50 protein-coding genes (1 of these 50 cut by a window edge) are annotated in these 56539 nt (G+C 72.7%); 30 read left to right on the forward strand and 20 right to left on the reverse strand.

Features of this window, described 5'->3' with window-relative positions:
- The 3 genes from E1266_RS03865 to E1266_RS03875 form a co-directional block, all read right to left on the reverse strand.
- A partial coding sequence (locus E1266_RS03865) for a CaiB/BaiF CoA-transferase family protein (protein ID WP_132043788.1) occupies positions 1 to 1055 on the reverse strand: 1055 nt, incomplete at its 3' end.
- Between the two features lie 68 nt (positions 1056 to 1123).
- Positions 1124 to 2179 carry a phosphotransferase family protein gene (locus E1266_RS03870; protein ID WP_132043790.1) on the reverse strand — a complete coding sequence of 352 codons (1056 nt, stop codon included), beginning with the start codon at positions 2177 to 2179 and terminating at the stop codon, positions 1124 to 1126.
- The gene (locus E1266_RS03875; protein WP_132043792.1) at positions 2176 to 3204 is read right to left on the reverse strand and encodes a hypothetical protein; all 1029 of its coding nucleotides are present in this window, start codon (positions 3202 to 3204) and stop codon (positions 2176 to 2178) included. The genes E1266_RS03870 and E1266_RS03875 overlap by 4 nt, the downstream gene beginning before the upstream one ends.
- Before the next feature lie 199 nt (positions 3205 to 3403).
- Between E1266_RS03875 and E1266_RS03880 the strand changes: the two genes are divergently transcribed.
- A complete protein-coding gene (locus tag E1266_RS03880) occupies positions 3404 to 4414 on the forward strand; it encodes an MBL fold metallo-hydrolase (RefSeq protein WP_132043794.1) in 1011 nt (336 codons plus the stop codon).
- Between the two features lie 174 nt (positions 4415 to 4588).
- On the opposite strand, the gene E1266_RS03885 is transcribed toward E1266_RS03880, so the two are convergent.
- A complete protein-coding gene (locus E1266_RS03885; protein WP_132043796.1) occupies positions 4589 to 5788 on the reverse strand; it encodes an ABC transporter substrate-binding protein in 1200 nt (399 codons plus the stop codon).
- A 289-nt stretch (positions 5789 to 6077) separates the two neighbouring features.
- Between E1266_RS03885 and E1266_RS03890 the strand changes: the two genes are divergently transcribed.
- The 9 genes from E1266_RS03890 to E1266_RS03930 all read left to right on the forward strand — a co-directional run bounded on the left by E1266_RS03890 (position 6078) and on the right by E1266_RS03930 (position 16654).
- Positions 6078 to 6944, forward strand: a complete 867-nt coding sequence (locus E1266_RS03890; protein WP_132043798.1) for a branched-chain amino acid ABC transporter permease — start codon at positions 6078 to 6080, stop codon at positions 6942 to 6944.
- Positions 6945 to 6946: 2 nt separating this feature from the next.
- On the forward strand, positions 6947 to 8821 hold the full coding sequence (locus E1266_RS03895) for a branched-chain amino acid ABC transporter ATP-binding protein/permease (RefSeq protein WP_132043800.1): 1875 nt from the start codon (positions 6947 to 6949) through the stop codon (positions 8819 to 8821).
- On the forward strand, positions 8818 to 9555 hold the full coding sequence (locus tag E1266_RS03900) for an ABC transporter ATP-binding protein (protein ID WP_132043802.1): 738 nt from the start codon (positions 8818 to 8820) through the stop codon (positions 9553 to 9555). Before E1266_RS03895 ends, E1266_RS03900 begins: the two co-directional genes overlap by 4 nt.
- 105 nt (positions 9556 to 9660) lie before the next feature.
- On the forward strand, positions 9661 to 10800 hold the full coding sequence (locus E1266_RS03905; RefSeq protein ID WP_243718216.1) for an acyl-CoA dehydrogenase family protein: 1140 nt from the start codon (positions 9661 to 9663) through the stop codon (positions 10798 to 10800).
- Complete coding sequence (locus E1266_RS03910) at positions 10797 to 11756, forward strand: acyl-CoA dehydrogenase family protein (RefSeq protein ID WP_132043804.1); 960 nt, start codon at positions 10797 to 10799, stop codon at positions 11754 to 11756. The genes E1266_RS03905 and E1266_RS03910 overlap by 4 nt, the downstream gene beginning before the upstream one ends.
- Positions 11753 to 12697 carry a TIGR03619 family F420-dependent LLM class oxidoreductase gene (locus E1266_RS03915; RefSeq protein ID WP_165965915.1) on the forward strand — a complete coding sequence of 315 codons (945 nt, stop codon included), beginning with the start codon at positions 11753 to 11755 and terminating at the stop codon, positions 12695 to 12697. The genes E1266_RS03910 and E1266_RS03915 overlap by 4 nt, the downstream gene beginning before the upstream one ends.
- A gap of 88 nt (positions 12698 to 12785) precedes the next feature.
- Positions 12786 to 13805 (forward strand): acyl-CoA dehydrogenase, encoded by a 1020-nt coding sequence (locus tag E1266_RS03920; protein ID WP_165965916.1) that lies wholly within the window; start codon positions 12786 to 12788, stop codon positions 13803 to 13805.
- A complete protein-coding gene (locus E1266_RS03925) occupies positions 13805 to 14962 on the forward strand; it encodes an acyl-CoA dehydrogenase family protein (RefSeq protein ID WP_132043810.1) in 1158 nt (385 codons plus the stop codon). The genes E1266_RS03920 and E1266_RS03925 overlap by 1 nt, the downstream gene beginning before the upstream one ends.
- A 63-nt stretch (positions 14963 to 15025) precedes the next feature.
- Positions 15026 to 16654 (forward strand): AMP-binding protein, encoded by a 1629-nt coding sequence (locus E1266_RS03930; protein WP_165965917.1) that lies wholly within the window; start codon positions 15026 to 15028, stop codon positions 16652 to 16654.
- A gap of 76 nt (positions 16655 to 16730) precedes the next feature.
- Here the strand turns inward: E1266_RS03930 and E1266_RS03935 are convergent, their stop codons facing one another.
- On the reverse strand, positions 16731 to 17954 hold the full coding sequence (locus tag E1266_RS03935; protein ID WP_132043814.1) for an acetyl-CoA C-acyltransferase: 1224 nt from the start codon (positions 17952 to 17954) through the stop codon (positions 16731 to 16733).
- A gap of 89 nt (positions 17955 to 18043) precedes the next feature.
- On the opposite strand from E1266_RS03935, the gene E1266_RS03940 reads away from it, so the two are divergent.
- From E1266_RS03940 to E1266_RS03945, 3 genes are read left to right on the forward strand one after another with little or no spacing between them, the layout of a single operon-like run.
- Positions 18044 to 18910 carry an SDR family NAD(P)-dependent oxidoreductase gene (locus E1266_RS03940; RefSeq protein WP_207945405.1) on the forward strand — a complete coding sequence of 289 codons (867 nt, stop codon included), beginning with the start codon at positions 18044 to 18046 and terminating at the stop codon, positions 18908 to 18910.
- Positions 18907 to 19038 (forward strand): hypothetical protein, encoded by a 132-nt coding sequence (locus E1266_RS39810; RefSeq protein WP_279436300.1) that lies wholly within the window; start codon positions 18907 to 18909, stop codon positions 19036 to 19038. The genes E1266_RS03940 and E1266_RS39810 overlap by 4 nt, the downstream gene beginning before the upstream one ends.
- A complete protein-coding gene (locus E1266_RS03945) occupies positions 19035 to 19799 on the forward strand; it encodes an enoyl-CoA hydratase-related protein (protein WP_132043816.1) in 765 nt (254 codons plus the stop codon). The genes E1266_RS39810 and E1266_RS03945 overlap by 4 nt, the downstream gene beginning before the upstream one ends.
- Positions 19800 to 19835: 36 nt before the next feature.
- On the opposite strand, the gene E1266_RS03950 is transcribed toward E1266_RS03945, so the two are convergent.
- A complete protein-coding gene (locus E1266_RS03950) occupies positions 19836 to 20672 on the reverse strand; it encodes a CoA-transferase (RefSeq protein ID WP_132043818.1) in 837 nt (278 codons plus the stop codon).
- Entirely contained in the window at positions 20669 to 21556 is an 888-nt protein-coding gene (locus E1266_RS03955; protein WP_132043820.1) for a CoA-transferase, read from the reverse strand. The genes E1266_RS03950 and E1266_RS03955 overlap by 4 nt, the downstream gene beginning before the upstream one ends.
- A 137-nt stretch (positions 21557 to 21693) precedes the next feature.
- On the opposite strand from E1266_RS03955, the gene E1266_RS03960 reads away from it, so the two are divergent.
- The 8 genes from E1266_RS03960 (at position 21694) to E1266_RS03995 (ending at position 31104) form a co-directional block, all read left to right on the forward strand.
- Entirely contained in the window at positions 21694 to 22848 is a 1155-nt protein-coding gene (locus E1266_RS03960) for an acyl-CoA dehydrogenase family protein (protein ID WP_132043822.1), read from the forward strand.
- 201 nt (positions 22849 to 23049) lie between these two features.
- Positions 23050 to 24639, forward strand: a complete 1590-nt coding sequence (locus E1266_RS03965; protein WP_165965918.1) for an AMP-binding protein — start codon at positions 23050 to 23052, stop codon at positions 24637 to 24639.
- A 29-nt stretch (positions 24640 to 24668) separates the two neighbouring features.
- Positions 24669 to 26282: an AMP-binding protein gene (locus tag E1266_RS03970; protein ID WP_165965919.1), complete on the forward strand. Its 1614-nt coding sequence runs from the start codon at positions 24669 to 24671 to the stop codon at positions 26280 to 26282.
- Positions 26279 to 27163: an enoyl-CoA hydratase/isomerase family protein gene (locus E1266_RS03975; protein ID WP_132043828.1), complete on the forward strand. Its 885-nt coding sequence runs from the start codon at positions 26279 to 26281 to the stop codon at positions 27161 to 27163. Before E1266_RS03970 ends, E1266_RS03975 begins: the two co-directional genes overlap by 4 nt.
- Positions 27160 to 28227 carry an acyl-CoA dehydrogenase gene (locus E1266_RS03980; protein ID WP_132043830.1) on the forward strand — a complete coding sequence of 356 codons (1068 nt, stop codon included), beginning with the start codon at positions 27160 to 27162 and terminating at the stop codon, positions 28225 to 28227. Before E1266_RS03975 ends, E1266_RS03980 begins: the two co-directional genes overlap by 4 nt.
- On the forward strand, positions 28224 to 29327 hold the full coding sequence (locus E1266_RS03985) for an acyl-CoA dehydrogenase family protein (RefSeq protein ID WP_132043832.1): 1104 nt from the start codon (positions 28224 to 28226) through the stop codon (positions 29325 to 29327). The genes E1266_RS03980 and E1266_RS03985 overlap by 4 nt, the downstream gene beginning before the upstream one ends.
- A 12-nt stretch (positions 29328 to 29339) precedes the next feature.
- Positions 29340 to 30116 (forward strand): enoyl-CoA hydratase/isomerase family protein, encoded by a 777-nt coding sequence (locus E1266_RS03990; protein ID WP_132043834.1) that lies wholly within the window; start codon positions 29340 to 29342, stop codon positions 30114 to 30116.
- A gap of 4 nt (positions 30117 to 30120) precedes the next feature.
- Positions 30121 to 31104 (forward strand): LLM class F420-dependent oxidoreductase, encoded by a 984-nt coding sequence (locus E1266_RS03995; protein WP_132043836.1) that lies wholly within the window; start codon positions 30121 to 30123, stop codon positions 31102 to 31104.
- Here E1266_RS03995 and E1266_RS04000 read toward each other — a convergent pair.
- Positions 31101 to 31544, reverse strand: coding sequence for a pyridoxamine 5'-phosphate oxidase family protein (locus E1266_RS04000; RefSeq protein ID WP_165965920.1), 444 nt, complete (start codon positions 31542 to 31544; stop codon positions 31101 to 31103). The genes E1266_RS03995 and E1266_RS04000 overlap by 4 nt on opposite strands.
- Before the next feature lie 98 nt (positions 31545 to 31642).
- Here E1266_RS04000 and E1266_RS04005 point away from each other — a divergent pair, with 98 nt between their 5' ends.
- Positions 31643 to 32572, forward strand: a complete 930-nt coding sequence (locus tag E1266_RS04005) for a hypothetical protein (protein ID WP_132043840.1) — start codon at positions 31643 to 31645, stop codon at positions 32570 to 32572.
- A gap of 85 nt (positions 32573 to 32657) precedes the next feature.
- The gene (locus E1266_RS04010; RefSeq protein WP_132043842.1) at positions 32658 to 33734 is read left to right on the forward strand and encodes a Rieske 2Fe-2S domain-containing protein; all 1077 of its coding nucleotides are present in this window, start codon (positions 32658 to 32660) and stop codon (positions 33732 to 33734) included.
- Positions 33735 to 33784: 50 nt separating this feature from the next.
- Here the strand turns inward: E1266_RS04010 and E1266_RS04015 are convergent, their stop codons facing one another.
- Complete coding sequence (locus E1266_RS04015) at positions 33785 to 35350, reverse strand: long-chain-fatty-acid--CoA ligase (protein WP_132043844.1); 1566 nt, start codon at positions 35348 to 35350, stop codon at positions 33785 to 33787.
- Positions 35351 to 35472: 122 nt separating this feature from the next.
- Entirely contained in the window at positions 35473 to 36291 is an 819-nt protein-coding gene (locus E1266_RS04020; RefSeq protein WP_165965921.1) for an enoyl-CoA hydratase/isomerase family protein, read from the reverse strand.
- 251 nt (positions 36292 to 36542) lie between these two features.
- Between E1266_RS04020 and E1266_RS04025 the strand changes: the two genes are divergently transcribed.
- From E1266_RS04025 to E1266_RS04040, 4 genes are all read left to right on the forward strand, one after another.
- Positions 36543 to 37712: an acyl-CoA dehydrogenase family protein gene (locus E1266_RS04025; RefSeq protein WP_132043848.1), complete on the forward strand. Its 1170-nt coding sequence runs from the start codon at positions 36543 to 36545 to the stop codon at positions 37710 to 37712.
- On the forward strand, positions 37709 to 38824 hold the full coding sequence (locus E1266_RS04030; protein ID WP_165965922.1) for an acyl-CoA dehydrogenase family protein: 1116 nt from the start codon (positions 37709 to 37711) through the stop codon (positions 38822 to 38824). The genes E1266_RS04025 and E1266_RS04030 overlap by 4 nt, the downstream gene beginning before the upstream one ends.
- 7 nt (positions 38825 to 38831) lie before the next feature.
- Positions 38832 to 39617, forward strand: a complete 786-nt coding sequence (locus E1266_RS04035; RefSeq protein ID WP_132043852.1) for an SDR family oxidoreductase — start codon at positions 38832 to 38834, stop codon at positions 39615 to 39617.
- Between the two features lie 124 nt (positions 39618 to 39741).
- Positions 39742 to 40554, forward strand: a complete 813-nt coding sequence (locus E1266_RS04040) for a GntR family transcriptional regulator (protein WP_165965923.1) — start codon at positions 39742 to 39744, stop codon at positions 40552 to 40554.
- A gap of 84 nt (positions 40555 to 40638) precedes the next feature.
- Here E1266_RS04040 and E1266_RS04045 read toward each other — a convergent pair whose 3' ends face one another.
- Entirely contained in the window at positions 40639 to 42504 is a 1866-nt protein-coding gene (locus E1266_RS04045; RefSeq protein WP_243718217.1) for an ABC transporter ATP-binding protein, read from the reverse strand.
- A 275-nt stretch (positions 42505 to 42779) separates the two neighbouring features.
- Positions 42780 to 43586 carry an SDR family oxidoreductase gene (locus E1266_RS04050; protein ID WP_132043858.1) on the reverse strand — a complete coding sequence of 269 codons (807 nt, stop codon included), beginning with the start codon at positions 43584 to 43586 and terminating at the stop codon, positions 42780 to 42782.
- Between E1266_RS04050 and E1266_RS04055 the strand changes: the two genes are divergently transcribed.
- A complete protein-coding gene (locus E1266_RS04055; RefSeq protein WP_207945406.1) occupies positions 43570 to 44493 on the forward strand; it encodes a helix-turn-helix domain-containing protein in 924 nt (307 codons plus the stop codon). The genes E1266_RS04050 and E1266_RS04055 overlap by 17 nt on opposite strands.
- 105 nt (positions 44494 to 44598) lie before the next feature.
- Here E1266_RS04055 and E1266_RS04060 read toward each other — a convergent pair whose 3' ends face one another.
- The 6 genes from E1266_RS04060 to E1266_RS04085 form a co-directional block, all read right to left on the reverse strand.
- A complete protein-coding gene (locus E1266_RS04060) occupies positions 44599 to 44988 on the reverse strand; it encodes a VOC family protein (RefSeq protein WP_132043860.1) in 390 nt (129 codons plus the stop codon).
- Between the two features lie 196 nt (positions 44989 to 45184).
- Positions 45185 to 46015: a hypothetical protein gene (locus E1266_RS04065; RefSeq protein ID WP_243718218.1), complete on the reverse strand. Its 831-nt coding sequence runs from the start codon at positions 46013 to 46015 to the stop codon at positions 45185 to 45187.
- Positions 46016 to 46254: 239 nt separating this feature from the next.
- Positions 46255 to 48273, reverse strand: a complete 2019-nt coding sequence (locus E1266_RS04070; protein WP_132043864.1) for a glycoside hydrolase family 9 protein — start codon at positions 48271 to 48273, stop codon at positions 46255 to 46257.
- Positions 48270 to 50333 (reverse strand): bifunctional polysaccharide deacetylase/glycosyltransferase family 2 protein, encoded by a 2064-nt coding sequence (locus E1266_RS04075; RefSeq protein WP_132043866.1) that lies wholly within the window; start codon positions 50331 to 50333, stop codon positions 48270 to 48272. The genes E1266_RS04070 and E1266_RS04075 overlap by 4 nt, the downstream gene beginning before the upstream one ends.
- Before the next feature lie 47 nt (positions 50334 to 50380).
- Positions 50381 to 51028, reverse strand: a complete 648-nt coding sequence (locus E1266_RS04080; RefSeq protein ID WP_132043868.1) for a hypothetical protein — start codon at positions 51026 to 51028, stop codon at positions 50381 to 50383.
- 669 nt (positions 51029 to 51697) lie between these two features.
- Positions 51698 to 52633 (reverse strand): RNA polymerase sigma-70 factor, encoded by a 936-nt coding sequence (locus E1266_RS04085; RefSeq protein WP_132043870.1) that lies wholly within the window; start codon positions 52631 to 52633, stop codon positions 51698 to 51700.
- 200 nt (positions 52634 to 52833) lie between these two features.
- On the opposite strand from E1266_RS04085, the gene E1266_RS04090 reads away from it, so the two are divergent.
- Positions 52834 to 54318 carry an MFS transporter gene (locus E1266_RS04090; RefSeq protein WP_132043872.1) on the forward strand — a complete coding sequence of 495 codons (1485 nt, stop codon included), beginning with the start codon at positions 52834 to 52836 and terminating at the stop codon, positions 54316 to 54318.
- A gap of 167 nt (positions 54319 to 54485) precedes the next feature.
- Here E1266_RS04090 and E1266_RS04095 read toward each other — a convergent pair whose 3' ends face one another.
- Together E1266_RS04095 and E1266_RS04100 are read right to left on the reverse strand one after the other, a co-directional pair.
- The gene (locus E1266_RS04095; protein WP_132043874.1) at positions 54486 to 55079 is read right to left on the reverse strand and encodes a hypothetical protein; all 594 of its coding nucleotides are present in this window, start codon (positions 55077 to 55079) and stop codon (positions 54486 to 54488) included.
- Positions 55080 to 55256: 177 nt separating this feature from the next.
- A complete protein-coding gene (locus E1266_RS04100) occupies positions 55257 to 55706 on the reverse strand; it encodes an SRPBCC family protein (RefSeq protein WP_243718219.1) in 450 nt (149 codons plus the stop codon).
- Between the two features lie 114 nt (positions 55707 to 55820).
- Here E1266_RS04100 and E1266_RS04105 point away from each other — a divergent pair, with 114 nt between their 5' ends.
- Positions 55821 to 56539, forward strand: the 5' portion of a protein-coding gene (locus E1266_RS04105) for an SAM-dependent methyltransferase (protein WP_243718220.1). It continues 91 nt past the right edge of the window; the window shows 719 of its 810 coding nt (coding positions 1-719); it begins with the start codon at positions 55821 to 55823; its stop codon lies beyond the right edge, outside the window.

Below are 56539 nucleotides of genomic sequence, written 5' to 3' on the forward strand. Positions count from 1 at the left end.
GCCGACGGGGGCTCGGGGAGCCGGGTCGGTGTGCGGGAGAAGCGGGGCGCGGGAGCGGCCTGGGTGAGCCCATCGCGGGTGACGGTCGTGGCGCGCGCGGCGACGTGCGGATGGCCGGGTGCCTCGGCGAAGGAGAGGACCGGCGTGACGCAGGCGTCGGTGTCGGCGAAGGTCTTCGCCCAGTCGTCGCGCGTCCGGGTCGCGAACACCGCGGCGAGGGCGGCCTTGAGCTCCGGCCAGCGCTCCCGGTCGTTCTGCGCCGGCAGCTCCGCGTCCGCGAGGCCGAGCCCCTCCAGGAGCGCGGCGTAGAACTGCGGCTCGATCGCACCGACCGCGACGTGACGGCCGTCCGCGCAGGTGTAGGTGTCGTAGAACGGGGCGGCCCCGTCGAGCAGGTTGGCCTCGCGCTCGTCGGCCCAGGCGTCCTGGGCGAGCAGGTTCCAGACCATCTGCGAGAGCAGCGCGGACCCGTCCACCATCGCCGCGTCGACCACCTGGCCCCGCCCGGACCGCTGGGCCTCCCACACCGCGGCCAGGACGCCGATCACCAGGAGCATGGAGCCGCCGCCGAAGTCCCCGACGAGGTTGAGCGGAGGCACGGGACGCTCCCCGGCGCGCCCGATGGCGTGCAGCACACCGGTCAGCGAGATGTAGTTGATGTCGTGGCCGGCGCGCCGGGCCAGCGGACCGTCCTGGCCCCACCCCGTCATCCGCGCGTACACCAGCCGGGGGTTGCGGGCGCGGCAATGCTCCGGGCCGACCCCGAGGCGTTCGGTCACTCCGGGGCGATAGCCCTCGAGCAGGACGTCGGCCCATTCGGCCAGCCGCAGCACGTTCTCCCGGTCGGCGGGGTCCTTGAGGTCGGCCGCGACGCGCCTGCGGCCGCGCAGCGTGGGATCCCGGTCCGCCGCTCCGATCTGGAGGCCGCCCGACGGGCGGTCGACCCGGACGACGTCGGCTCCCAGATCGGCCAGGATCATCGCGGCGTGCGGCCCGGGACCGATGCCGGCGAGCTCCACGACCTTCAGCCCGCTGAGGGGTCCTTCTCGATGCACTACGGCCTCCCGGTTGTTTGGGTGAGTCGGTGGAAAGCGGCGCCGGCACGGGCCTGAGGGCGCAGCGGTCAGTCCTGGTCGAGGTGCGCTCGCGCCAGGTCGGTCCACTGGTCGGTGGTGGAGGCGAACCGGCGCGGATCCTCCCCGCCGTCCATCGCGCCGGAATCGAACCTCATCGCCGTGCGCAGGCACAGGCACGCCAGCCGCCAGGCCGCCAGCGAGCGGTAGAGGCTCAGGCGGCCGAGGTCGGCGCCGGACATCCGGGCGTAGACCGCGACCGCCTCCTCCTCGGTGACGGAACCGGGCGCCGCGGTCGGGACCGTCGCGCCGAGCATCGCGCCGGGCGGCGGGTTCCAGTAGTTCAGGAGCATCCCGAGGTCCGCCAGCGGCTCTCCGAGCGTGACCAGCTCCCAGTCCAGGACGGCGCGGACGGAGCCGTCCGCGCCGGTGATCGCGTTGCCGAGCCGGTAGTCGCCGTGCACGATCCGGCCGCCCGCGTCCCGCGGCAGCCGCTCCGCGAGCTCGGCCCCCAGCCGGGCGAGGCGCGCGGTGCGGCCGCCGTCGAGCGGGGAGTCCAGCGCCTCCAGATCGGCGAGGACGGCGCGGAAGCGGCGCAGCTGCCTGCCGTTGTAGTCGGCGCGCGGGCCGAGGTCCCCGAGTCCGACCGCGTCCGGATCCACCGCGTGGAGCTCGGCGAGCACCGAGACGATCTCGATGGACGCGCGCCGCAGGCCGCCGGGGGCGAGCACCTGCCGCGCCTGCTCGGCGCGGTCGAGCACGAAGCCATCGACGAAGTCGGTGACATGGCAGGGCACGCCCAGGGGGTCCGCCGCGCCGCCGGCCATCCGGACGCGGGGCACGGGCACGGCGGTGTCCCAGAGCGCCGCCATGGCGCGTGCCTCGCGCGCGGCGTCGTGGGCGCGGCCGCCGGAGTGGCCGGCGGGGGCGTGGCGGAGTGCCCACGCGTGCCCGGCCCGGTCGGTCATGCGGTAGGTGAGCATGCTGTAGCCGCCGGCGATCCGGTCGAAGGCGAACGGAGGCTCCGCCTCGGGCAGGCCGGCGCGGAGCCAGTCCGCGACGTCCCGGGGGACGTGGTCGGACAGCGGGGGAGTGGTCGCCGTCATGAGGGCCCGGCGGTCTGCCGCATGCCGAGCGGGAGGCCGTCGACGAGCTGGTCGAGGATCTCGACGACGCCGAGCCCGGTCCGCCCGTCGTCGGTCCTGAACTCGTACGCCGAGTAGCCGATCCGGGTGTCCAGTGCCGCTCCGCCATCGTCGCGGCGGTGGTGGCGCAGGGGGAAGAAGCGGTGGGGCGTCCTGGCCGTCGCGGTCAGGGTCACCGGGCCGTCCGGGGTCGACAGCGCGATGACGACCTCTTCACCGAAGCCGTCGCCGGTCCAGCGGACGCGGACGTCGCGGAGGCCGGCCTCGGTGAGCGCGCCGTCCTTGACGAGGGCCGCCTCCCTGGTCGTCCCACCGCTGCGGCGCGCCACGATGAGCGCCATGACCTGCGTCCCGTCGTCCAGGTTCGCGATGGCCCAGCGGTACCAGTGCGGACCGGCCCAGTCGCGCGGCCCCCACGAGTGGTCGCGCAGTCCGCGCCCGTCGACCTCGACGCGGCGGCCGTCCACGGTGACGGTCCCCCGCACCGCGATGAACTGCTCGAAGTGCCCGAGCGCCATCGACTCCTCGACGTAGTTGGCCGGGTCGTCCCCGTTCGTGCCGAACGGCGGGCCGTGGCCGCGGACGTCGAGCTCGATCCGCACGTTGCGTCGGGGCGCCTCGCGGAACGCCGCCGACGGGGTGGTCAGCACGCGCGGGTCGGCGAACGACGCGAGCCGCCCGTCGAAGGCCAGCCGCTGCCGCCGGAGCGGCTCGACGATCTCGAAGGCGAGGTCGCCCGCCGTGAGCCCGCGGGGTGCGGCCGCGGAGAGGCGCCGGTAGTCGAAGAGCGCCTCGCCGGGCAGGAACAGCATCACCCCCGCCTGGGCCGCCGGCCGGTTCTCCTGGATGGCGACGCGGAGCCAGCCCACCACACCGCTCTCCGGACAGGCGAAGTTGTAGTAGGTGCTCTCGTTGTACGCCGGGTCGTCGTCGGCGCGGTGCCGGTACTCGTGGTGCGGTTCGATCTGCTCGACGAACATCGACACGGCGGGCCTCCTAAACCAACTGTTTGGTTGACAACCTAGGAGAGGGTTCGCGCTCGGGTCAAGGTGCCAGTGGACTGGGGAGCTGGGCACATGGCGGAGGTGAGGCCGATGACGCCGTCCACTAAACTAACCGGGCAGTCGGTTATGTCTGGGTCATGCCCGGGGTCGTCGGCGTATCGCCGGAGGGGGAGGTCGCGTGATGGGCCGTCATGAGTGGGCGCACACCGGAGTCGAGGAGGTGGCGCCCGGGGTGCACCGGATCCCGCTCCGGATGCCGGGTGACGTGCTGGCGGCGACCAATGTCTACGCCATCGTCGGTGCCGATGGGATCGGCCTGGTGGACGGCGGCTGGTTCGCCGAGCCGGCGTGGCGGGACCTGGAAACGGGGCTGGCGGCATTGGGCGCCGGGACCGGGGACGTCAGGGCGGTCGCGGTGACCCATGCGCATCCCGACCACTACACCCTGGCGGTGGAACTGCGGCGCCGCACCGGCTGCACGACGTACCTGGGCGCCGGCGAGCGGGAGACGGTCGAGGCCATCGGCGGCGGCGGCCACGGGCTCGCCGACTTCGCCGCCTCACTGGACCGCTGCGGCGTGCCGGCGGAACTGGTCGAACGCCACCTGAGCGCCCAGGGTGATCCGGCCCTGTACGAAGCCCCGTCGGAGTGGCTGTCGGACGGCGACGCCCCGCCGGTGGGCGGCGTCCGGCTGGACGCCGTCGCCACGCCGGGGCACACCCGCGGGCACTTCTGCTTCGCCGACGACGAGGCCGGGCTGCTGTTCACCGGTGACCATGTGCTGCCGCACATCACGCCCTCGATCGGGTTCGAGCCGGTCGACGACCGGCACCTTCCGCTGGCCGACTACCTCGCGTCCCTGCACCGCGTCCGGTCCCGCCCGGACGCGGCGCTGCTCCCCGCCCACGGCCCGCCCGGTCCCAGCGTCCACGCCCGTGTCGACGAGCTGCTCGACCACCACGAGGTCCGGCTCGCCCAGTGCGGTGACGCGCTCGCGGAGGGCGCGCGCACGGCCTACGAGGTGGCGGCGCGGCTGCCGTGGACGCGGCGCCTGCGCGCGTTCTCGGAGCTGTCCGGCTTCGACCAGCTCATGGCCGTGCACGAGACCCGCGCCCACCTCGCGGTCCTCGATCTGCGGGGCCGGGTCACGGCGAGGGCGGACGCCGACGTCGACGTCTACGAGCCGGCCTGACCCCGCGAGCGGCGGCCGCGGCGCTCTTCCCGCGGCGGAGCATCGGCGAAGCGCCCGGCGCGACGGTGCGCGGCCCCCCGGCTCCCGGCGCGTCCCGACCGGCCTGCCTCTGGAAGAGATGACGAGCGGGGCACCCCCGGGAAGGGATGCCCCGCTCGCCCGGGGTCGGCCGGCTCAGCCGGCCGGGACGACCATGCCGTCCTTGACCGGGCTGTACGGCACGAAGACGAAGTCCTCGGGCGTCACGTCGGGGAAGTGGTTCTCGCTGGAGAAGCCGACGGGCATGACGTAGTTCGGCATGTCCTCGGGCTTGGCGTTCTCCACCGCCTTGGCCATCTGCTCGGGGTCGAAGCCCCCCGCGAGGTCGGCGGCGTACGCGGCGAGCATCACGTCGTCGTACGCCACGAGGTAGGTGTTGATCGGGAACGGCAGCTTGCCGCCCGCCTCCTTGAGCACCGCGTCGTAGAAGGTCTTGAACGCCTTCGACTCCGTCTGCGGCGTGCCCTTCACGTTCGCGGCCAGCTGCTGGAACTCGATGCCCTCGAACGCCGACGGGTCGGCGATGTCGGCGAGGTTGTTGGCCGAGAAGGTCTGGGCCGAGTACGTCGGGATGTCGACGCCGAGCTTGGTCCGCGCCGAGACCACCGCGGCGGCGCCCGGGAAGTAGCCGGCGAAGACGAGCGCGTCCGGCTTGCCGGCCAGGGCCTGCTGCAGCTGCGCCGTCGCGTCCACCGCACTCGGCGGGACGCCCACGAAGGTGGCCTTGATGCCGGCGTCCTCGAAGGCGGGCTTCGCCACCGCCTCGAACGCCTGGCCCGAGGAGTCGTCGGAGTCGACCACGCCGACGCTGGCGTGGCCCTCCTCCTTGAGCTTCTGCACGAGGCTCTCGGTGTAGTCGGGGATCGTGTGCGCGTTGCCGAACACGAGCGGGTACTTCTTCGGGTCGTTGAAGGTGTTCGCCGTGAAGTGCTGGGACACGAACACGCCGGCGTTGGCGAGGATCGGGATGCCCGCGGGGATCTCGGCGGCGCTGCCGGGCAGGACCGCGTGCGGCTTCCCGCCGCTCAGCAGTTCCTGGAGCTTCGCGGCCAGCTGGTCCGGGCTGCCGGCGTCGTCGGTGATGCTGACCTCGAGGTCCTTGCCGAGCACGCCGCCGTTGGCGTTGACGACCGCCACGGCGGCCTTGTTGCCGACGGACATGGCCTGGCCCACGGGGGCCACCGGCCCGCTCAGCGCCTGGAAGATCTCGATCTTCATCGGGCCCGCGGCCGATGACGTACCGCCGTCACCGCCCTCGCCGGAGTTCCCGCACCCGGAGGCGGCGAGCATCGCGACGGCGGCGGCCGCCGCCAGTCGAGTCCAGTTCGACCTCATGGGCCAACCCCTTCTGATTCATACAAATGATCATATACCTCTATATGATTCGAGATGTGACCGTAGCCACATCGCGGAAGCGGAGTCAAGGTCTGCGGCCCGGTGAGCAGGCAGGGGTCGTTCTCCGGCCGGGTCGGCGGCCTGATCAGCGCTCGGCTCTCCACGGCGCCGGTCCCGTCCGGTGGGGGTTGCGTTAATGATTTAGTTGATTTAGACATAAGGCGCGGCATATGGTGCCGCCACCAGCGCGGTCCGGCGACCGCGGAACCGGCGTACGGCAGGGGCTCTGATGACGATCGTGTGGGCGGGGTTGTCGTTGGGCGCGGTCTACGCGCTCATCGCCATCGGCTACAACATCACGATGACGTTCGGGGGCGTCTTCAACCTCGCCCACGGCGCGTTCGTGGTCCTCAGCGCGTTCTTCTCGTGGTTCGTCATCGTCGACCAGGGCTGGCCGTGGTGGACCGCGGCGCTCCTCGGGACGGCGGGCGGCGCCCTCCTTGCGGGGATCGAGGAACTGGTCGCGGTGCGCCCGGTGCTCCGGCGGGAGAACGGGCACGCGCTGCTCGTCACGACCGTCGGCGCGTTCGTCGTCATCGAGGGGATCCTGATGGCGACCTGGGGCGAGGAGCCCAAGTCGATCCCGTTCTTCGGCGGTCAGGAGGCGCTGACCCTGCTCGGCGGCCGGGTCGCGCGGGTGGACCTCTGGCTGATCGCCGCCGCGGTGGCGATCGGGGTCGGGCTGCACCTGTTCTCCCGCCGCAGCCTCTGGGGGCTGGCCGCGCGCGGCGCGACCACCGACCCCGCGGCCGCCAAGCTGCGCGGCGTCAACGTCGCCGCGCTGCGCACCGGCGCCTTCGCGCTCGCCGGGGCGCTCGCGGGGCTGCTCGGCCCGCTCATGACGCCGAAGACGGGCGCCAGCGTGAGCATCGCGATCACCCTCACGGTGTTCGGCTTCGTGGCGCTCGCCGTCGGCGGCTTCGGCAGCTTCCTCGGATCGATCGTCGGCGGTCTCGTCATCGGGCTGGTGCAGAGCTACAGCAGCCGGTACCTCGGGGTGGAGTATCCGCCGCTGCTCCTGTTCGCGCTCCTGCTGGCGGTGCTCGTCGTGCGGCCCACGGGCCTGTTCGGCCAGCGCGGCCTGAGGGCGGTGTGACCATGGCGGCGGACAGGCTTCGTTCACTGCTGACCGGGACGCCCCTCCTCGCGGTCCTCGGCTTCCTCGTCGTCCTCATGCTCCCCGCGATGGGACTCGACTTCTACTGGCAGCGCCAGGTCATGCTGATCGCGGTCTACACCCTGATCTGCAGCGGGCTCAACCTCAGCTTCGGGTACGCCGGCGAGCTCGCCCTGGGGCAGGTCGCCGTGTTCGCGTCCGGCGCGTACGTCGCCGCGGTGCTCTACAACCACGGCCACACCGACATCCTGCTCGCCTTCCTCGCGGCGGCCGCGGTCGCCGCCGTCGCGGGCCTCATCTCGGGGGTGCCGGGCCTGCGGCTGAGCCACTGGTCGCTGGCGCTCGTCTCCTTCTTCTTCATCCTGCTGATCCCCAGCCTGGTGTCGATCTTCGAGGAGCAGACCGGCGGCAGCGCCGGGCTGCCCGGGGTTATCGGCCCCACGCTCTTCGGCCACCAGCTCCTGGGCGCGGACTTCTTCCGGCTCGCGATCGCGGTCACGTTCGTCTGGATGCTGGTCTTCCGGAACATGGTCGTGTCCCGGTTCGGCACCATGCTCCGCGTCCTCGCGTCCAGCACCACCCTGGCGGAGACCATGGGCGGCTCGGTCTACCGGCTGCGCCTGCAGGCCTACGTCCTCGGCGCCCTGCCCGCGGGGGTCGCCGGCGTCCTCTACACGTACATGACGGGCTTCATCAGCCCGGAGGCGTTCACGATGACGCTGACCATCGCGTTGCTGGCCGCCACCGTGCTGGGCGGCGCGGACAGCGTGTGGGGGGCGCCAGTCGGGGCGGCCGTCCTGGTGCTGGGGCCGCTGCAGGCGGCGTCCTTCGAGCAGTACTCGACCGCGGTGTACGGCGGCTTCCTGGTCGTCGTCGGCGTCGCGTTCTCGGCGGGCCTGGCCGGCATCAGCCGGCGGCTGCTCCGGGGGTTCGAGGTGCGCCGGCTCAAGCGGCGCCCGGCCGCGGACGCCCCCGAGGCCGGGGCGGGGAAGGGCGAGCTCACGATTCCGGGCGAGCAGCTCAAGATCACCGGCGTCACCAAGGCCTTCGCCGGCCTCAAGGCGCTGAACGGGGTCGACCTCACCGTCGAGCCCGGGACGGTCACCGCCGTCATCGGCGCCAACGGCGCGGGCAAGACGACGCTGCTGAACGCGGTGTCCGGGGTCCTACGCCCGGACACCGGAAGCATCGCCCTCGCCGGCCGGGAACTCACCGGGCTGCGGGCCGGCAAGGTCGCGCGCGTGGGTGTCGGGCGCACCTTCCAGACACCGCTCATCCCGTCCGGCATGTCGGTGCTGGAGGTCGTCGAGACGGGACGGCTCCGGCACGGCGGCCTCGGGCTGATCGGCGCCGTCCTCCGGCTGCCGCCCTTCTACCGGGTCCGCAGGCAGGACCGGGAGGCGGCCCTGGCCGCGCTGTCGTTCGCCGGGCTGGAGCACCGTGCCCAAGAGAGCGCCAACTCGCTGCCGCTCGGCACCCGCAGGCTCCTCGAGGTCGTCCGCGCGGTGGCTGGCGAGCCGCACATCCTGCTGCTCGACGAGCCCGCGGCGGGACTCGACGACGACGGCCTGCACGAGCTCGCGACGCTGATGCGGCGCACCCGGGACGCGGGCGGGACGGTGGTCCTGGTCGAGCACAACGTGCCGTTCGTCATGGACATCGCCGATCACGTCTTCGCCATGGAGCTGGGCGAGGTCATCGCGTCCGGGACGCCGGAGGAGGTCCGCCGCGACCGGCGGGTCATCGACAGCTACCTCGGCCGCCGGGGCGGGGACCACGGACCGCCCGGGGCGGCGGGGGATCCGCCCCCGTCCGCCGAGGAGACGGCATCCAGCGGGACGGAGGTCGGGTCATGAGCCGCCCGGTCGAGAACGGACCGAAGCTCGAGGTCTCGGGCCTGTCGGTCGCCTACGGTGACCTGGTCGCCGTCTGGGACGCGTCGCTGACCCTCCGCTCCGGGAGCGTGACGGCCCTCGTCGGCCGCAACGGAGCGGGCAAGACCACGCTGCTGTCGGGCATCTGCGGGCTTCTGCCCATCCGGTCGGGGACCGTGGCGCTCGACGGCGAGGACATCGGCTCCCTGCCGCCCTGGCGGCGGGTCGCCAGGGGACTGTCGGCGGTCCAGGAGGGCAAGCGGGTCTTCCGCGACCTCAGCGTGCGGGAGAACCTGGTGCTCGGCCTGCGCGGCGGCGGCGTCCGCCGCGCCGCCCTGGGCACCGAGCTGGACACCCTCTACGAGCGGTTCCCGATCCTGGGGGAGCGGCGCGCGCAGCGTGCGGCCGACCTCTCGGGCGGCCAGCAGCAGATGCTCGCGATCGCCACCGCGCTCGCCGCCAGGCCCGCCGTCCTGCTGGTCGACGAGCCGTCGTCGGGACTGGCCCCCGTGTTCGTCGACCTGGTCTTCGAATGCCTGGAGCGGCTGCGGGACGACGGCCTCGCCATCCTGCTCGTCGAGCAGCTCGTCGAGCAGGTCCTGGGCGGGATCGCCGACGAGGTCATCGTGCTGGAGCGCGGGCGCGTCACGCTGCGCGGCTCGGCGGCGAACCTGTCGGTCGAGGACGTGGCCGAGAGCATCTACTCGTCGGGCTGACACCCGGGCCGGGCGGCAGGCGGGCATCCGCTCGGCGTCCCGCCCCGCTTGCCAAATCATCTAAATGATATAGACTTAATCTTCCAACGGAGAAGGAGCAGGGGCGTGGACGTGGAGATGGACGAGCGGGCCGAGGAGCTCCGCGCGCGACTGCGCGCGATCCTCCGCGAGCTCCTTCCGGACGACTGGGCGGGCCCGTTCTCCGAGGACCCGCGCGTCCGGCTCGTCACCCGCCGGGTCATCGACCGGCTGGTCGCGGAGCGCCTGCTGACCATCGACTGGCCGGAGGAGTACGGCGGCGCGGGGGCCACGCTGTGGGAGTCGGCGGTGCTCCGCGAGGAGATGTGGGCCCACCTGGAGCCCCGCGGAGCGCAGTACATGGGGCTCAGCTGGGTCGGCCCGACCATCATGGAGTTCGGGACGGAGCCGCAGAAGGCCAGGCACCTGCGCCCGATCGCCGCCGGGGAGGTGGTCTGGTGCCAGGGCTTCAGCGAGCCGGAGGCGGGGAGCGACCTCGGGTCGCTGTCGCTGCCGGCGGTCCCGGACGGCGACGGCTGGCTCGTCCGGGGCCAGAAGATCTGGACGTCGTACGCGACGCTCGCCGACTGGTGCTTCCTGGCCGCCCGCACCACCGCCCGCGAGAGCTCGCAGACCGGGGGCGTCACGATCTTCCTGGTCCCGATGGACCGGGCCGAGATCAGCGTGCGCCCGATCGCGTCGATCATGGGTCCGCAGCACCTGAACGAGGTGTTCTTCGACGACGTCCGGGTCACCCAGGAGGACGTGCTGGGGGAGGTGGACGACGGCTGGGCGGTGATCCGGTTCGTCCTCGGCCACGAGCGCATCGGCATCCCGAGGTACGCGCGGGACGAGCGGCTGCTCGCCGAGCTGGGCGCGGTGGAGGCCACCGCCTCCGGCGGCCTGGGCGAGGACTTCGTCACCGCCCTGGTGCACGCCCGCACGGCGAGGCTGCTGAACCACCGGGCCGTCGCCCGGCGGGAGGCCGGCGGGCTCACCGACCGGATCGCGTCGGGGGCGCGGATCGCCTCCATCGAACTCGACCAGGAGGTCGCCGGGCTCGTCCTGGACGCCCTCGGAGCACCGGGGCTGCGGCCGAACGGGGACGGGGTGCTCGGCCACGCCGAGGACGTCTACCGGTACGCGCGCTCGGCCACGATCGCCTCGGGCACGATCGAGATCCAGCGCATGCTGGTCGCGCGTTCCCTGATGCAGGACGCGTCGTGAAGCGGGAATGGGCGCCGGCGGCGCTCGCCCTGCGGGACGCGGTGCGAGCGGTCCTGGCCGATCACGGCGGGGTCGAGCTCGCGCGGTCGGCCGAGGAGCGGCCGGGGGTCCGCGCCGACGACCTGCGGCCGGCGCTGGAGTCGGTCGGGGTGCTGGACCTCGACCCGCTCGGCGACGCGGAGGAGTCGGAGGCGGCGATGCTCGCCGTCAGGGCGTGCGGCGCGGTCGTCGCGCCATGGCCGGTGGCCCGCGCCCTCAGCGTCCCCGTCGAGTGGCGGGCGCACTGCCAGGCGATCTACGTCGTCGACGGCCCGGTCTCCCATCTGGACCACGCCGACCTGTTCGAGAGCGCCGGGGCGGTGCCGCTGGGCGGTGACCCGCCGCCGCGGGCCGTGGCGCCCACGGGTTCCCGGAGCCGGGCGCCGCTCGACCCCTTCGGGGTCCCGGTCGAGCTCCGCGGACCGGCCGGCGCGGCCGCGCTGCCCGACCGCGCGCTGCTGATGTCGTTCGTCCTCGACGGCTTCTGGGTGGCGGGCGCGCTGGAGACGGTCGCGCTGCAGGCGGCCGGGTATGCGGGGACGCGCCGCCAGTTCGGCAAGCCGATCGGGCGGTTCGGGGAGATCCGGTGGCGGCTGGCCGACATCGCCGTCGCGATGGACGGCCTCGACGAGCTCGCGACCTACACCTGGTTCCAGGTGCACCGGGGCCGCGCGACGCTCGCCGACGCCCTCGCGCTGCGGCTCGGGATGCTGGAGGCCGCGGACTCCGTGCTGCGGCACGCGCACCAGGTGTTCGGCGCGATCGGGCTCTGCGAGGAGCACGACCTCACCGTCCTGGACCGGCACCTGGCCCCGGTGCTGCTGCGCCCGGCGGGCCTGAGCCGCACCCGTTCGCTGCTCCTGGAGGCGGTCAACCGGCACGGTTTCCGCGGCACGTTCGACGTGCCCCGCCGGTGACCGGGGAGCGGGCGGCCCCGCAGCTCACCCTGGGGATACGCAACTACGCCGCCACGCCGCCGGAGAGCTGGCGCCACGTGCTGGACCAGGCCCGCGCCGCGGAGGACGCCGGGCTGGACCGGGTCTTCGTGAGCGACCACGTCGTCTTCGGCTCCGACCTCAGCGCGTACGGGGACCCCTCCAGCGGCGGCAGGGCGGGCGGCCGCCAGCCGACCGGCCCCGACGGCGACTGGCTGGAGTCGCTCACCGTGCTGGCCTCCCTCGCGGCGGTCACGTCCCGCATCCGGCTCGCCACCAACGTCCTGGTGGCGCCCCTCCGGCCGCCGGTCCTGCTCGCCAAGGTGGCCGCCACGATCGACGCGCTCAGCGGGGGACGGCTCGAACTCGGCGTCGGCATCGGCTGGCAGGAGGCCGAGTACCGCGCCCTCGGCGTCGACTTCGCGCGGCGGGGGCGGCTGCTCGACGAGCTGCTCGCCGCCTGCCATGAGCTGTGGACCAGCCCGGTCGCCGCCTTCGAGGGCGGGCACGTGCGTTTCGCGGACGTGCACATGATGCCCAAACCGGTGCGGGCGGCCGGCGTGCCGGTGTGGATCGGCGGCTCCGTCAGGCCGGTCGTGGCGCGCCGGATCGTCCGCCACGGCGTCGGCTGGATTCCGTGGGGCGTCACCGCCGAGGAGTTCGCGGGCGCCCTCGCCGAGATGCGGAGGCTGGTCGAGGCGGAGGGCGGGGACTTCGGAGGCGTCCAGGTCGCCTACCCGCTCGCCAACGCCTTCACGTCCCGCGGCCGGGTCGACTACCCGGCCATGTTCGCCGGGGCCGCTGCGCTGGCGGAGCAGGGCGTCACCGACTTCCGGACCCTGCTGCGGGTCCCCCGCCGGTACGACGAGGCGCGCTCGATGCTCGACGAGATGGTCCGGGAGTTCGCCGATGCGGTCGGCTGAACCCTTGTCAACCGACCGTACGGTTGGGTATACAGATCGGAACGCACCCCGCTGTGCGCTGCACGAAGACCGAGGCAGGGAGGGCCGGGTGGACCTGGAACCGACTCCGGAGCAACGCGACACCGCCGCGACCTTCGAACGGGTGCTCGCGCGCGAGTCGTCCGCCGAGCGGGTGCGCGCCGCCGAGGACGCCGGCTTCGACCCGGCGCTGTGGAAGGTCCTCGCGGCGACGGGCGCGGTCGGGATCGCCGTCCCCGAGCCCGCCGGCGGCACCGGCGCCGGTCTACTCGAACTCAGCCTCGTGACCGAGGCCGCCGGGCGGCACCTGGCGTGCGCGCCGCTCGTCGAGGCGGCCTCCGCGGCGATGCTCCTCGCCGCGGTGGAGGGGCAGGAGGCGCGGTCCGCGCAGGCCCTGGCGGGAGGACCCCCGGTGGTCCTCTGCCCGCGGCCGGCGGCCGCCGGCACCGCGGTGCTGGTGCCCGGAGGCGGAGCGGCGCGGGGCGTGGTCGCGCTCGACGGCGGCGACCTCGTCCTCGCGCAGGGCCCGCCGGCCGCGCCGCTCGGTGACCTCGGCTTCCTGGCCTGCGCCGACCGGCCGCTCGGCGGCGGGACCGTCGAGCGGACCGTGCTCGCCCGCGGCCAGGAGGCGCGGGACCTCTTCCGCGCGGCGGCCGGCTGGTGGCGCCTCGGCACCGCGTCGGTGCTGGTCGGGGTGGCGGACCAGGCGCTCGCCGTCGCCGTGGACTACGCCGGGACGCGCGAGCAGTTCGGGGTCAGGATCGGAACCTTCCAGGCGATCCAGCACCTGCTCGCGGACGTGGCGATGGCCGTGGACGGCGCGCGGCTGCTCGTGCGCGAGACCGCGTGGCGGCACGACGAGGGCGACGCGGGGTGGCGCGACGCCGCCGACATCGCCTTCGCCCATGCGGCCGAGACCGCCGTCCGGTCCGCGGAGGCGTGCCTCCACGTGCACGGCGGCTACGGCTACACGCTGGAGTACGACGCCCAGCTCTACCTGCGGCGGGCGAAGGCGCTCCAGCTCCAGGGCGGAGACCCCGAGGCGATCTGGGCGTCGATCGGCGCCGCGACCATGAGGAGGGCGGGCTGATGGACTTCGCCGCCGGCGCCGAGGCGGAGGCGCTCCGGGCGGAGGTGCGCGCCTTCGTCCGCGAGCACCTCACCGCCGACGTGCTCGGACGCGTCGCGGCCACCGGCGACTACCACGACCGCGAGTTCCATGCGGCGCTCGCCGGCCGGGGCTGGGTGGGCGCCCACTGGCACGTCGAGGAGGGCGGCCGCGGCTGGGACCGCGCCATGACCGACCTCATCTACGAGGAGCTCGCCTCGGCGGGCGCGCCGACCGAGGGTCTCGCGATCACGCAGATCGTGGGGGAGGCCGTCCGGCGCGTCGGCACCGCGGAGCAGCGGCGGCGGCTGCTCCCGCCGATCTGCCGGGGGGAGCTGCTGCTCGCCCTCGGCTACACCGAGCCCGGCTCGGGGTCCGACCTGGCCTCGGTCCGGACCCGGGCGGCCCGCGACGGCGCCGGGTGGGTGATCAACGGCCAGAAGATCTTCACGACGCTCGCCGGCGAGGCCGACCACGTCTTCCTCCTGGCCCGCACCGACCCCGGCGCGCCCAAGCACGCCGGTCTCACGCTGTTCCTGGTCCCGACCGCCGCCGAGGGCTTCTCGGTGGCACCGATCTTCACGCTGAGCGGCCAGCGCACCAACGTCACCTACTACTCCGACGTCCGCGTCGGCGACGAGGCGCGCGTCGGCGCGGAAGGGCAGGGCTGGGAGATCGTCAACGTCGCCCTCGCCTTCGAGCGCGGCGGCGAGTTCGCGGCGCAGCTGCGCCGGCTGGTGACGGCCGCGGTGACCTGGGGCCGCGACCGGGACGCCGGCGCCGGGTTCCACGCCCGGCTCGGCCGCGCCGCCGCGTCCGCCGAGGTCGCCCGCCTGCTGGGCGTGCAGGCGTCGTGGTCCCGCTCCAGTGCCGCGGCGGGAGCCGTCGAGGGGACGATGGCCAAGGTCTACGGCACCGAGGCGCTGCTCCGCGAGAGCCGTGCGCTGCTCGACGCGACCGGCGTCGAAGGGCTGCCGAACCGCGGCGCCGCCGGCGCGGCGGCCGCCGGCGAGCTCCAGCATCTCTACCGCGAAGCGCAGATCGCCACGATCTACGGCGGCACCTCCGAGGTGCTGCTCACCCTCATCGCCCAGCAGCGGCTCGGGCTGCCGCGCGGGCGGCGCTCCACCGGGGCGTAGCGGCCGGGCACCCCGGCGCGGCCGCGTTTGTGCAGAGTCACGTCAACTCACGAGGAGGCGCAGGTGGGTACGTCGGAGTTCGACTGGAACCCGGCGACGGTCTGGGAGACCGTCGCCGAGGAGATCCCCGGGGCGCTGGCCCAGGTGCACGGCGATCGCACCTTCTCGTGGGCCGAGTTCGACCGCCGGGCGAACGGGCTGGCCGCCGCCCTGCTCGACGCCGACGCGAGCAAGGACGACCGGGTGGCGCTCTACCTGCGCAACAGCCCCGAGTACATGGAGGTCCAGCACGCCGCGTTCAAGATCGGCATCCCGGCCGTCAACACCAACTACCGCTACCAGGACGAGGAGCTCCGCTACCTCTTCGACGACGCGGACGTGACCTCCGTGGTCTTCCACGGATCCTTCACCGAGAGGCTGGAGTCGATCCGCAGGGCGTCGCCGCGGCTTCGCCGGTTCCTCCATGTCGACGACGGAACCGATCCATGCCCGGAGTGGGCCGTCCCGTATGAGGAGGCGGCGGCCTCCGCGGAGGGAGCGGTGCGCTCGCCGTGGGGACGCGGCGGCGACGACCTGTTCCTGCTCTACACGGGCGGGACGACCGGGCTGCCCAAGGGCGTGATGTGGCGCGTCGAGGACATGCTCCGCCAGATCAACGACGTCGCGGAGCTGTCGTTCGACCTCGACGGCGATGCGCACGCCTCCATCCGGGCCGCCGTCAACGGGCCTGGCCCGGCCCACGTCTCCTGCAGCCCGATGATGCACGGCAGCGGCTGGTTCGGGGCCGCCATCGCGATGCACCAGGGCGGGAGCGTCGGCTCGCTGGTCCAGCCGAACCTGGACGCAGGGGAACTGCTCGACCTCATCGACCGGCTCGGCGTGGCCAGCCTCACGATCGCGGGCGAGGCCTTCGCCCACAAGATCCTCGCGACGCTGGACGAGCGGCCCGGCCGCTGGGACAGCACCTCCGTCCGCAACGTCCTCACCTCGGGCGGGATGCTGAGTGAGGCCAGCAAGCGGGCCCTCCTGGAGCACTGGCCGCACGCCTCGATCCTGGACGGCTTCTCCTCCTCGGAGGGGTTCGGCATGGGCTGGTCGGTGGCCACGCGGGGGAACGTCCCGCCGACCGGAAGGTTCACCCCGGGCGCCAACCTCCGCGTGCTGGACCCGGACGGCCGGCCGGTCGCCCCGGGCTCCGGGGTGGTCGGGAAGCTGGTCGTGACCAACCGGCTGCCCCTCGGCTACTACAAGGACCCCGGCAAGACCGAGCGCACCTTCCCGGTCATCGACGGCGTCCGCTCGGCGATCCCCGGCGACCACGCGCTCGTGCTGGAGGACGGCGCCATCCAGCTGATGGGCCGCGACTCCCTGTGCATCAACTCCGGCGGCGAGAAGATCTTCACCGAGGAGGTCGAGGGCGTCATCCTCGACCACGACGCGGTCGCCGACGTCCTCGTCGCGGGCATCCCCGACCCGAAGTGGGGGCAGGTCGTGGCGGCGATCGTCAGCCTGGAGCCGGGCCGGTCGCTCGGCGCGGACGACGTGGTCTCGCACGTCAAGGCGCGGCTCGCCGGCTACAAGGCGCCGAAGGTCGTGGTCTTCGTCGACGTCGTCCCGCGCGGGCCCAACGGCAAGGCCGACTACGGCGCCGCGCGGAGCTTGGCCGAGGCCCACCGCCGGCAGGCGTCCTGACGCCGGTCGCCGGGACCCGGCCGGGTCCCGGCGACCCGCGTGGACGGGCCGGTGCGGGGCCCGTCCACGCTGAGGCTCACATCCGCTCGATGATGGTGGCCGTCCCCATGCCCCCGCCCGTGCACATGGTGACCAGTCCGGTGGACAGGTCACGCCGCTCCATCTCGTCGAGCAGGGTGGCGAGCAGGATCGGGCCGCTGGCGCCGATCGGGTGGCCCAGCGCGATGGCGCCCCCGTTGACGTTGATCCGGCCGGGATCGACACCGGTCTCCCGGGCGAACCGCAGCACGACCGACGCGAACGCCTCGTTGACCTCGAAGAGGTCGATGTCGTCCAGCGACATCCCGGCGCGCCGCGCGCACAGCTCGGCCGCCGGGCCGGGCGCGGTGAGCATGATGACCGGCTCCGCGCCGGCCGTCGCCGTCGCGACGACGCGCGCCCGCGGCCGCAGGCCCCGCTCGCGCGCGTACCGCTCGCCGGTCACCAGTACGGCGCCCGCGCCGTCGGCCAGCCCGGACGAGTTGCCGGCGTGGTGGACGTGCGCGATCTCGCCGGCCTCCGGATAGACCTCGCGCGCCATGGCGTCGAAGCTGCGGTCGTAGCCCTCGACGGCGGCGGCGCCGAGCCGCTCGAAGGACGGCGGCAGGGCCGCGAGCGCCTCCTCCGTGGTGTCCCGCGGCAGCTCCTCGCGGTCGAGGACGACCCGGCCGGCGGCGTCCGTGACCGGGACCATCGACGCGGCGAAACGCCCCTCGGCGATCGCGGCGGCCGCCCTGCGCTGGGACTCCGCGGCGAACCGGTCGACGTCGGCGCGGCCGAACCCCTCCACGGCGGCGATCAGGTCGGCCGAGATTCCCTGCGGAATGACCGGGTAGCGCGCGCGGAGGCGCTCGTTGCCCCCGTCGAGGGTCATGCGCGAGGGGGGCGGGTAGTGCGACATCATCTCGACGCCCGACGCCACGACGGCATCGGCCTGGCCGGCCTCGACCATCATGGCGGCCGAGTTGACGGCCTGCTGGCCCGAGCCGCAGGCGCGGTTGAACGTCACGCCGGGCACCTCGACCGGCCAGCCGGCCGCGAGCACGGAGAGCCGGCCGATGTTGTCGCCGTGGACGCCCACCGCGTTCGCGCACCCCGTGAGCACGTCCGCGACCTCCGCCGGGTCGAGCCCGGTCCGCTTCCGCAGTTCCACCAGTACCCCGGCGAGGAGCTCCTGCGGATGGAGCGCGGAGAGCGCTCCGCCGGCCCTCCCCTTGCCCCGGGGCGTCCTGACGATGTCGACGATCACGGCGTTCTTCATGGCCGCGACTGTACCCACCCGACCAGTTGGTTGGCTATACTTCCCGCTTACCAGCGGTCGTCCGGCCGCGGCACGCCGAGGGGTGAGTGATGACGGAACTGCGGTTCGACGACCGGGTGGCGATCGTGACCGGTGCCGGTGGCGGTCTCGGCCGGGCGCACGCGCGGCTGCTCGCGGCGCGCGGAGCCAAGGTCGTGGTGAACGACATCGACCGCGCGGACGACGGCGGCCGGACCCCCGCCGCGGCCCTGGTCGAGGAGATCGAGGCCGCGGGAGGCACGGCCGTCGCCCACAACGCGTCCGTGGCCGAGCCGGGAGCCGCCGCCGGCGCGGTCACGGCGGCACTGCACGCGTTCGGCCGCCTCGACATCGTGGTGAACAACGCCGGCGTCGTCCGCGACCGCTCCTTCCTCAAGATGAACGACCAGGAGCTCAAGGACGTCCTCGACGTGCACTTCCACGGGACCTTCGACCTCACCCAGGCGGCGTGGGGCGTCTTCCGGGACCAGGGGTACGGTCGCGTCGTCATGACGACCTCGGTGGCGGGGCTGTTCGGCAACCTTGGCCAGGCCAACTACGCCTCGGCCAAAGCGGCCATGGTGGGCTTGGGCCGCACGCTCGCCGTGGAGGGCGCGCGCTACGGGATCAAGGTGAACCTCGTGTCACCGGGGGCCGCGACCGCGATGACGGCCGGGATGCTGCCCGAGGACCTCCACGAGGAGATGTCGCCCGACCGGGTCGCCCCGATGGTCGCCTACCTGTGCCACGACTCGTGCGCCGTGACCGGTGAGATCTTCCACGCGGTCGCGGGCCGGTTCGCCCGCAACTTCATCGCGCTGACCGACGGCTACACCAACCCCGGCGCGACGGTCGAGGACGTCGCCGCGAACCTCGGGACGATCATGGACACGACGTCGTGGAGCATCCCCTCGCAGGCAGTCGAGCTGCCCCGATGACCGAGCGGACGCCCGCCGGGACGACGAACGGGCAAGGAGGTCCCCGCATGACCGTCGACCGCATGACCACCGACCGCATCACCACCGACCACGAGGCGACGCCCCGGGCCCGCGGTGGTGCGGCATGAGCGTGGACGTCGATCGGGACGGCGGCCTGGTCCGCGTCGTCCTCAACGCGCCCGAGCGGCGCAACGCCCTGACCCCCGAGGAGTTCGAGCTTCTCGGCGCCGAGCTGACCCGGATCGCCCGGACGCCGTCGGACCGCGCGGTGCTCCTGACGGGCGCGGGCACCGCGTTCTGCGCCGGCGCCCAGCTGGCCGAGGCCGTGCCGGACGAGTCGACCCTGGCGCTCATGGGCCGGATCAACGAGGCCGCCCGCGCGCTGCACCGGCTGCCGCAGCCGATCGTGGCGGCGGTCAACGGGCCCGCGTACGGCGCGGGGATGAGCATCGCGCTGGGCTGCGACATCGTGGTGGCCGCCGACAGCGCCACCTTCTGCCAGGTCTTCGTGAAGCGCGGCCTCGTGCCGGACTTCGGGAGTTCCTGGCTGCTGCCCCGCATCGTCGGGCGGCAGGCCGCGAAGCGGCTGGTGCTCACCGGTGAGCCGGTCGGCGCCGCCGAGGCGCTCGCACTGGGGATCGCCGCCCAGGTCGTGCCCGCCGCCGAGCTCCGGGCCACGGCGGAGTCGCTGGCCCGCACGCTCGCGGACGGCCCGCCGATCGCCCAGCGGCTCGCAAAGAGGCTCCTCGACGCCTCGTCCACGAACGGGTTCGACGACCAGCTCGAGGCGGAGGCGGCCGGCGCGGCCATCGCGTCGGCGTCCGAGGACGTCGCGGAGGCCTTCGCGGCCTTCGCCGCCAAGCGGCCGCCCGTCTTCCGCGGCCGCTGAGACCCCTGAGCGGGCCGCGGAAGGCCCGGCGGGCGGTCAGGCGGGCGGGCGGAAGCCCCGCCTGCGGTAGCCCTCCGGGTCGATGACGCGCCGGATGAGGTCCACCTGCCGGACGGTCGGCACCGCCGTCGCGGCGACCTCCGCAGGGAGGACCGGTTCGAACCCGGTGGCGGCGAGCACCTGCTCGACGGTCACGCCGGGATGCACCGAGCGCAGCCGCATCCGCTCGGACACCGGCGCGAAATCGAGCACCGCCAGGTTCGTGACGACGAGGTCCGGGCCGCCGCCGAGCCCGAGCCGCGCGCGTTCGCCGCCGCCGCCCAGGTAGCCGGCCGCGGAGCGGAAGTCCACCCGCTCGACGAGCGTGCGCGGAGAGTGGTCGGTCACCCAGTAGACGATCCGCTTCGACAGGGACCCCATGTCCCCCAGGCCCGCGGTGCCGGGCAGCCGCACCCGCGGCCGGTCGAAGGACCCGATGACGCTGTTGTTCGCGTTGCCGTAGGCGTCGATCTGGGCGGCGCCCGCGCAGAACGTCCGCAGCAGCCGCTCGTCGGCCACCCAGTCCCACAGCTCGGTGGCGACGTCGACGTACATCACCGAGTCCCGCCACAGCGGCCACTCGAAGGTCGAGACCGTCAGGCGCGGCGAGCGCGGGGAGACCCCCGAGCCGCCGGCGATCCACACCAGGCCCGGCGCGTGGGTCCGGCGCGCCAGCTCGATCGCGCAGACCGGGATGAACGACGAGAGGCCGTTGAGCACCTGGTCGCCGTCCTGGAAGCAGGCGGCGAGCACGCACACCATCAGCTCGTCGACGGTGTAGTCGTCCGCGGGGTCGTCGGCCGGGGCGGCGCCGCCGTCCGCCCGGCCGCTCATCGCGCACCGCCCGGGGTGAGGCCGGCGAGGCGCTCGGGCCCGATCATCGCGACGTAGTCGCCGTGCGTCGCCGCGGCGCGGACGACGCGGTCGAGGAACCGCGCGGCGTCCGCCTCGTCGCCGCCGGCGGCCGTCCAGGACCGGATGAACTCCGCGTCGTAGTCGTACGCGGGGAAGAGCGAGGTCGGATGGGCGCCGTACGGCGCCTCGACGATGGCGTCCACCAGGAAGGCGGGGAGGACGGTCCGCTCGGGCGCCTCACGGAGCACGCCGGTGTCGACGATCTCCTCGGCGGTGACGACCACGCGCCGCGCCGCCCGGGGGAGGAGTGCCGTCATGGGGTGGCGGGGGCCGGGATCCATGGCGACGTTGCCGAACCTGTCGGCGCGGTGCGCGTGCAGGAGCGCGACGTCGGGGTGCAGGGCGGCGCACGCCACCACCGGCGGCCCGCCGAACGGGTCGGGGACGACCTTCACCGCGGGGTTGCCCACGCGCAGCAGGTCGGTTCCGATCATCCCGGCCGTGGGCAGGAACGGCAGCCCCCGGGCGGCGGCGCCCAGCCGGGCCAGGAGGGCGGTCTCCGACAGCTCCTCCACGCCGACGGCGCCGGCCTCGACCGCCCGGCGGAACCGCCGGCACATGCCGAAGTGCTCCATCGTGGCCGCGGCGAACGTGACCCGGCCGACGCCGCCCGCCGCGACCAGCCAGTCCAGGGCGATGCCGCCGCTCAGGGTCACGATGTGCAGGTCGCGGGCCCCGCCGCGGATCAGCTCCCGCACCAGGGCCATCGGCGCGCACTGCGTCGGCCCCGACTGGAGGCCGACCACGTCCCCGTCCCGCACGAGACGCATCGCCCGCTCGGCCGAGGTGAGCTTCTCGATCACCCGCCGTCCTCCGCGCCGGGCGGTCGTGCGCGCCGCGGCGAGACGTCCTGCGGAGACATCGGCGTCACCTCTTCCCAACCAACCAGTTGGCTGGCAAAGTATCCCCGAGGCTGCACACCGGTCAACAGGGGCGGGCGATGGACTTCCAGGAGACGGCCGAGCATTCGGCGATCCGCGAGGCGGTGGCCTCGATGGGCGCGGCGTTCGGGCACGGGTACTTCGCCGCCTGCGCGCGGGAGAAGCGGTTCGCCGACGAGCTGTGGGCCGCGGTCTTCGACAGCGGGTTCGGCGCCGTCAGCCTGCCCGAGAGGTACGGCGGGGGCGGCGGGGGCGTCCACGAGACGGCCATCGTCATCGAGGAGCTGGCCGCCCAGGGGTGCCCGCTGATCCACCTGATCGTCGCCGGCATGTGCGGGCCGATCATCGACGAGTTCGGCACCGAGGAGCAGAAGGAGCGCTGGCTGCCCGGCCTCGCCGCGGGCACCGTCAAGATGGCCTTCGCGATCACCGAGTCCGAAGCCGGCTCGAACGCGCCGAACCTCTCGACCACCGCCCGGCGGGACGGTGCGGGCTGGGTGCTCAAGGGCGCCAAGCAGTACATCACGAACATGGACGTCGCCGACGCGGTCCTCGTGGTGGCCCGCACCGGCACCGACGACCGAGGCCGCGGCCTGCTGACGATGTTCATCGTCGACACGGACGCCGAGGGGCTGGAGTACCGGCCGATCCCGATGGAGATCAAGGAGCCGGACCAGCAGTTCTCGGTCTACCTGGACGACGTGGCGGTCCCGCGCGAACGGCTGGTCGGCGGCGTCCCCGACGAGGGGCTGCGGCAGGTGTTCTCGGGACTCAACCCGGAGCGGGTGAACGTCGCGGCCCAGGCCAACGGGCTCAGCCGCTACTTCATCGGGAAGGCGGTCGGCTACGCGCGGGAGCGGAACGTCTGGGGCCGGCCCATCGGCGCGCACCAGGGCGTCGCCCATCCGCTGGCGGAGGTGAAGATCCGGCTCGAACTCGCCCGCCTGATGACCCACAAGGCCGCCTGGCTGTTCGACCGGCGGCTGCCCGAGGTGGGCGAAGCGGCCGCCGTGGCCAAGCTGGCCGCCGCCGACACGGCGCTCGCCGCCTTCGACCAGGCCGTCCAGGTCCACGGCGGCAACGCCTTCGCCAGCGAGTACGGCATCGGCGACCTGTGGGGACTCACCCGGCTGATGAGGTCGGCCCCGGTGAGCCGGGAGATGGTGCTCAACTACGTCACCCAGCACTCGCTGGGCCTGCCGCGCTCGTACTGACGCCCGGGACCGCGCCTGGTCGTCGTGCGTCACTTCCACGCCGCGAAAGATTTCAGCCGACTGGTCGGTTGACCACTGCCATGGATGGTCGAGGTGAGGGTTATCTTGCAGGTGGCGGTGAAGTCGGCCCGGCTGACCCTTGGCGGCGACTGGGATCTGGGTTAGGGTTACCCAACCAACCGGTTGGCAGAGGAGGATGCGGTGGCTGACGAGGTCGCGACGATCCCCGCACAACTGGCCGCGCGCGTCGCGGCGGACCCGGACGCCCATCTGGCCGCGGCCGGCGGCGGCTGGACGACGGTCGCCGAGGTCCAGGACCGCGCCCGCCGCCTGGCGGCGGGCCTGCACGGAATCGGCGTCTCGCCCGGCGACCGGGTCGCGTCGATCATGCAGAACAGGCCCGAGGCGATCGACCTGTTCTTCGCGTGCGCCGAGCTCGGTGCGGTCCAGGTACCGCTGAACGTGTTCCTGAAGGGCGAGTTCCTCCGCTACCAGCTCGCCGACGCCGACCCGAGCGTCCTGGTCGTGGACGCCGCCGCGTTCGACATGGCGACCCGGCTGGTGTCGGACTCGGGGATGGACATCCGCGTCGTGGCGCTCGACGGCACGGGCGCTGGCAGCGGCGCCGACGTCGTCGTGTTCCGGGACCTGTACCTCCATCTGGAGCGGACGTGGCCCGAACCGGGCCCGGACTCGCTGCTCAGCATCCTCTACACCTCGGGGACGACCGGGCTGCCCAAGGGCTGCATGATCAACCAGGGCTACTTCCTGCACATGCCCAAGGCGCACATGAGGTTCGGGTGGTTCGAGCCGTCGGACACCTCGATCACCACCCTGCCGCTCTACCACGGCTTCGGGCTGAGCGCCTTGATGGACGCGCTCGTGGCGGGGTGCCGGGTGGCCTTCGAGCCCGAGTTCCGCGCCTCGACCCTGATCGCCCGCGCCCGGGAGGTCGGCGCCACCCAGCTGTGGGCCGTCGGGGCCATCGGAGCGGCGCTCTTGGCCACACCCCCCAGTGACGAGGACCGGGACCACGAGCTGGAGCGGGCCGTCTTCATCCCGATGGCGCCCGGGCCCCAGCACGAATTCGAACGCCGGTTCGGCGTGCACGTGCTTGCCGAGGGCTACGGCCAGACCGAGGTCCTGCCCGCCACGATGGACGGCGTCCGGGAGGGCCGGGACCGCCCCAGCTGCGGCAAGGCGCTGCCCTGGCTGGACGTCCAGGTCGTCGACGACGGCGACAACGTGCTGCCGGCCGGCGAGGTGGGGGAGATCGTCGTCCGGCCGCTCGAACCGTACTCGATCTTCTCCGGCTACTGGCGCAACGAGGCCGCCACGATGGACGCCTGGCGGAACCTGTGGCACCACACGGGCGACCTCGGCGGTTTCGACGAGGAGGGCACGCTCCACTTCGTCGACCGGAAGAAGGACGCCCTGCGCCGGCGGGGGGAGAACGTGTCCTCGGTCGAGCTGGAGGCGGCGATCGTCCGGCACCCCGGCATCGCCCAGGCGGCGGTCCACGCGGCGCCGTCGGAGCTGTCCGAGGACGAGATCAAGGCGTGCCTGGTGTTCGAGCCGGGCGCCGACCCGGCTCCGGAGGAGCTGTTCGAGTACTTCCGCGAGAACCTCCCGTACTACGCCGTGCCGCGGTACGTCGAGGTGATGGACGAGCTGCCCGTCAACGCCATGGGCCGCGTCCAGAAGCACAAGCTCCGCGAGGCCTGGAACGCGCCCCGCACGCTGGACTTCCAGGACTTGGGGCTGACCATCGACAGGAGCTCGCGCCGGTGAGCGGTCGGGCCAGAGACCAGGGAGTGACCGTGGACGACTACGGCGCGGCGGCCTTGACGCAGACGACGGTCGACGCGGAGTTCCGGCGGCGGCTCGAAGCGGACCCGGACGGCCCGTTCGTCCGCTGCGGCTCGGGATGGCTCACCTTCGCCGAGCTCGACGACCGCACCGACCGGCTGGCGGCGGGCTTCTCCCGGCTGGGCATCGGCCCGGGGGACATGGTCGCCACCCTCCTGCCCAACTGCGTCGAGACCGTCGAGATCATGCTGGCCGCCGCCAAGGCCGGCGTGGTCCAGGTGCCGCTCAACTACTACCTGAAGGGCGACTTCCTCACCTACCAGCTCAACGACTGCGGCGCGTCGGTCCTGGTGACGGACGAGGGCGGCTACGACGCCGCGCGCGGTCTGCTCGGCGCGACGCGCATCCGGCACACCGTGCTGGTGGACGAGCCGCAGGCGGGGACGCTGCCGTACGGCGAGCTGCTGTCCGGACGCGGCAGGGCGGAGCACGCGTCCGCGCCGGGCGACCTGCTCGCGATCATGTACACGTCGGGCACGACCGCCGCCGCGAAGGGCTGCATGCTCGGCTCCGGCTACTACGTGGCGGTCGGGAGGGCCTACGGGTTGCGGGGATGGGTCGTCCCGGGGGACCGGATGTTCACCGGCTTCCCGATGTTCCACACCAGCGGGCAGATGGTCGCGTTCATGTCGGCGCTGGTGAACGACGCGACCATCAGCATCGCACCGGAGTTCCACGCCTCGACGTTCATCGCCGAGGCGGCGGCCGACGGCGCCACCATGCTCGTGGGGGTCGGGCCGATGGCCCACATGCTGCTGGCGCAGCCGCCGGGGCCCGGCGACGCCGCCCACCGGTTCCGTCTCGCGGTGTGGGTCCCGCTGGGGGAGCCCGAGCAGCGGGCCTTCGAGGAGCGCTTCGGCACACCCGTGATGTCCGAGGGCTACGGGCAGACCGAGTGCGTGCCGATCACCAACAGCGCGCCCGGCGGCTTCCGGGACCGGGCGACGTCCGGACTCGTCTCGCCGCTCCTGGAGGTGCGCATCGTTGACGACGCCGACGACGAGGTGCCGCTCGGCGAGGCCGGGGAGATCGTCGTCCGGCCCAAGGTGCCCAACGCGATGTACGCGGGCTACTGGAACAAGCCCGAGATCACCACCGAGACCTGGCGCAACCTCTGGCACCACACGGGCGACCACGGGCGCATGGACGCCAACGGCTGTTTGACTTTCGTGGACCGGAAGAAGGACGTCCTGCGCCGCCGCGGCGAGAACGTCTCCGCGCTGGCCCTGGAGAACACCATCCGGCGGCACCCCGCCGTCAAGGACGTCGCCGTGTCCGGAGTCCCGGCGGCCGTGGGCGACGAGGAGATCAAGGCGAGCATCGTCCTGGAGGAGGGCGCGGAGCTGACGCCCGAGGGCTTCTTCGAGTTCCTCCGCTGGGAGGTCCCGTACTTCGCCGTGCCCCGGTACGTCGACGTCCGGGCCGAGCTCCCGGTGAACGCGCTGAGCCGCGTGATGAAGCACGTCCTGCGGGACGAGGGCGTCACCGGCGCCATGTGGGACCTTCCCGGGCTCGGGCTCGTCGCGAGCCGCCACGACCGCCGGCCCGAGGGGGCCTCGGCATGACGGCGCCGGACGGGGACGTGCTCGTCGAGCGGCACGGCCACGTGATGCTGGTGCGGCTGAACCGCCCGCACCGCCACAACGCCATCGGCGGGACGGTCCTCCGCGACCTCGCGGCGGCCTTCGGCGAGGCGGCGGACGACGACGACGTCCACGTGGTCGTCACGACCGGTGCCGGCGACAGCTTCTGCGTGGGCGCCGACGCAGCGGAGCTGGCGGGCGGCGCGCGGCCGCCCGCCCGCGAGCTGCTGTCCGGGAACCGCATCGGAGGCGAGACGGGCCTGCCGCCGCTCACCGAGCGGCAGCGGAGCGCCGACCGGCTCGGGAACGCCGGGCGCTGGACGGAGCGGATGTGGGCCCTGGAGAAGCCGACGATCGCGGCGGTCAACGGACCCGCCGTCGGCGGCGGCTTCGGCGTGGCGCTGCTCCACGACGTGCTCATCGCCGGGGCCTCGGCGCGGCTCGGCGCCGGGTTCGCCCCGATCGGGCTCTCGCCCGAGCTCGGCATCAGCCTGCTGCTCCCGCGCATCGTCGGCCTGTCGGCCGCCGCGGAGCTGCTGTTCACCGGGCGCCTGCTGGACGCGTCCGAGGCGCGCGAGCTGAAGCTGGTCTCCCAGGTGGTGCCCGACGAGGAGCTGCTGGAGCGCGCCATGGAGCTGGCGGCCCGGATCGCCGCCATGCCGCCGCTCGGCGTCCTGGCCGCGAAGCGGCTGCTCCGCGCCTCGTTCGCCGGCGGCATGACGGACCAGCTGCAGGCCGAGTACGCGAGCCACCTCGTGCTGTTCGACCATCCGGACACCCACGCCGCCATGGACGCACTGGCCGAGCGGCTCGCGCGCGGACGCCGCGACCGGTCCGGCGCGTCCACCGGGGTGCGTCCATGAGCCCGGCGGCGGCGGAGGAGCGGTGGTCGGGGAGCACGCTCGACTCCTGGCGCGACCTGGTCCTCACCGACGAGCGCCGTGAGCTGGCCGAGACGGTGCGCCGCCACCTCGCGGGCGGGTTCCCCCTGGAGGCCGTCCGCGGGTGCTTCGACGCCGGATCGCAGCCCGAGGGCGCCTGGGCCGCGGTGTCCGGCGCCGAGTACCCGTCCATCGGACTGCCCGAGTCCGCGGGCGGCCTCGGCACGCTCGTGGACACGGCCGCGCTGCTCGAGGCCGCGGCGGAGGTGCTCGTCCCCGCGCCGCTGCTGGCCACGGTGATGTCGCTGCAGACGCTGTCGCGGGCCGGGGTGCTTCCGCTGGAGCCCGCGCGTCCGGCCGCGCTCGCGGTGGCGGACGGCCCCGTCGCCGGGCGCCTGGTCGTCCTCGACGGCGTCCTCGCCGAGCGGCTCACCGTCGTGGTGCCGCGCGAGCGGGGGGTGACCGTCGCGCAGTTCGATACCGCGCACCTCGGACCGGCCGAGGACCACCGGCACGTGGACCCGAGCCGGCCCGTGGCCGTCTTCGACGCGGGGGAGGCGCCGCCGCTGTCGCACGCGGACGACCCGCGGGCGCTCGACGCGGTGCTGGCGCCCGCGCGCACGGCCGTCGCGGCGGACCTGACCGGCACGGCGGCGGGCGCGCTGGACCGGGCCGTGCGCCACGCGCTCGACCGCGAGCAGTTCGGCAGGAAGATCGGCGCGTTCCAGGCGGTGAAGCACCGGCTCGCCGACGTGTACATCGCGGTGGAGCGCGCACGCTCGCTCACCCGCGCGGCGGCCGTCGCCCTCGCGGGACCGTCCGCGTCCTCGGGGACCGAGTTGTCGCTGCTGGCGAAGGCGGCGGCTTCGGAGGCGGCGGTCGACGCCTCCCGCGCTCTCGTGCAGGTGCTCGGCGCGATGGGGATGACCTTCGAGTCGGACGCGCACCTGTTCTTCCGGCGGGCCCAGCAGACCGCGCCGTTCCTCGGCTCGGCCGCCGTCTGCTACCGGCGGGCCGCGGTGGCGCGGCGGGGGGTGCCCGCATGAGCGACGTCCTGGCCGAGTACGCCGACTTCCTCGCCGGCGTGCTGCCCGGCGACTACGCCGAGCGCGTCGACCACTACCGGCATGACGACCGGCTCCGCACCGACTTCCAGGTCGCCCAGTTCGAAGCGGGCTGGCTGGTGCCGGACTGGGAGCCGGGCCTCGGCGGCCGCTCGCTCGCGCCGGGCGACGCGCTCTCGGTGCGGATCGAGGGCGCCCGCCGCCGGGTCCCGCGGATCCACAACGTCCAGGGCGTCGGCGTGGTCGCGCCGGGCCTGCGCCGATTCGGCACGCCGCAGCAGCGGGACCGGCTCCTGCGGCCCGTGCTGCGCGGCGACGAATGGTGGGCGCTCGGCATGTCCGAGCCGGGCTCCGGCTCGGACCTGGCCTCCATGCGGACCCAGGCGCGGCGGGAGGGCGCGGACTTCGTCGTCACGGGCGCCAAGATCTGGACGACCCAGGCCCACCAGTCCCGCTGGGCCACGCTCTACGCGCGGACCGACCCCGACGCCCGCAGGCACGCGGGCATCTCGTGCCTCATCCTCGACCTCCACTCCCCGGGCGTCGACATCCGGCCGATCCCCCGGGCGGCCGAATCGGTCGACGCGTTCTGCGAGGTGTTCCTGGACGAGGTCCGGATCCCGGCCGAGAACCTCCTCGGTCCGCTCAACGAGGGCTGGCGCGTCGCGTCGGAGAGCCTGGAGCACGAGCGCGACATGATCTGGGTCGGCAACTGGCTGGAGATCGAGCAGGCCGTGGACCCCCTGCTCCGGAGCGGCGCGCTCGACGACGAGCAGCTCACCGGGCTCGGCCGCCTCCTGGCCGACTCCGAGGCGATCCGGTTCACCGGGCTCCGCACCGTCTTCGAGCGGATGGCCGGCCGGGAGGCCCCGGAGTTCCTCGTCCTCAAGGCGTTCGGGTCGGAGACCGCGCAGCGGGCCACGCGCTTCGCGATGGAGGCGGCGGGCCCCGCCGGGCTCACCGACCCGCAGCTGATCGAGGACCGCATCGAGTCGCTCGGCGCCACGATCTACGGCGGGACGTCGGAGATCCAGCGCGACATCATCGGCGAGCGCGTGCTGGGGCTGCCGCGGAACCGCTGAAGGGGCACGACAATGAGCTACGAGACCATCGCGGTGCACGCCGACGGGCCCGTCCTGCACGTGGCACTGAACCGCCCGGACCGGATGAACGCGTTCGACCGGGCGATGACCGGTGAGCTGACCGAGCTGTGGCGCGGCACCGCGCGGGACCGGACGGTCCGCGCCGTGGTCCTCACCGGGACCGGGCGCGCGTTCTGCTCCGGGGCGGACGTCGGCGACCTGGAGGGCGAGCGCAGCCCGCGGGGAGCCGGCGTGGACGACGAGCTGGCGTTCCTGCCCGGACCGCACCTGGACGTGCCGGTGATCGCGGCCGTCAACGGGATCTGCGCCGGAGGCGGCCTCCACTTCGTGGCGGACGCGGACATCGTGATCGCTGCCGAGTCCGCGGCGTTCGTCGACCCGCACGTCTCGGTGGGGCAGGTGAGCGCGCTCGAGCCGGTCTCCCTGGCACTCCGCGTTCCCGTCCCGCGACTGCTGCGCCTGGCCCTCCTCGGCCGGGGCGAGCGGCTGGACGCCGCCGGGGCGCTGGCGTGCGACCTGGTCAGCGAGGTCGTCCCCGACGCGGACCTGCTCCCGCGCGCACGCGAGCTGGCCGCCCTGGTGGCGGCGAACTCCCCTGCGGCCGTCGCGGCCACCCGCAAGGCGCTGCGGTCACTGGAGGCGAAGCTCCTGCGGACGTCGATGGAGGAGGGCTGGCAGGCGATCATGGATCACTGGCGGCACCCGGACTCGGCCGAGGGCCCCCGCGCCTTCGCCGAGCGGCGGGCGCCGCGCTGGGCGGGGGACTGAGCGGGTGGAAGCCGGAACGAGGCGGATCGGGCTCACCCTCCCGATCGGCGAGGAGCCCCTCGGCGAGCTGCCCGGCATCCTGGCGGACGCGGCCGCGGCAGGGTACACCGACGTCTGGACGAGCGAGCTGACCGCCGCGGACGCGTTCGCCCCGCTGACGGTGGCGGCCCTGTCCCGGCCCGGGCTCCGGGTCGGGACGTCCATCGCCGGCGTCTTCAGCCGCAGCCCCGCGCTGCTGGCGATGCAGGCGCTCGGCCTCGCCGAGCTGAGCGCCGCGCCGATCCGCCTCGGCATCGGCACCTCGAGCGAGAACATGGTCACCCGGTGGCACGGCGCGGAGTTCGAGCGGCCCTACAGCAGGATGCGCGACACGATCCGGTTCCTGCGGCGGGCCTTCGAGGGCGAGCGGGTCACGTTCGCATCGGACACCATCCGCATCGACGGGTTCCGCCTGGGGCGGACGCCACCGCACCGGCCCCGGATCCTGGTCGCCGCGCTCCGGGAGCGGATGCTGCGGCTGGCCGGCGCGGAGGGCGACGGCGTGATCCTCAACTGGCTGAGCGCCGACGACGTGCGCACCGTGCTCCCCTTCGTGCTCGACGCGAACCCCGGGGCCGAGGTCGTGGGGCGTCTCTTCACCGTCTGCGCCGAGGACGCCGGCGCGGCCCGCGACCTGGCGCGGCCGCTCGTGGCGGCCTACCTGAGCACCGGCGTCTACGGCGCCTACCACCGCTGGCTCGGCCGCGGGCCCGCGCTGGAGGCGATGTGGCGGGCCTGGCGGGCGGGCGACCGGCGCGCCGCCGTGGCCGCCGTGCCGGACGCGGTGATCGACGAGCTGTTCCTCACCGGCACCGAGGAGGACGTCCGGGCCGGGATCGCGGCGTACACCGACGCCGGCGTCACGGTGCCGGTGGTGTCGGTGATCGGCACCGATCCGGCCGCCGTGCGGCGCCGGGCCCTCGCGCTCGGGGCCCCGTCCGGGGCCTAGACCCTGATCTTGCGGTTGTCCCAGGAGACCGGCTCCCGCAGCGGCACCACGCGCAGGACCACCGAGTCGTCGTACCGCTCGGCCACCGGACCGGGGAGCGGCGGCGGCAGCCTTTCGGCGAACCGCTCGGCCAGCGCCCGCTCGACCTCGGCCACCGTGCCCGCGTCGGAGACGATCTCCGCGTTCGCCGTGTGCAGCACCCCCCGGAGCTCGCTCCACCGCACGCCGTCGTGTACGAGGAAGCCGACGGTCGGGTCCTTCGCGATGTGCCGCAGCCTCTTGGCGCGGCTCGGCGTCCTGACGTAGATCTCGCCGCGCAGCACGACGTACCAGACGGGCAGCGGCAGCGGGGCCCCGCTCGGAGCCGTCGTGGCCAGGACGGCTTCGCCGTGCGTGCCGAACAGCTCCTGGAGTTCCTCGGGGCTGAGTGAGATGCCCATGGCGTGGTCCCTCCTCCTCGGGCGGCCGCCGCCCCGGCGGGTGGTGCGGCTCCGGAGCATTGTAGCCAGCCAACCGGTTAGTTGGTAACCTGGCCCGCATGCTGCATGATGCCCCGCCCGCAGAACCGGAGACCGCCGCCCCCCATCGCGACTGGGTGTTCGTGTGCGCGGATCCGGGCGCGGTGATCTCGGTGTCCGTCCGCGGGGAGGGGCGGACCCGGACGGCCCGGGTGGTGGCCTTCCTGGACTCCGGCCAGTCCCTGTGTTCCGAAACGGGACCGGCCGGCGGCCGGCACGACTTCGACCTGTCGTCCGCGGAGGCCGCCGGCCGCTCCGCGCTGCGGATCGCGGTCGGCGCCCGGGAAGCGGGTGAGCCCTTGGAACTGGGCGGGACTGAGCGGCCCCGGCGGGCGGGCCGGATCCCCCTGCTTCTCGACGTCGCGCTGGCGCCGCTGGCGCCGCCGGCCCGGCTCGGGGACGCGACCGGAGGGGGAATGGCGGTGACCGCCCAGGCCCACCGCCTCACCGGCACCCTCGCGGTGGGCAGTGTGATCCACCGGGTCTCAGGCCAGGCGTGGTCGAGCCGGAGCCCGTTCGCGAGCACCGCCGTCCGTGCCGGATCGCGCGTCCACGCGGTGTTCCAGGACGACTCCGGCCTCTACGCCGCCCGCACCGAGGCGGCGGCCGACGGGCGGCTGGCGGCGCTCCAGCTCCACAACGCGATGAAGCGGCTGGACGTCCGAGAGATCCGCGTGTCGGGCCCGGAGCGCGGCGTCCCATGGGACGTCACGTGTGAGCTGGGAGCGGCGACCGTGGTCACCGGTGCGCCGCGGCATTCGGAGGGCTACCAGCACGTGGCGTTCCTGCGGCCCGGCGGCGGCTCGGACACGTGGGTCAGGGTCGGGTACACGCCGTTCGACTTCGTGCGGGCCGGGAGGACCGGCTTCGGGCTGCTCGAGCACGTCGCCCGCGTGCCCGGCCCCGAGCGGCCGGAGCCGGCGCCCGGTCTGCCCGACCCCTGGGACTGAGCGCGGTCCCGCTTGACTCGCCGCCTCCCTGCTTGTTTCACTTAACCAACCAGTTAGTTGGTATCAACGCGATCGGAGCCTGCTGATGAAGGATTGGCCCTACGACGTCTTCCCGACCGGGTGGTACCAGATCGGGTACTCCGAGGAGCTGGCGCCGGGCGACGTGCGTCCGGTGAAGTACTTCGACGAGGACCTCGTCCTCTTCCGCACCGAGGGCGGCGAGGTCTCGCTGCTCGACGCGCACTGCCCGCACCTGGGCGCCCACCTGGGCCACGGCGGCACGGTCCGCGGGGAGTGCATCGCCTGCCCGTTCCACGACTGGCGGTTCACCGCCGACGGCGAGCTGCACGAGATCCCCTACGCGCCCGCGGCGACCCGCCGGGTCGGGCTCGGCCGCCGGCGGACGCGCGAGGTGCAGGGGATCATCCTGACCTGGTACGACGCGTTCGGCCGCGAGCCGTTCTGGGAGTGGCCGGGCATCCCGGAGTTCGGCGACCAGGTGAACAACTACCCGATCTACCCCTACGGCGCCGACCACGTCGGCATCCGCCGGATCGTCGTGCAGTCGCCGGTCGAGAACACCCCCGACTACTTCCACTTCCCCGTCGTGCACGGCGCGGGCCAGCCCGGCCGGCCGCTCCTCTGGAAGGAGGAGAAGCACTACCTGCACACCCGCATCGGCTACTGGTTCGGGTACGGGCGCCCCGCCACCTGGCTGACGCCGAACGGCCCGGTCGACGGCGAGACGGAGACGGAGGCATGGGGACTCGGCCTGTCCAACGCCCGGTTCCACATCGACGACATGGTCAACAACCAGCTGACCGCGACGACCCCCGTCGACAGGGAGCACTCCCAGATCTTCTGCACGATCTCGGTGACCCGCGAGCCGGGCAGCGACTCGGACGAGCCGACGGGCCGGGCGAAGAAGATGATCGAGTTCCAGAACGTCCAGATCCGCCGGGACTTCGCGATCTGGGAGAACCAGCGCTACGTGGAGCACCCCCCGTTCGCCGGCGGCGAGGACCTGTACTACGGGCGGTTCCGGCGGTGGTCGAAGCAGTTCTACTCCGACGCGCCGTACGTCGACGGGAAGACGATCGAGGGGGACATCCGCAAGCCCGGCTCCTTCGTCGTCCCCGAGTACGAGCACAACCTCACCTGACGAAGCGGCCCACGGAACGTGGCCCCGGGCAGAGCCCGGGGCCACGCTTCTCACTTCTGCGCGGACCGCTCCTCGGCCCGGTACTCCTCGCGCAGCTCGCGCTTGAGCACCTTGAGCGCCGCCGACATCGGCAGCGGCTCGGCGCGCAGCTCCACGGTCTTGGGCACCTTGTACCCGGCCAGCCGCTCGCGCGCGTGCCCGATCAGCTCCTCCTCGGTCACCTCGTGGCCGTCCCGTACGACCACCACGGCGTGGACCGCCTCCCCCCACGCCTCCGACGGGACGCCGATCACGGCCACCTGCTGCACGGCGGGATGGCTCGCCAGGACGTTCTCGACCTCCGTCGAGTACACGTTCTCGCCACCGGAGATGATCATGTCCTTGAGCCGGTCGGTGAGGAACAGGTAGCCGTCGTCGTCCAGGTAGCCCATGTCGCCGGTGCGGTACCAGCCGTCCCGGAACGCGCGGCCGGTCTCCTCCGGCCGCTCCCAGTAGCCGAGCATCGCGCTGCCGGAGCGGGCGACCACCTCGCCGACCCCGCCCCGCGGCACCGGGCGCCCCGACTCGGGGTCGCGCACCTCGACGCGCACGCCCGGAAGCGCCCGCCCGGCGGACCGCGCGCGCTCCCCGCGGTGGTCCGCGGTGCGCAGGCACGTCAGGACGGCCGCCATCTCCGTCATCCCGTACACCTGGAAGAGCTCCGCGCCCGGGAAGACCTCAAGCACCCGCCGGATCAGCGCCTCGGGCATCGGGGACCCGCCGTAGGCGACGCCGCGCACGGTGCGGAACTTCTCGGGCGTGAAGTCCGGGTGGGCGAGCAGCATGGACAGCATGGTGGGGACGAGGCCGAGGAGGGTGACCTCGTGCTCCTCCACCGCGGCGATGGTGCTCGCCGGGTCGAACGACCTCTGGATGAGGGCCACGTTCCCCGCCGCCGGGGTGCCCATGGTCCCCAGGCAGCCGGCGACGTGGAACATCGGGGTGTTGAGTAGGCACACGTCGTCGTGGCTGAAGTACCGGTACATGAAGTCCATGTGGTAGATCGTCGAGACCTGGGCCCGCTGCTGGAGGAGCACCCCCTTGGGGGTCCCGGTCGTGCCGCCGGTGTACATGAGCACGACCACGTCGTCCTCGTCCGGCTCGTCCGCGGCCGCCGGGGCGTGCGCGGAGAGGAGGTCCTCGTAGCGCATGTCGTGCGGGAGGTCGCCGTCGTCGAGCAGGACGACCTTCTCGATGCCGGTGGTCGACCGGAGGCGGTCCGCCACCGGTGCGTGCTCGCTGTCGGCGAAGATGACCCGCGTGCGCGAGTCCCGCAGGATGAACTCCAGCTCCGCCGCGGCCAGCCGGGGGTTCAGCGGGTTGATCACCCCGGCGCCGAACAGCGCCGCGTGCCAGAGTTCGAGGTAGCGGTGGCTGTTGCCGGCGAGGACGGCGAAGCGGTCGTCCTTGGCGAGCGAGAGCTCGCGCCCGAAGGCCGCCTTGAGCCGCAGGACCCGGTCGAGGTGCTCCGCGTAGGTGGCCCGGTAGCCGCCGTCGTACGCCCCGATCACCGCGAGGCGGTCGGGCTGGCGCTCGACGACGGGGATCAGCAGCCGGGGAAAGTTCGCTTCTTGCACGGTCGTTCCTCAATGTCGGTGCCGAGGCCGGTGCCGCGCGGCCCCGGCGCTCGGGCGCGGTCCATGTCTTGGTGCGTGCGGGGTCTTGGTGCGTGCGGGGTCCTGGTGCGGGCTGGAAGGTGTCAGCGGTCGGGGAAGCGGGGATCCGAGCGGGAGGTGAACGCGGTCTGTCCGATCTTCATGTCGGGCCGGTGCCGGTGCTCTTGCAGAAGCCGGGCTTCCAGTTCGAGCCCCGCGTCGAGGCCGGCCCCGTCGAGCCCGTCCCGTACCGCCCGCTTCATGGACGCGACGGCCGCCGGGCTCCGGCGGGCGATCGTGCGGGCCATGCCCCGTGCGTGGTCGAGCAGCTCTTCCGGAGGGACGACGGCGTTCACGAGGCCGATGGCCAGCGCCTCCCTGGCGTCGACGAGCTCGCCGCTGAAGAGCAGCCACGAGGCGTGCCGCTTCCCGGTGGTCCGGGGCAGCCGCTGGGTCGCTCCTCCGGAGGGGACCAGGCCCCACTTCGCGTGGCCGTCGCCGATCCTCGCGTCAGCGGCCATGGCGACCATGTCGCACGCCAGCGTCAGCTCGAGGCCGCCGGCCACCGCGACGCCGTGCACGGCCGCGATGGAGGGGACGGGCGACGATTCGAGCCGCTGGAGGACGCGTCGCCAGATCGCGGCGTGCCCCGCGAGTCCACCGGCGGCGTCGAGCCGGGACCCGGCCGCCGCCAGGTCGGCGCCGGCGCAGAAGGCGCGGCCTTCGCCGCGGACGACGAGGGCCCTGACCGACCGCCGCGCCTCGATGAGGTCGATGCCGTCCTCGATGGCCAGCAGCATCTCTTCGGTGATCGCGTTCAGCCTGCGCGGCCGGTTGAGGAGCAGCTCCGCCACCGCGCCGTCGATGCTGACGACGACCTGCGGTTCCGCGATCACAAGCCACCCCGCCTCCGCCGCCGCCACCGACAATCCCCTGTATATCCAACCGATTAGTTGGTTGACAAGTCTTTGCAGGTGGTGGGCTCACGCGTGTGACCGGTCGGCGGCTCACCGCGTGGCCCGCGAGGCGCCGAGCTTTCGCGCCGAATCGCGAACCGGGTGCGCAACCAGGCTGTGACCGCCGAGTCGGAGGTTTGCGGGATGCAGTGGCGGCAGCGTCGCTTAACCGACCATTCGGTTGACTAAGACTCGGACCGCGCCTTAGCCTCTCCTGCATGCGAGAAGTGGTGGGCCCCGAGCACCTGGACTTCCTGGCGGAGTTGCGCGCTTACCTCGACGGCCTCGACCCGGAGCTCGTCGAGGCGACCCGCGCGGAGAACATCGAGGATCCGATGCAGCCCCGGGAGAACGGCCGCCGTTTCCTGAAACGGCTGGCCGCCGACGGGTGGCTGGGCGTCTCCTGGCCGGCGGAGTACGGCGGCCGCGGGCTCGGGTGGATCGAGCAGTGGCTGTTCTGCGAGGAGCTCTACGACCGCCGGCTGCCCAACGGCCTGCTCACGCTGAACTCGATCGGCCCCACGATCGCGCTGATGGGCGACGAGAAGCAGAAGCGGGAGCTCCTCCCCCCGATTCTGGCGGCCGAGCGCGAGTTCGCGATCGGCTACAGCGAGCCCGACGCGGGCAGCGATCTCGGGTCGCTGCGCACGCGGGCCGTGAAGGACGGCGACGAGTACGTCATCAACGGCCAGAAGATCTGGACGACCGGGGCGTCCGTCGCCACCCACCTGTGGCTGGCCGCCCGCACCGGAGCGCAGGAGGACAGGCACCGGGGGATCACCCTGTTCGTCCTCCCGATGGACGCGCCGGGCATCACGATCCAGCCGATCCTCACGCAGGGCGGGGAGCGCACCAACGCGGTGTTCCTCGACGACGTCCGCGTGCACGAGGACTGGCGGATCGGCGAGGAGAACGAGGGCTGGGCCGTCGTCGTGTGCGTACTCAACTTCGAGCGGATGTTCTTCCACAACGAACCGCGCTGGGAGCTGCGCCAGCTCCGCGGCTGGGCCGAGGAAAGCGGCCTGCTGGACGGCGACACGCCCGAGGCCCACGCGCTGCAGGTGGCGATGGGCGAACTCGCCGTCGACGTCGAGATCTGCCGGCTGTTCGCCCTGCGGGGGGCCCGGATCCTCGCCGAGGGCCGCGTGCCGCAGGCCGAGGCGTCGGCCAACAAGATCTGGTGGGGCGAGCTCAGGCAGCGCATCTGCGACACCGGGCTCGACCTGATCGGCGAGCGCGGGACGATCGCCCACGGTTCCGAGCACGCCCCGGCGCACGGCCATCTCGAACACGGCCTCCAGTCGTCGCCGGTATGGCGGTTCGGCGGCGGCGCCAACGAGATCCAGCTCGACATCATCGCCACACAGAGCCTGGGGTTGCCGCGATGACCGACGACATGCTCACCCCGGACGAGGCCGAACTCGCCTCGACCGCGCGGTCCTTCCTGTCCGGCTTCGCGGACAACTCCTACCTCAACGAGCAGGAGGAGTCAGAGGACGGCTACGAGCAGGCCCGCTGGAAGCAGATGACCGGCCTCGGCTGGACGGCCGTGAACCTCCCCGAGAGGGTCGGCGGCGGCGACGGCAGCCTCGCCGAGGCGGCGATGGCGGCCCGTGAGATCGGCCGCGCGGCGTACGCCTCGCCGCTGCTGCAGACCATGCGGACCGGAACGCTGCTCGCCTCGCTGGGGCCGGACGAGCAGGCCGACGACCTGATGGCGCGCATCGCCGGCGGGAGCCCCGCGGCGGCGGTCGCACCCCCGGACCGGACCGTGCGCGCGCGGGCCCGCGCCGGCGGAGCGTTCCTGCTCTCCGGATCCGCGGCGGTCGTGGAGTGGCTCACTGCGGCCGACACCGCGGTGCTGCTGGTGCCCCGGGCCGACTCGGACGGCTGGCTGCTGGCGACGCTGCCGCCGGAGGTCGTGGGCGAGCGGGGCGTCGCCGTCCCCAGCGTCGACAACGAGCGCGAGTCCCTGCTCGACCTGGACGGGGTCGAGTTGCCCGCGAGCACGGCGCTGCGGGACGACGTGCCCGCCGCCGACGCGGAGTACGCGCTGGCACGGGCGAACCTGCTGCGGGCGAGCGCCATGGTCGGCGGAGCCGAGGAGGTGCTCGCGCAGAGCACCGAGTACGCCAAGACGCGGCACCAGTTCGGCCGGCCAATCGGCGCCTTCCAGGCGGTCCGCCATCACCTGGCCCGGATGGCCATCGCCGTGGACGGCGCCCGCCTGCTGACCGACGAGGCGCTGACGCGGGCGGAGCCCGGAGCCCACGAGACGGCGATCGCCGGCGCGGCGCTCTTCGCCGCGGGCAGGTCGTACGTCGGGGCCGCGCTCACCGGAGCGCAGGTGCACGGGGGAGTGGGCACGACCGTGGAGCACATCCTCCACCACCACTTCCGCCGGGCGAAGTCGATGCAGCTCCGCTGCGGCAAGCGCGCGAACAGGCTGCGCGAACTGCACGGGGCGCTCGTCGTACGCCAAGAAGGCGGCCTGTGGTGAGGCGGGCATGACGGGCACGGGACGGGTCGCCGTCGTCACCGGCGCCAGCCGCGGCCTGGGTCGCGCGATATGCCTGCACCTGGCGTCCCAGGGCACCGGCATCGTCGCGCTGGCGCGCACCGAGGCCGACGTCCTCGAGACGGCGGAACTGGCCGCTGCAAAAGGCGTCGACGCCGTCGGCCTGGCCGTCGACGTCACCTCGTCCGAGCAGGTCGACCGCGCCCGAGCCGAGGCCGAGGCACGGTTCGGGCGCGTGGACATCGTGGTCAACAACGCCGGTGTGCTCCTCTACAAGCCGTTCGTGCCGCTCCCGGGCGTCACCGGACACCCCGGCTTCGACGAGCCGGTGAGCGACGACGAGTGGGCCGGGGTGCTCGACGTGCACCTCACCGGAGCCGTGCGGGTGCTGCGCGCCTTCGGACCCGGCATGATCGAACGCCGGTACGGGCGCGTGGTGAACGTCGTCTCGAACGTCGTGCGCCGCACCGTGCCCTTCACCACGGCGTACGACACCGCGAAGGGCGGGCTCGTGCAGCTCACGCGGTCCCTGGCGCGCGAGTGGGGAAGGTACGGCGTGACGGTGAACGCCGTCGCCGCGGGCCACTTCCCGACCGAGATGAGCAGGGCGCAGTTCGAGAACGAGGAGAGCCTCAAAAGGATGCTGCGCCGCGTCCCCGCGGGCCGCGCCGGCGAGACCGGGGAACTAGCCTCGCTCGTCGCGTACCTGAGCGGCGAGGAGGCCGGCTTCATCACCGGCGAGACGATAGCCATCGACGGCGGCGAAACACTCTGAACCACCCCCGGATCACAGGGTGAGGCAACCCGACGCCGCAACGCCCGTTTGCCTGCGGTGAGTAAATGATTACAATCTTATGTTGCACGGATCGGGTAGTCGCAGGCGAAAGGCAGCGTGGACAGTGGCACCGCAACGCGAAGTCCCCCGCATCAGCGGCGGGCCACCCCCGCTGACGAGCCTCAGTGTCGCCGAGGCCGTCGCGGCGCAGTTGCGCGCGCGCATCCTGGACGGGGACCTCACCGACGGCTCCGAGCTCCCGACCGAGGCGGTGCTGCTCGAAGAGTTCCAGGTCAGCAGGCCCAGCCTCCGCGAGGCGTTCCGGATCCTCGAGACGGAAGGACTGGTGAAGGTCCGGCGGGGCAAGCGCGGCGGCATGGTCGTGCTGCATCCGACGCACGATTCCGCCGCCTACCACGTGGGCCTCCTCCTGCATTCCCGCAAGATCCCCCTGGCGGACCTCGCCACGGCGCGGAACATGCTCGAACCGCTCTGCGCCGAAGAGGCGGCGCGGCGTCGCAGCCACGTGTCGATCGGCAGGAAGCTCGCGTCGCTGTGCACCCCGGACGAGGGGGAGCTCGAGGACGGCGTCGCCTTCACCGCCATGGCGACCAGGTTCCACGAGGAGCTCGTGGTCGCCGCGGGCAACAGCACCCTCGACGTGCTCGCCGGCATCCTGGAGAGCCTCTGGAGCGCGCAAGAGATCACCTGGGCCCGGTCGGCGGTGGACGAGGGCGACTACCCCGCGCTCAAGCTCCGCCGCGAAGTGATCAACGCCCACCTGCGCATCAGCCGCGCGATCGAGAACGGCGACCATGTGGAGGCGGTACGCCTCACCCGCGGCCATCTCCGAGCGGCCACCCCGTTCGTAGTCTCCAGAGGCGGCCAGGTACGCGCCATCGACCGAGGAGGCCGCCGAGGCACCCCCCGCGGCTAACCAACTCCACACGCTCCCCACCGCGAGTGCGCGCTGCACCTACTTCGCGTTGGCGGGGTCATCCGTGCGGGTGTTGGCGGCGGGTTAGCCGGTCGTGGGTTGGGAGTTGCGGTTGTGCTGGGCGGTGGCCGCGGTGTCCGGGATGGTCTGTTCGGTGAGGAAGCCGCCGGACTGGTGGTGCCAGAGTCGGGCGTATGGGCCGTCGGCCTGGAGGAGTTCGTGGTGGGCGCCCTCTTCGAGGATGCGGCCGCGGTCGAGGACGACCAGGCGGTCCATGCGGACGACGGTGCTCAGGCGGTGGGCGACGACCAGTGCGGTGCGGTCGCGCATCAGGTGCCACAGGGCCTCTTGGACGAGGAGTTCGCTCTCGGAGTCCAGCGCGCTCGTCGCCTCGTCCAGTAGCAGGATCGGGGCGTCTCGGAGGATGGCGCGGGCGAGGGCGACGCGTTGCCGCTGACCGCCGGAGAGCTTGACGCCTCGCTCGCCGACCAGCGTGTCGAACCCGTCCGGGAGGCTCTCGACGAACTCGGTGACGTGCGCCGCCCGCGCGGCCCGGAGGATCTCGGCCTCGGTGGCGCCCGGCCGGGCGAAGGCGATGTTCTCGCGCACGGATCGGTGGAACATCGCGGGGTCCTGCGGGACGTACGCGATCAGGTTGCGCAGGTCGCTCTGGCGCAGGCGCGCGATGTCCTGGCCGCCGACGAGGATCCGGCCGCCATCGACGTCCATCAGGCGCAGCAGCAGCCGGGTGAGGGTGGTCTTGCCGCCGCCGGACCGGCCCACCAGGCCGATCTTGGCGCCGCCGGGAATCTCCAGGTCCAGCTTGTCGAACAGGGGCGGGCCGTCGCCGTGCGCGAAGAGCACCCGTTCGAAGCGGACCGAGGCGTCGACGGGACGCAGCGGCTGCGGGTCGGGCGGGTCCACGACGGTCGGCGGTATCGCGAGCAGTTCGGTGAACTGCGCGCTCTCGGTGAGCGTGCTCTCCAGCCGCCGGTAGATCTGGTTGAACTCGAACATGATCCGTGTGGCGTTGGTGTAGTAGGAGAACGTCACCACGATGGCCTCCACGCCGAGTCCGCCGCGCAGTGCCACCGCTACCAGGAGGCCCAGGGCGCTGGTCAGAACCGACATCGGAGCGACGATCGTGTCGACCCGCAGGTTGGCGTAATCCCAGGAGCGCAATGCCAGGTGGTGATGTTCGGCGACCCGGCCGCGGTACTCGGCGGCCTCGCGCTGTTCGGCGGCGAACGCACGGACCGTCTCCATGTTGGTGAGCACGTCGGCGACGTGGCCCGACACTCGCACCTTGGCCGCCTCGCGCCGGTCCACCAGCACCTGCCGGCGGCGGATGAGCGGGGTGACGATGAGGCCGGTGAAGACGATCAGTCCCAGCAGGACGACGACCAGCAGCGGATGGTAGCGCCACAGGATCACCGAGGCGAAGGACAACGGGATCACGTTGGCCACGACCGCGAAAGTGAGGGTGTCGGCGAAGTTTTCGAAGCCGCCGGAGAAGCTGAGTATTCGTTTGGTCAGCGAACCGGTGAAGTTGTCGTGGAAAAAGGCGGCGTCTTTGGCGAGCAACTCGTCCATGCCGACGATGCCGAGTCGTTCGATGCCCCGGCCGTTCGTCCGGTTGAGGAAATGCAGCCCCACCCGCCACAGGGCTTCGCCCGCCAGCATCAGGCCGGCGAAGCCGAGAACGTAGGGCAGGAGTGCGCCGAGGTCGCTTTCCCCACCGTCTGCCAGGTGCCCCACCAAGGCGGCCACCACCAGCGGTGTCAGGTAGAACAGACAGGTATTTCCGAGCGCCGGTAATGTCATCGCCGGAATCGAGATACGCCACTGACGGCGCAGTACGCCGCAGTAATAGCGCAGCGCCAGCAGGACCGCTCGCTGCCGGGCCGACCGGCCGCCCCTGGAGCCACCTCGTACTCCCAGCACGGCCACCCGCCCTCCACGCCACCCGCTGCCCTCCCATGCTGCCTCAGACCGCCCGGCTTGGGCGAACGAATTTCGCGGGCGCGTGAAGCGATCTAGCTCCTCACGCATCCGCCTGATCTATGGTCACGGCAGTCAATTTGTCCCATTTGTGTGGTCGATTGCCGGGAGCCGCCGTCGACGATCCCGCGGCCTACGCAGAATTGCAAGACGCCGTCGACGCCACCCGGCGGTCCCTCAACCTTGAGGTCTAATCCGGGCGTCAGGGAATGTGGCCGGATGGGTCACTCCGTCTCGGCTAGTTCGCGCCATTGGTGCCAGGTGGCGAGCCGTTGCCGGTACACGCTTTCGGCGATCGGGTAGGGGTAGCTGCCAAGGAACAGGCGCAGCGGCGGTTCTGGCAGGTCGACCAGGTTGAGGACGACATCCGCGGTGACCGATGGGTCGCGCGGTGCGCGGGCGGTGGCTCCGGCCCGGCGGGCCTGCCGGATCGGCTCATAGGCCGCGATCGGGTCGGTGTGCGCCGCGGACGCTCCGGCCCAGTCGGTGCCGTACGGGCCCGGCTCGAGGATCGTCACCTTGATACCGAGCGGGCCGACCTCCTGGGCCAGGGCTTCGCTCATCCCTTCAAGGGCCCACTTGGAGGCGTTGTAGAGGCCAAGCGTCGGGAAGGCGGCGATGCCGCCGATGCTGGAGACCTGGACGATGTGCCCGCCGCCCTGCGTCCGCATGATCGGCAGAACGGCCTGGGCCACCCAGAGCGAGCCGAAGAAATTGGTCTCGATCTGGGCTCGGGCCTGCTCCTCGGTAACCTCCTCGATCATGCCGAACAGGCCGTAGCCGGCGTTGTTGACGACCACGTCCAGGCCGTCGAAGGTCTTTGCGGCGTGGTCCACCGCGGCGAGAACCTGCGCCCGGTCGGTCACGTCGAGCGCGATCGGCAGAAGGCGGTCACCGTAGGTCTCGGCCAGGTCGGTGAGCGTTTCGAGTCGGCGTGCCGTCGCGGCGACCCGGTCACCGCGTTCGAGGGCCGCCGCTGTCCAGGTGCGTCCGAAGCCGCGTGAGGCACCGGTGATGAACCATGTCTTCATGGTCTCCGACCCTGCCGCTGCGCGGCATCGCCAGCCAGCACCCCGGCAGGGATACCCTGAACAGGCGATGACTCGCCACAACCTCCTCGGGGAGTTCCTCCAGGCGCGCCGTGCCCGCGTACGGCCGGACGAGGCAGGGCTTGCCTCCTACGGCCGGCGCCGGGTCACCGGACTCCGCCGCGAGGAACTCGCAGAGTTCGCCGGCATCTCCGTCCAGTACCTGACAAGACTGGAACAGGGCGTGGACCGGCACCCGTCCGCACAAGTCGTGGACGCGCTGACCAAGGCGCTGCGCCTCGACCTCGACGCTGCCAGGCACCTGCGCTCCCTGGCCTGCCTGCCGACTGAACCACCCGGGCCGAGCGAAGTCGGCGCCGAGATACAGCATTTGCTGGACTCATGGGGCGACACCCCGGCGTACGTCCGCGACCGCCGTTTCGACGTGCTGGCGGCCAACAAGGCGGCCGTGGCGCTCGCTCCGATGTACCGACCCGGCCGCAACCTGGTCCGCGAGGTCTTCCTCGACCCCGCCGCCCGCAGCTTGTTCCCCGATTGGCCGGACATCGCCGAACAGACGGTCGCGGCCTTGCGGGCGACGGCCGATCTACGCGACCCGCGTACCGCCGCCCTCGTGAGCGAGTTGCAGCATCATGACCACTTCCGCTCGTTGTGGACGAGATACGACGTACGCCCGTCCCGCAACGAGACCAAGCGGTTCGATCACCCCGACGCGGGGCCCCTCACCCTGAGCCGCCAGACGCTTACCATCGCCGGAGCCGAGGATCAGGCGATCATCGTCTACCAGCCCGAGCCCGGCAGCGCGTCGGCCGACGCCCTGGCGAAACTCCTCCAGTCCGAAAGACTGCCGCGTCCCCAGACCCCATGCGGCGATACCTTGACTGATTGAGCCGTGCCCGGCCGACCCTCATCTGCCGCCCGTCGAGGGCCGGGGCCTCGGTGTTCACGAGGAACTGCGCGACGCCCTCCCAGAAGTCCCGTCCGGTGGACGGTTCTAGCGCCGATGACGACGGCGCGGGATGTCTTGCGCGAGCTCCACGACAAAGCCGTCGGGGTCCGCGACGTGCAGCGTCCGGTGTCCCCACGGCCGGTCGGCGGGGCCGCTGAGGATGGCGGCTCCCCGTTCCTGGAGCCGGCGAGCCTCGGCGTCGACGTCCTCGACCATGAAGACGACCTCGGCCGCCGGGCCGGGCGCGGTCCGGCTGTTGGTCAGCCAGTCGGCGCGACGCTGCTCGTAAAGCGCGAACCTGGTGGCCTCGGTGGCGAACTCCGCATAGCCCGCGTCTTCGAACTTGAACGCGAGCCCCACCACGTCCCGGTAGAAGGCGATCGAGGCGGCAAGGTCGCGAACGTACAGGATCACATAGCCAAGGCTGGGTGCCATGCCAACCTAGGTGCCCACGGACGGCAGCCATAAGACCGTCGGATTGGGCCCGTAGACGGTCACCGGCGAGCGCGGCCCGGGCGGCCAGAATCCGCAGCCGAGGGCCGAGGCGGGCGAGTTCTTCGTCCGGCTGCACGGCGTCGGACAGCAGAAAGCGGACTGGGCAGCGCGTTGTCCGATCGGGCCGTCACCGCGGTCATTGCATGCTCATCTGGTGCGGGTGGTCGTGTGAAACGGGGCAGGTGAAAATCCACAGGCCGTAGCCCCGGCCGATCGTGATGCCGGTCGGGCTGTTGAGATGGGGATGGCGGTGGAACTGCTCGGCCGCTTCGATCTCGATGTCCTCGACCGGTTGCCAGGTGCGGTTGCCGTCCCATTCGGAACCGTCGACGCACAGCAGTAGTTCAAGGTCGGCGCCGCACTCGCAGATCATGGGGTAGGGGTCGGTGAGGTGCCAGGAGGACCAGCCGCCGACCTTCATCCCGGAGGCGATCGACAGGTCCTGGTAGCTGTGGCCGGTCTCCTGGCTCCACTCTCTCAGCCTGCGGTGCAGGTCGGCGGGCAGAAAGTCGGCGTACTGATACTCGACGACCTGCTCCGGATACAGGACGCACGGGTCGGGCAGGTAGGTGTCGTACTCCATCAGTTCCGGTTCGGGCTGTGCATCGAGCGCGACGGTGACCTCGTCCGCCCGCCGCCACCGCAGGATCACCGCCGGGCACGACAACTCGTCGTGGTCCCACGGACACCACAGCACCTGCAGCAGATCAGCGTGCGGTGGCGGTGCCAGGTCGGGGATGTCGCGCGCGTACAGTTGCGCGAAGGCCAGGAAGGGCGTCGGCCCGTCCGGTGGCGGGGGCGGCTCGACGCCATCCAGGCGGTTCAGCTCCGCCCGCTGCTGCGGGGTGAAGTCCGCGCCGGAGCGGAGCGGAATCCGGCTCCAAGCTTCCGCGAGGACCTTGCGACGACGGCGTGCGTGGTCGAGCCGCTCGACCGGCCCGTAAGGGTCGTGCTCTTGCGTACACATCGGCCAAGGCTCGTCGGCCGGCCACAACAGGGGGCCGCCGATCGAGCTTTCCCGTACTCCCGGTGAGCCGGGCCTGGGATGAAGCCGTGTTGCCGTCCGCGCGTAGCGAGACAGTTCAGGGAAAACCGCGACAAGGTCGACGGGCCGTGGCGGCGTGGTCCGAGTCATACGGGGAGCGTAGGGGCTTGGTCTGACGGCGGGACTGGAGCGACTGCGGAACGGAACGGGGGCTGCCCGAGTCACCCCGCCACCCTCGACCGAACCGACACCGAACGTCGCACAGCCGCACCGACGCCATGCATCAGGGCTGCTCCGTGTCTCGAACGCACTTGTCTGTCGCCGGGCAGGCGGTCGCTCTTCGTGCTGCGAAGGTCGGCACGATCAGGGGCGTTTGCCAGGGCGGTTGAGAGGATCGCCGCGGCGGTGTAGTCGTCCGCCGGTTCGATGTTCTGCCAGGCGCTGATCCGGTCGGCGTACCGGATGCCGTGTCCGTCGTACCGGGCGAAATCCGCAACCGCGCAGGGCCGCATGCCGTCGAGTGCGTCCGCGTCCCCGAAGGCCGTGGCGGCGTTGGGGCCGTTGACGACGGCGCCTTCGAGGACGGCGCCCCCGGTCAGGTTGGCGACCGGATGATGGGGGCAGCGCGGATAGGTGGTCCCGGCGCCGATGACGAACGACGATCCCCACGCGTTCGCTCCGAGAGCCCAGCCGCGCTGCCCGGTGCCGAGCGCGTCGTAGGACGTATCGCCGCTCACCCGGCGGTAGAGCAGGGCCGTGCTCGCCAGGCCGAAGCTGGTCGCGGCCGAGTCGGAGACCGCCGGATCCGCCCCCGTCCCGAACGGATCGCGGGCGGCCCTCCGGGCGGCGGCGCCGAGACGGTGCTTCAGGTCCACGACCAGCTCGTCCCGGCCGATGCCGAGACCGGCGGCGCCCTGGTCGAAGGCTTCGATCAGGTCGGCGTGGGCCGGCACGCTGACATCGCCGACACCCAATGGACTCTGCCCGTCCGATTCCAGGGCTCTGCCGGCCCAGTGCGCCGCTTGGCGGAGCCAGCCGTCGGCCCGGCGATCGCCGAGGGCTCGCGCCGCCCGCGCCAGTTCAACCGCCCCGAACTCCAGGTCGTCCGCCCAGGACTCCTCGGGGTAGAACTCGTGCGGGAAAGCGGTGACGAGGCCCTTGCCGGGAGCGGTGTCCGCGCGGGCATAGATGTCCGCCGCCCGTTCCAGTGCCCGGTGGGCGGCCCCGGTGTCGTCCCGGGCGTGAGTCTGCGCCGCGAGCGCGAACGCGGCGGCGACGCGGCCGGCGAGGTTCGGGCTGATCGGCGCGCCGGGGGCGGCCGCGCGGAAGACGGGACGGTACCGCAGCAGGTATTCGGGGTCGCCTCGCCCGACCCGCCGCATGTCGTCGCTTTCCGGCAGCCGCCAGACATCGTGGTCGGACAGGTACCCGGCACCGCCGATACCGGTGCCGACCTGCGCGTACAGGGTGGCGGTCCGCCCGTCCCACATTTTGTCCAGCCACTTCAGGCCGTGGTCGGCCTCGGCGGCCAGCCCTGGCTCGGACGGCACCGAACGGTAGGCGTAGTAGAGAACGGCGGTGGAGTAGGACGCGGTGGCGGTGAACTTCAGGAAATCGCCCGCGTCCGCCCAGCCGCCGGACACGTCGACGGTGGCGGCGCCGGGCACCGGGACGAGCCCACCATTGCGGTGGCGCGGCGGCTGGTACACGGTGGCCGCCCGATCCGCGAGATGGGACGGCCGACGGCCGAGCACGGCCGGGACGACGTCGGCGCCGTCCCGCTGGGCCTGGAAGAACCGCAGCAGCCGGGGCAGCAGCGACCCGAGCACCTCCGCGGCCGGGCCGACCCGGAACCAGGGGGAGTGCGCCCGCACGCCCGGACCGCTGACCGCCACGCGATAGGTGCCCCGCTCCGTCAGCCGGGTGAGGTCCAGGAGGCGGACGGACGGGAAGGCCGCGTTCCACGAGCCGGTGCGCCGTCCGGGGGCCCCGGTGAGGACGGTCCGACCCTCGGCGCTCTCGACCTTGAAGCGAATCCCCCCGGCCTGCGCCGCCGCCGTCATCAGATATGCCCGCTTGGACTCGCCCGGAAGAAAACCGACCTGGTCGAGGCGGACCCTGGCGCCCCGGTCAGCCCCCGGCGAAGCCGGTGGGTCCGCGCCGCCCGAAGCGTGGCAGCCCGGTACGGCGAGCAGGACGGCACCGCCCAGGATGAGCGGAACGGACCTGCTCCGCGTCACGAGCGGTTCTGGCTGACGAGGGCTTCCAGGCCGCCGGTGCGCTGCAGCTTGTGCCAGCCGAGCCGGATGCCGCCGGCCGCGGTGATGATCGACTGGATGAGGACCGCGTACATGAGCTGCCGGTAGACGAACTGCTGGACGGGCAGGGCCCACAGGACGCGCACCTTCTCACGGTCCATGCGGAAGGCGTAGCACGCACCCACCAACTGGACGCCGAGGACGGCCCCCCACGCGGCGGCCGTCTTGACCGGGTCGAGGAACAGGATCCCGTAGACGAGCAGGACGTCCACGAGCGGCGCGAGCAGCGGCAGCGTCACCTGGAACAGCGCGAGATGCGCCAGGCCCCAGCGCCCGAACCGGCCGGACGGACCGCGTTCGAGCACCGCGCGCCGGTGCTTCCACATCGCCTGCATCGTCCCGTACGACCAGCGGTACCGCTGCCGCCACAACTGGCCGATCGTCGAGGGCGCCTCGGTGTAGGCGACCGCGGACGGCTCGCACACCACCCGCCATCCGGCGCGGATGAGCTCGATGGTCAGGTCGGTGTCCTCGGCGAGGGTGTCGTCGCTGACCCCGCCCACCTCGCGCAGGGCCGACCGGCGGAACGCTCCGACCGCGCCCGGCACGGTCGGCATGCAGTGCAGCAGGTCGTACACGCGGCGGTCGATGTTGGTGCCGATGACGTACTCGATGTGCTGCCACCGGCCGAGCATGGAGTTCCGGTTGGCGATCTTGGCGTTGCCGGCCACCGCGCCGACCCGCCCGTCGGCGAACGGCTGGACGAGCCTGCGCACGGTGTCGCGGGTGAACACGGTGTCGCCGTCCATCATCACGACCAGGTCGCAGCGGGCTGCGGCGATCCCGGCGTTGAGGGCGGAGGGCTTGCCGCCGTTCGGTTTCCGGATCACCCGCACGCCCGGCAGGGCGAGCGACTCGGCGACGTCGGCGGTGCCGTCCGTGGAGCCGTCGTCCACGACGATCACCTCGACCGGATGGGTGCCGCGGACCAGGGACCGGACCGTGTCGGCGATGCACTCTCGCTCGTTGTAGGCGGGGACGACCACGGACACGGGTCCGGTCACGGGCGGCCCCCACGACCAGCGCGCCGGACGCCGGATGCGCGCGTGCCGGCCGGCCACCACCACCATGAGCAGCAGCCGCACGACCATCAGCGCCCCCACCAGCAGCAGGATCAGGGCCAGGACGGAGACGATGACGCCCGCGACCCCGACGATGCCGACCAGGAGGACGCCGCGCCAGTGCTGGTCGCGCGCGGCGGGCGGGTTCGCCTGCGCCTCGCCGATGACCTCCGCGGTCGTCGCGAAGCGGTAGCCCTGTGCGCGCAGCCGCGGGATCAGCCGGTCCAGCGCGGCGACGGTGCGGGACCGGTCGCCGCCCGCGTCGTGCATCAGGATGACCTCGCCGCGGTGGCCGGCCGGAGTGGAGTTGGCGACGATCCGGCTCACCGGGGGACGCTGCCAGTCCTTGGAGTCCAGCGTGGTGAGGACCGTGGTGTACCCCTCCTCGCTGAGGCCCCGCAGCACCCTCCATTGGCTGTCGTCGACCGCGTCCGTCGTGGAGGAGTAGGGCGGCCGCGCGAGGGCGCTGGTCACGCCCGTCGCTCCCGCGAGCGCGAGCTGGCTCTGCGACAGCTCCATGCCGAACCGCCAGCCCGGCACCGTGGCGAGGTCGGAGTGCGTGAACGTGTGCAGCCCGATCTCGTGGCCCGACCTGTGCATGCGCTCCACGATGCCGGGGTGCTGGGTCACCTTGGAGCCGACGACGAAGAACGAGCCGTGGACCTTGTGCCGGTCGAGCACATCGAGGATCTGCGGCGTCCACTCCGGGTCGGGGCCGTCGTCGAAGGTGAGGATGACCGTCCGGTCCGGTACCTGGGACTGCCATCGCTTCGCGCCGGCGCCGATGATGGGCCCGCCCGTCCGGACGTCCCGCGGGACCGCCGTCGCGCCGCGGGGCCGGGCCGCGTTCCCGTCCGCGCCGAACTCCGCGTTCACCAGGCCGTGGGCGAACAGCACGCAGGCGAAGGCCAGTGAAGCCATGACCGTCAGCAGCCACCGTGGACGCAGAAGCGCGTGAATCGCCGCCTTCACCCCTGGGCTCCGGCCGCGGGCGCGGTCGGGTCGCTCTCGGTGGTGAGGGGCGAGGCGGCCGCCGCCTGCGGTTCGGCGCCGGTCGACTCGGCCCCGACGTCGGCGCGCCGCTCGTCGACCGCGGCGGGCTCGCCGGTCTCCGGAGGACTCGCGGACGGGCTCGCCGGGGCCGTCGGCGGCGCCGCCGGCGGAGTGCCGCCCGGCCGGCTCGGCGTCACGGCCGGCGTGCCTGCCGGGGCCCGCGGCCCCGTCCGCCGATCGGATGCCGGCGGGGACGGCACGGCCCCGGAGGGCGCGCTCCCGGAGACCCGGGGCAGCGGCGGCGCGGTTCCGGGCGTCCCCCGGACGGGCCAGGAGGGCCGGGCCGGCGGTAGCGCCGCGGGTCCGTCGTCGGCCGGCGGCTGGTGCTTAGAGCTCGGGACGACCTTGGTCTCGTCGCCCCCGCCCACTTTCGGCAGCAGCGTCTGCGGGTTGACCGGCCCGCCCACCAGGCTGACGCCGATCATGATCGAGTAGCCCCCGCACAAGGCCGCGGCCGCATAGCCGAGCCGGCGCAGCCGCCTGCGGCGGCGCCCGGTCACATCCACGAAGACCGGCGAAGCGGAACGGTCCCTCGAATCGATCACTTCTCGCTTGTCGGGCATTTGGCTACTCCCCCGGAAACAGTTCCCCCAGTCCTGGAACCTAGCAGCAGAACCCCATTCGAATCGCCATTGGCGACCGCGCCCCACAGTCGTCTCGTGCGCCTGTGGCGTCCTTGATATACGACCACTCCTGGACGACCGCGACCCGCATCTGCCGCCTCGATCAATAGATCATCCCAGGTCAAGGCCGTCGAGAGTGACACTCTAGACATAACCGAACTTGGGGACATTCTTCTCTCTGGGGCAATAAAGTGCATATTCGAAGATCCATTGACGGCATTCCCGCCTCCGCTTTCGTCGTGCACGGTGACCGGAATGGGTCAATGGCTCGCAACCATTTAGAAGGGAATTCTAGTAAAGTGCCGCATGCCGTGCGCATCAGGACGGTCGCCCCGGGCCCTCGAACCGCCCCCTCAGGACGACGACCGCCCACACGCCTGCCGAGTCGATGCCGCTACTGCCAGCACGGATGCCGCGCCTGCCGAAACCACGTCGTTGCCAACTTGTGGCGGCTGGTCGCCCAACTGGGGATCCCGGGCAGAGGCTGGGCATGCCGAGCGGTAGGTGCTGCATCTGCTAGCCCAGCCCACATGGGGCTCGGTGCCGCGCTCGGCAACTGCTGTCGCCAGGGCCCGGGTTGCCTAGCCGGGCATTCGAGGCGGTCGGGAGTCAGCGGGTCAGTGTGGTCTCCTGCTCTATGCGGGACAGTTTTTCGGGGTTGCGGACGATGTAGAGGCCCGTGATGAGGTCGTTCTCGACCCGCATCGCCACGACGCCATGGACGGTTCCGTTGAGCCGCATGACCAGTCCCGGGTGGCCGTTCACCTGGACGGCCTCGACCGTCATCCCGGCGGCGAACGTGCGCAGGCCGCTGTTCAGCAGGTTCGCCACCTTCCCGGCCCCCACGATCGGCTGCCTCATCGCGTGCGCGACTCCGCCGCCGTCGGTCAGGAGGACGACGTCCGGTGCGAGGACGTCCAGGAGGCCCTGCAGGTCGCCGGTCTCGGTCGCCCGCTGGAAGGCCCGGATCGCGGCCCGGGTCTCGTCGGGGGAGACGATGTCGCGGGGGCGGCGCGCGGCGACGTGCGCGCGTGCGCGGTGGGCGATCTGGCGGACGGCGGCGGGGCTCTTGCCGACGGCTTCGGCGATCTCGCCGTAGGCCAGGTCGAACACCTCGCGCAGCACGAACACCGCCCGCTCCGTCGGCGCGAGCGTCTCCAGGAGCAGCATCATCGCCATCGAGACGCTGTCGGCCAGTTCGACGTCCTCCGCCACGTCGGGCGTGGTCAGCAGCGGCTCGGGCAGCCACGGCCCGACGTAGGACTCCTTGCGGCGGCCGAGCGTGCGCAGCCGGTCCAGCGCCTGGCGGGTGGTGATGCGCACCAGGTACGCGCGCGGGTCCCGCACCGTGTCCAAGTCGACGCCCGTCCACCGCAGCCAGGTCTCCTGCAGGACGTCCTCGGCGTCGGCGGCGGAGCCGAGCATCTCGTAGGCCACGGTGAACAGCAGGTTGCGGTGGGCCATGAACGCCTCGGTGGCCGGGTCCGTGCGGCCGCCCCCGGGCCTCCCCGCCGTGCTCGCCGTCCGCCCGCCGCCGTCGTCCATCGCCCGGCTCCCCTCGCCGCCTCCCGACCATGCCATACGCACAAGACGCCGGCCCCCGCCGCCGTGTGACACCCGCGGGCCGTGGGTCACGTCACATCGCCAGCGCTGTCACAGGCGCCGGGACGCCGCCGTCTCGTGGGCATCAGGACGCCGTGCGAACGATCCGCGCGGCACGCACCACCGTGAATGGGGACGGATCCATGGCAACCACCAAGGCACCGGCGGGCAGTTCGCGCCGCTGGGCCGTGCTGCTCTTCATCGGGCTGGCCCAGCTCATGATCATCCTGGACGCCACCGTCGTGAACATCGCGCTGCCGTCCCTCCAGCGGGACCTCGGGATCTCCGACGGCGACCGGCAGTGGGTCATCACCGCGTACACGCTGGCGTTCGGCAGCCTGCTGCTGCTCGGCGGCCGGATCGCCGACTACACCGGACGCAAGCGGGCCTTCCTGATCGCGCTGCTCGGCTTCACCGTCGCGTCCGCGCTGGGCGGCGCGGCGAACGGCTTCGAGACGCTGCTGATCGCCCGTGCCCTTCAGGGCGGATTCGGCGCGCTGCTGGGCCCGGCCGCGCTGTCGCTGCTGACGGTGACGTTCAGCGAGCCGAAGGAGCGGGCCAAGGCGTTCGGGATCTGGGGCGGCATCGCCGCCGCGGGCGGCGCCCTCGGGCTGCTGGTCGGCGGGGCGCTGACCGAGTACCTGGACTGGCGCTGGTGCCTGTACGTCAACATCCCGATCGCCCTGGTCGCGGCCATCGGCGGGCAGGCGGTCCTGACCGAGTCGCGGCGCCCGGGCGGGACCCGGTTCGACATCCCCGGCGTGCTGCTGGTGACCACCGGGCTCGTCGCGATCGTGTACGCCGCCGGCCGGGCCGAGGCCGACGGATTCGACTCGGCACCGGTCATCGGGCTGCTGGCCGCCGGCGCGGTCCTGCTCGCCGCGTTCGGCTACGTCGAGAGCCGGGTGGCGCAGCCGCTGCTGCCCCTGCGCGTCATCGCCGACCGCACTCGCGGCGGCGCCTACCTGGCCGTGGGCGTCGTCGTCATCGGGATGTTCGGGGCGTTCCTCTTCATGACCTACTACATGCAGGTGGTCAAGGGGTACTCACCGGTCAAGACGGGCGCGGCGTTCCTCCCGATGACCGCGGCGGTGCTACTGGCGGCCGGCGGGCTCACCGCCCGGCTGCTGCCCAGGGTGCCGCCGCGCGCGCTGATCGTCCCCGGGATGCTCATCAGCGCCGGCGGGATGCTGTGGCTGCTCACGCTGGAGCCCGGCACCGGCTACGCGAGCGGCGTCTTGGTCGCGCAGGTCCTGTGCGGCTTCGGGGCGGGCATGATCATGCCGGTCGCCCTCAACTACGCCACCCACGGTGTCGCCGAGGGCGACTCGGGCGTGGCCTCGGCCACCGTCAACACCGCGCAGCAGGTCGGCGCCTCGATCGGTATCGCGGTGCTCAACACCATCGCCGCCGCCGCGACCGCGGACCACCTGGCCTCGCACGGCGCGACCCCGGAAGTCGCCGGGCAGGCGGTGGTGGAGGGCTTCGCGACGGCCGGCGCCTGGGCGGCGGGGATCATCCTGCTCGGCGCGCTGGTCGTCGCCTTCGTGATGAACACCCCGCGCCCCGAGGCACGGCCCGTCCCCGACGGCGCCGAAGTACCCGAACCGCTCCTCGCCCGCTCCTGACCCTCGCCCGGACGACCCCCGGCCGGCCCCGCGACGGCCGGCCGGGGCCGCATGACCGATGCCACAGAACAGGGCGCTAGCGGCACTGGAAGGGGAGCTCGACGGACCCTGAGGAGGGAGCCCATCGGCCTCTGCGGGCCGGGCTCTGGCGAGGGCCCGACATCGCCTCAGTACCAATGCTGTGCTGGCTGGGGCATGGTGTGGGGGCGGGCCCATGGCGGTGGGGCCACGCCCCTGATGACCATTGCCGGGTTGTAAGTTTGGAGGCGGTAGACGAGGTCGCCGAAGTCCTTGCCGCCGTGCCCGGAGACGTACCTCAGGGACCATCTGGAGCGCGGTACGGGTGTGTGCCTCATGGCCTGCCAGATCCGGAACTTGCCGCCGTCGTGGTGGACCATTGCGGTGCCGAACCCGAAACGCCCTCTTCGCGAAACGGTGATCGCGTTGATGCGGTGCGCCTCGATGTCGAGATGCTGCCCGAATCCGGTGACGAGCAGGTGGCCGTCCCGTGTCAGCGTGACACTGCGCGCGAAGGCCATGGTGAGGCACCCGCTGATGAAGGGCACGACGAGAATCACCACGAAATTCGGCAGGCCCGCGTACATGGCCGGCAAGGTCAGGGCCCCCAGCGCACCCGTTATCAGGACCGATAGGAGCGCGGTGAGCCCGCCGGGCAGGGCGGCCTGATAGTGGAGCGCGTGCCCGGCCGCCTCAGCCGGCCGCCGAGAGGCACCTGTGACCATGGGCTGCCCTGCCTTCATCCCGGGGGACGCTCATACCGGCAGAGTGCCCCAGCCGATATCCGGGATCAAGTGCGAAATCGCATTCCATCTCGCCGCTCCCGCGCCGTGGCGGGCGAAGCGGCCACCGGCTGCGCGACGTTCCGTGCCGGCCGGAAAGGCGAGCCGACCTCGCCGGGTTTCGGCGAGGCCATTTCGTCACCCGGTGAGTTCGGAGCCCAGTTTTGCCAGTTGGGCGTCGTAGATTCGCTGGAGGCCCTTAGGCGCGAAGGTTCTTTCGAAGAAGCCGCCGATGCCGCCCGCGCCGTTCCAGGTGGTCTTGATCCGGACCTGGGCGCCTTCGGCGGCGGGGGAGACGGTCCAGGTGGTGACCATCGAGGAGTTGGCGTCCTTCTCCACCAGCTGGTTCGGGCCGGGCGTGCTCACGGTGATGAGGCAGTCGCGTACGCGCTTGCTGGTGGCCGCCAGTTTCCAATGCACCACGGTGCCGTCGCCCTGTCCGCCTTCACGGACTTCGTACTCGCTGAAGTGCTCGGTCAGCATGCGCGGGCGCACGCCCGTGTAGTCGCCGAGTGCCTCCAAGACCCGCTCCGGGCTCGCGTTCAGCGTCTTTTCCGTGGTGACCACGACTTGTGCCATGCCGGTCATCTTCCCATGGCGCTCCTGCACACGCGCTCTTCCGGCGAGTTGACGGAAAGTGGAGATCATCTTGGCTCGCGGCCCTAAAATCGTGCGATCTGTAGCCAGGCGGGAGGTCTGTCCGTGACCGATGAGCATCATCCCGAGTGGGTGATCGATCCCGAGACCCCCAGTGTGGCCCGGATGTACGACTACTACCTCGGCGGCAAGGACAACTTCGCCGCGGACCGGAGGGCCGCCGACCAGGTGGTGGCGGCGATGCCGAACGTGCTGGAGTTCACCCGCGCGAACCGCGGGCTGCTGTCCCGGGCCGTGACGATGATGGCCCGGCGCGGCGTGCGGCAGTTCATCGACATCGGGTCCGGGCTGCCGACGCGGGAGAATGTGCACGAGGTGGCGCAGCGGGCCGCGCCCGACGCCCGCGTCGTCTATGTCGACAACGACCCGATCGTGCTCGTGCACGCGCGTGCGCTGCTGGCCGACAACCCGCTGACCGCGGTCGTGCAGGGCGACCTGCGCGAACCGGAGCGCATCATGGACGATCCCGAGGTCAGGTCGCGGATCGACTTCGACCAGCCGGTCGGCCTGCTGCTCCTGGCCATCCTGCACTTCGTCCCGGACGAGGACCGTCCCGCCGAGATCGTGGCGAAGCTGCGCAAGCCGCTGGTCCCGGGCAGCTTCCTGGCCATTTCCCACGGGCACCGGGGCGAGGTCGGCCGGGCCGTCGAGGACCAGGTGCGGTCCGCCTACGGCAGGACCGGGGCGGGCGACATCATCCCGCGCGGGATCGACGAGGTCATGAGGTTCTTCGAGGGCACCGAGCCGATCGGGCCCGGCCTGGT

It is taken from the genome of Actinomadura sp. 7K534, from assembly GCF_004348575.1.
GTDB classification, from domain to species: domain Bacteria; phylum Actinomycetota; class Actinomycetes; order Streptosporangiales; family Streptosporangiaceae; genus Spirillospora; species Spirillospora livida.

What these genes read in the sequence shown, in the direction of transcription:
- E1266_RS03870 (WP_132043790.1), bottom strand. Translation starts at nt 2,179, where the DNA reads ATGACGGCGACCACTCCCCCGCTGTCCGACCACGTCCCCCGGGACGTC.
- E1266_RS03880 (WP_132043794.1), top strand. Translation starts at nt 3,404, where the DNA reads ATGGGCCGTCATGAGTGGGCGCACACCGGAGTCGAGGAGGTGGCGCCC.
- E1266_RS03885 (WP_132043796.1), bottom strand. Translation starts at nt 5,788, where the DNA reads ATGAGGTCGAACTGGACTCGACTGGCGGCGGCCGCCGCCGTCGCGATG.
- E1266_RS03890 (WP_132043798.1), top strand. Translation starts at nt 6,078, where the DNA reads ATGACGATCGTGTGGGCGGGGTTGTCGTTGGGCGCGGTCTACGCGCTC.
- E1266_RS03895 (WP_132043800.1), top strand. Translation starts at nt 6,947, where the DNA reads ATGGCGGCGGACAGGCTTCGTTCACTGCTGACCGGGACGCCCCTCCTC.
- E1266_RS03900 (WP_132043802.1), top strand. Translation starts at nt 8,818, where the DNA reads ATGAGCCGCCCGGTCGAGAACGGACCGAAGCTCGAGGTCTCGGGCCTG.
- E1266_RS03925 (WP_132043810.1), top strand. Translation starts at nt 13,805, where the DNA reads ATGGACTTCGCCGCCGGCGCCGAGGCGGAGGCGCTCCGGGCGGAGGTG.
- E1266_RS03935 (WP_132043814.1), bottom strand. Translation starts at nt 17,954, where the DNA reads ATGAAGAACGCCGTGATCGTCGACATCGTCAGGACGCCCCGGGGCAAG.
- E1266_RS03940 (WP_207945405.1), top strand. Translation starts at nt 18,044, where the DNA reads ATGACGGAACTGCGGTTCGACGACCGGGTGGCGATCGTGACCGGTGCC.
- E1266_RS39810 (WP_279436300.1), top strand. Translation starts at nt 18,907, where the DNA reads ATGACCGAGCGGACGCCCGCCGGGACGACGAACGGGCAAGGAGGTCCC.
- E1266_RS03945 (WP_132043816.1), top strand. Translation starts at nt 19,035, where the DNA reads ATGAGCGTGGACGTCGATCGGGACGGCGGCCTGGTCCGCGTCGTCCTC.
- E1266_RS03950 (WP_132043818.1), bottom strand. Translation starts at nt 20,672, where the DNA reads ATGAGCGGCCGGGCGGACGGCGGCGCCGCCCCGGCCGACGACCCCGCG.
- E1266_RS03960 (WP_132043822.1), top strand. Translation starts at nt 21,694, where the DNA reads ATGGACTTCCAGGAGACGGCCGAGCATTCGGCGATCCGCGAGGCGGTG.
- E1266_RS03975 (WP_132043828.1), top strand. Translation starts at nt 26,279, where the DNA reads ATGACGGCGCCGGACGGGGACGTGCTCGTCGAGCGGCACGGCCACGTG.
- E1266_RS03980 (WP_132043830.1), top strand. Translation starts at nt 27,160, where the DNA reads ATGAGCCCGGCGGCGGCGGAGGAGCGGTGGTCGGGGAGCACGCTCGAC.
- E1266_RS03985 (WP_132043832.1), top strand. Translation starts at nt 28,224, where the DNA reads ATGAGCGACGTCCTGGCCGAGTACGCCGACTTCCTCGCCGGCGTGCTG.
- E1266_RS03990 (WP_132043834.1), top strand. Translation starts at nt 29,340, where the DNA reads ATGAGCTACGAGACCATCGCGGTGCACGCCGACGGGCCCGTCCTGCAC.
- E1266_RS04000 (WP_165965920.1), bottom strand. Translation starts at nt 31,544, where the DNA reads ATGGGCATCTCACTCAGCCCCGAGGAACTCCAGGAGCTGTTCGGCACG.
- E1266_RS04005 (WP_132043840.1), top strand. Translation starts at nt 31,643, where the DNA reads ATGCTGCATGATGCCCCGCCCGCAGAACCGGAGACCGCCGCCCCCCAT.
- E1266_RS04010 (WP_132043842.1), top strand. Translation starts at nt 32,658, where the DNA reads ATGAAGGATTGGCCCTACGACGTCTTCCCGACCGGGTGGTACCAGATC.
- E1266_RS04025 (WP_132043848.1), top strand. Translation starts at nt 36,543, where the DNA reads ATGCGAGAAGTGGTGGGCCCCGAGCACCTGGACTTCCTGGCGGAGTTG.
- E1266_RS04030 (WP_165965922.1), top strand. Translation starts at nt 37,709, where the DNA reads ATGACCGACGACATGCTCACCCCGGACGAGGCCGAACTCGCCTCGACC.
- E1266_RS04035 (WP_132043852.1), top strand. Translation starts at nt 38,832, where the DNA reads ATGACGGGCACGGGACGGGTCGCCGTCGTCACCGGCGCCAGCCGCGGC.
- E1266_RS04055 (WP_207945406.1), top strand. Translation starts at nt 43,570, where the DNA reads ATGAACCATGTCTTCATGGTCTCCGACCCTGCCGCTGCGCGGCATCGC.
- E1266_RS04050 (WP_132043858.1), bottom strand. Translation starts at nt 43,586, where the DNA reads ATGAAGACATGGTTCATCACCGGTGCCTCACGCGGCTTCGGACGCACC.
- E1266_RS04060 (WP_132043860.1), bottom strand. Translation starts at nt 44,988, where the DNA reads ATGGCACCCAGCCTTGGCTATGTGATCCTGTACGTTCGCGACCTTGCC.
- E1266_RS04065 (WP_243718218.1), bottom strand. Translation starts at nt 46,015, where the DNA reads ATGTGTACGCAAGAGCACGACCCTTACGGGCCGGTCGAGCGGCTCGAC.
- E1266_RS04075 (WP_132043866.1), bottom strand. Translation starts at nt 50,333, where the DNA reads ATGGCTTCACTGGCCTTCGCCTGCGTGCTGTTCGCCCACGGCCTGGTG.
- E1266_RS04080 (WP_132043868.1), bottom strand. Translation starts at nt 51,028, where the DNA reads ATGCCCGACAAGCGAGAAGTGATCGATTCGAGGGACCGTTCCGCTTCG.
- E1266_RS04085 (WP_132043870.1), bottom strand. Translation starts at nt 52,633, where the DNA reads ATGGACGACGGCGGCGGGCGGACGGCGAGCACGGCGGGGAGGCCCGGG.
- E1266_RS04090 (WP_132043872.1), top strand. Translation starts at nt 52,834, where the DNA reads ATGGCAACCACCAAGGCACCGGCGGGCAGTTCGCGCCGCTGGGCCGTG.
- E1266_RS04095 (WP_132043874.1), bottom strand. Translation starts at nt 55,079, where the DNA reads ATGAAGGCAGGGCAGCCCATGGTCACAGGTGCCTCTCGGCGGCCGGCT.
- E1266_RS04100 (WP_243718219.1), bottom strand. Translation starts at nt 55,706, where the DNA reads ATGACCGGCATGGCACAAGTCGTGGTCACCACGGAAAAGACGCTGAAC.